The 57,130-nt window shown below is 73.5% G+C and carries 54 protein-coding genes and 1 pseudogene (2 of these 55 only partly in view); 45 read left to right on the top strand and 10 right to left on the bottom strand.

The window, feature by feature from the left end:
• A protein-coding gene (locus tag ABD208_RS12985; protein WP_344103478.1) for a peptidoglycan-binding protein crosses the window boundary here: on the bottom strand, positions 1-195 show its 5' end (the start). Its footprint begins 1,251 nt before the window's first position; 195 of the gene's 1,446 nt are visible here — the first part of the coding sequence; its start codon is at positions 193-195; its stop codon lies off the left edge, out of view.
• Between the two features lie 234 nt (positions 196-429).
• On the opposite strand from ABD208_RS12985, the gene ABD208_RS12980 reads away from it, so the two are divergent.
• The 23 genes from ABD208_RS12980 (at position 430) to ABD208_RS12870 (ending at position 22,588) form a co-directional block, all read left to right on the top strand.
• The gene (locus ABD208_RS12980; protein WP_344103475.1) at positions 430-2,166 is read left to right on the top strand and encodes a DEDD exonuclease domain-containing protein; all 1,737 of its coding nucleotides are present in this window, start codon (positions 430-432) and stop codon (positions 2,164-2,166) included.
• 113 nt (positions 2,167-2,279) lie between these two features.
• Positions 2,280-2,744 carry a peptidase inhibitor family I36 protein gene (locus ABD208_RS12975; protein WP_344103473.1) on the top strand — a complete coding sequence of 155 codons (465 nt, stop codon included), beginning with the start codon at positions 2,280-2,282 and terminating at the stop codon, positions 2,742-2,744.
• 44 nt (positions 2,745-2,788) lie between these two features.
• Positions 2,789-3,811 (top strand): hypothetical protein, encoded by a 1,023-nt coding sequence (locus ABD208_RS12970; protein ID WP_344103471.1) that lies wholly within the window; start codon positions 2,789-2,791, stop codon positions 3,809-3,811.
• Positions 3,812-3,997: 186 nt separating this feature from the next.
• Positions 3,998-4,252 (top strand): acyl carrier protein, encoded by a 255-nt coding sequence (locus ABD208_RS12965; RefSeq protein WP_344103469.1) that lies wholly within the window; start codon positions 3,998-4,000, stop codon positions 4,250-4,252.
• A 2-nt stretch (positions 4,253-4,254) separates the two neighbouring features.
• A complete protein-coding gene (locus ABD208_RS12960) occupies positions 4,255-5,553 on the top strand; it encodes a beta-ketoacyl-[acyl-carrier-protein] synthase family protein (protein WP_344103467.1) in 1,299 nt (432 codons plus the stop codon).
• Positions 5,546-7,648, top strand: a complete 2,103-nt coding sequence (locus ABD208_RS12955; protein WP_344103465.1) for a beta-ketoacyl synthase N-terminal-like domain-containing protein — start codon at positions 5,546-5,548, stop codon at positions 7,646-7,648. Before ABD208_RS12960 ends, ABD208_RS12955 begins: the two co-directional genes overlap by 8 nt.
• Entirely contained in the window at positions 7,645-8,466 is an 822-nt protein-coding gene (locus ABD208_RS12950) for an alpha/beta hydrolase (protein ID WP_344103462.1), read from the top strand. The genes ABD208_RS12955 and ABD208_RS12950 overlap by 4 nt, the downstream gene beginning before the upstream one ends.
• The gene (locus ABD208_RS12945; protein WP_344103460.1) at positions 8,463-9,452 is read left to right on the top strand and encodes a hypothetical protein; all 990 of its coding nucleotides are present in this window, start codon (positions 8,463-8,465) and stop codon (positions 9,450-9,452) included. The genes ABD208_RS12950 and ABD208_RS12945 overlap by 4 nt, the downstream gene beginning before the upstream one ends.
• 5 nt (positions 9,453-9,457) lie before the next feature.
• Complete coding sequence (locus tag ABD208_RS12940; RefSeq protein WP_344103458.1) at positions 9,458-10,636, top strand: beta-ketoacyl synthase N-terminal-like domain-containing protein; 1,179 nt, start codon at positions 9,458-9,460, stop codon at positions 10,634-10,636.
• Positions 10,633-11,556 carry a beta-ketoacyl synthase N-terminal-like domain-containing protein gene (locus ABD208_RS12935; protein WP_344103456.1) on the top strand — a complete coding sequence of 308 codons (924 nt, stop codon included), beginning with the start codon at positions 10,633-10,635 and terminating at the stop codon, positions 11,554-11,556. The genes ABD208_RS12940 and ABD208_RS12935 overlap by 4 nt, the downstream gene beginning before the upstream one ends.
• A gap of 4 nt (positions 11,557-11,560) precedes the next feature.
• Entirely contained in the window at positions 11,561-12,424 is an 864-nt protein-coding gene (locus ABD208_RS12930) for an SDR family oxidoreductase (RefSeq protein WP_344103454.1), read from the top strand.
• On the top strand, positions 12,421-13,374 hold the full coding sequence (locus ABD208_RS12925) for an alpha/beta hydrolase (protein WP_344103452.1): 954 nt from the start codon (positions 12,421-12,423) through the stop codon (positions 13,372-13,374). The genes ABD208_RS12930 and ABD208_RS12925 overlap by 4 nt, the downstream gene beginning before the upstream one ends.
• Positions 13,371-13,670 carry a hypothetical protein gene (locus tag ABD208_RS12920; protein ID WP_344103450.1) on the top strand — a complete coding sequence of 100 codons (300 nt, stop codon included), beginning with the start codon at positions 13,371-13,373 and terminating at the stop codon, positions 13,668-13,670. The genes ABD208_RS12925 and ABD208_RS12920 overlap by 4 nt, the downstream gene beginning before the upstream one ends.
• A complete protein-coding gene (locus ABD208_RS12915) occupies positions 13,667-14,077 on the top strand; it encodes a hypothetical protein (RefSeq protein WP_344103448.1) in 411 nt (136 codons plus the stop codon). Before ABD208_RS12920 ends, ABD208_RS12915 begins: the two co-directional genes overlap by 4 nt.
• Entirely contained in the window at positions 14,077-14,556 is a 480-nt protein-coding gene (locus tag ABD208_RS12910; protein ID WP_344103446.1) for a hypothetical protein, read from the top strand. Before ABD208_RS12915 ends, ABD208_RS12910 begins: the two co-directional genes overlap by 1 nt.
• Positions 14,557-14,566: 10 nt before the next feature.
• Positions 14,567-15,646 (top strand): beta-ketoacyl synthase N-terminal-like domain-containing protein, encoded by a 1,080-nt coding sequence (locus ABD208_RS12905; RefSeq protein ID WP_344103443.1) that lies wholly within the window; start codon positions 14,567-14,569, stop codon positions 15,644-15,646.
• Entirely contained in the window at positions 15,643-16,551 is a 909-nt protein-coding gene (locus ABD208_RS12900) for a phosphopantetheine-binding protein (RefSeq protein ID WP_344103440.1), read from the top strand. The genes ABD208_RS12905 and ABD208_RS12900 overlap by 4 nt, the downstream gene beginning before the upstream one ends.
• A complete protein-coding gene (locus tag ABD208_RS12895; RefSeq protein WP_344103438.1) occupies positions 16,548-17,549 on the top strand; it encodes an ApeP family dehydratase in 1,002 nt (333 codons plus the stop codon). The genes ABD208_RS12900 and ABD208_RS12895 overlap by 4 nt, the downstream gene beginning before the upstream one ends.
• Positions 17,546-18,283 carry a 3-oxoacyl-[acyl-carrier-protein] reductase gene (gene fabG, locus ABD208_RS12890; RefSeq protein ID WP_344103436.1) on the top strand — a complete coding sequence of 246 codons (738 nt, stop codon included), beginning with the start codon at positions 17,546-17,548 and terminating at the stop codon, positions 18,281-18,283. Before ABD208_RS12895 ends, fabG begins: the two co-directional genes overlap by 4 nt.
• The gene (locus ABD208_RS12885) at positions 18,280-19,014 is read left to right on the top strand and encodes a DsbA family protein (protein WP_344103434.1); all 735 of its coding nucleotides are present in this window, start codon (positions 18,280-18,282) and stop codon (positions 19,012-19,014) included. Before fabG ends, ABD208_RS12885 begins: the two co-directional genes overlap by 4 nt.
• Positions 19,011-19,919, top strand: a complete 909-nt coding sequence (locus ABD208_RS12880) for an alpha/beta hydrolase (RefSeq protein WP_344103432.1) — start codon at positions 19,011-19,013, stop codon at positions 19,917-19,919. The genes ABD208_RS12885 and ABD208_RS12880 overlap by 4 nt, the downstream gene beginning before the upstream one ends.
• A 17-nt stretch (positions 19,920-19,936) precedes the next feature.
• A complete protein-coding gene (locus tag ABD208_RS12875) occupies positions 19,937-21,568 on the top strand; it encodes a cytochrome P450 (protein ID WP_344103430.1) in 1,632 nt (543 codons plus the stop codon).
• Between the two features lie 441 nt (positions 21,569-22,009).
• Positions 22,010-22,588 carry an SRPBCC family protein gene (locus tag ABD208_RS12870; RefSeq protein ID WP_344103428.1) on the top strand — a complete coding sequence of 193 codons (579 nt, stop codon included), beginning with the start codon at positions 22,010-22,012 and terminating at the stop codon, positions 22,586-22,588.
• Between the two features lie 59 nt (positions 22,589-22,647).
• On the opposite strand, the gene ABD208_RS12865 is transcribed toward ABD208_RS12870, so the two are convergent.
• Positions 22,648-23,592, bottom strand: coding sequence for an ROK family glucokinase (locus tag ABD208_RS12865; RefSeq protein WP_344103426.1), 945 nt, complete (start codon positions 23,590-23,592; stop codon positions 22,648-22,650).
• Between the two features lie 253 nt (positions 23,593-23,845).
• Between ABD208_RS12865 and ABD208_RS12860 the strand changes: the two genes are divergently transcribed.
• Positions 23,846-25,669: an AMP-dependent synthetase/ligase gene (locus tag ABD208_RS12860; protein ID WP_344103422.1), complete on the top strand. Its 1,824-nt coding sequence runs from the start codon at positions 23,846-23,848 to the stop codon at positions 25,667-25,669.
• 51 nt (positions 25,670-25,720) lie between these two features.
• Here ABD208_RS12860 and ABD208_RS12855 read toward each other — a convergent pair whose 3' ends face one another.
• A complete protein-coding gene (locus tag ABD208_RS12855) occupies positions 25,721-26,443 on the bottom strand; it encodes a hypothetical protein (protein ID WP_344103420.1) in 723 nt (240 codons plus the stop codon).
• 64 nt (positions 26,444-26,507) lie between these two features.
• Between ABD208_RS12855 and ABD208_RS12850 the strand changes: the two genes are divergently transcribed.
• The 4 genes and pseudogenes from ABD208_RS12850 to lgt all read left to right on the top strand — a co-directional run.
• Complete coding sequence (locus ABD208_RS12850; protein ID WP_344103418.1) at positions 26,508-27,242, top strand: lysophospholipid acyltransferase family protein; 735 nt, start codon at positions 26,508-26,510, stop codon at positions 27,240-27,242.
• Positions 27,243-27,351: 109 nt separating this feature from the next.
• Positions 27,352-28,578: a pyrophosphate--fructose-6-phosphate 1-phosphotransferase gene (locus ABD208_RS12845; RefSeq protein ID WP_344103416.1), complete on the top strand. Its 1,227-nt coding sequence runs from the start codon at positions 27,352-27,354 to the stop codon at positions 28,576-28,578.
• A gap of 19 nt (positions 28,579-28,597) precedes the next feature.
• Positions 28,598-29,947: a class II 3-deoxy-7-phosphoheptulonate synthase gene (locus ABD208_RS12840; RefSeq protein WP_344103413.1), complete on the top strand. Its 1,350-nt coding sequence runs from the start codon at positions 28,598-28,600 to the stop codon at positions 29,945-29,947.
• A gap of 98 nt (positions 29,948-30,045) precedes the next feature.
• Positions 30,046-31,017, top strand: a pseudogene (gene lgt / locus ABD208_RS12835) (prolipoprotein diacylglyceryl transferase); the annotation flags it as partial.
• Between the two features lie 177 nt (positions 31,018-31,194).
• Here lgt and ABD208_RS12830 read toward each other — a convergent pair.
• On the bottom strand, positions 31,195-32,445 hold the full coding sequence (locus ABD208_RS12830) for a protein kinase domain-containing protein (protein ID WP_344103409.1): 1,251 nt from the start codon (positions 32,443-32,445) through the stop codon (positions 31,195-31,197).
• Between the two features lie 126 nt (positions 32,446-32,571).
• Here ABD208_RS12830 and ABD208_RS12825 point away from each other — a divergent pair, with 126 nt between their 5' ends.
• A complete protein-coding gene (locus ABD208_RS12825) occupies positions 32,572-33,012 on the top strand; it encodes an Rv2175c family DNA-binding protein (protein ID WP_344103407.1) in 441 nt (146 codons plus the stop codon).
• A 13-nt stretch (positions 33,013-33,025) separates the two neighbouring features.
• Here ABD208_RS12825 and ABD208_RS12820 read toward each other — a convergent pair whose 3' ends face one another.
• Positions 33,026-34,294, bottom strand: coding sequence for a polyprenyl synthetase family protein (locus tag ABD208_RS12820; protein ID WP_344103404.1), 1,269 nt, complete (start codon positions 34,292-34,294; stop codon positions 33,026-33,028).
• A 9-nt stretch (positions 34,295-34,303) separates the two neighbouring features.
• Positions 34,304-34,963, bottom strand: coding sequence for a hypothetical protein (locus ABD208_RS12815; protein WP_344103402.1), 660 nt, complete (start codon positions 34,961-34,963; stop codon positions 34,304-34,306).
• A gap of 142 nt (positions 34,964-35,105) precedes the next feature.
• Here ABD208_RS12815 and ABD208_RS12810 point away from each other — a divergent pair, with 142 nt between their 5' ends.
• Positions 35,106-36,296 (top strand): DUF4192 domain-containing protein, encoded by a 1,191-nt coding sequence (locus tag ABD208_RS12810; RefSeq protein ID WP_344103399.1) that lies wholly within the window; start codon positions 35,106-35,108, stop codon positions 36,294-36,296.
• A gap of 136 nt (positions 36,297-36,432) precedes the next feature.
• On the top strand, positions 36,433-36,789 hold the full coding sequence (locus ABD208_RS12805) for a universal stress protein (RefSeq protein WP_344103395.1): 357 nt from the start codon (positions 36,433-36,435) through the stop codon (positions 36,787-36,789).
• Positions 36,790-36,959: 170 nt separating this feature from the next.
• Here ABD208_RS12805 and ABD208_RS12800 read toward each other — a convergent pair whose 3' ends face one another.
• Complete coding sequence (locus ABD208_RS12800; protein WP_344103392.1) at positions 36,960-37,565, bottom strand: TetR/AcrR family transcriptional regulator; 606 nt, start codon at positions 37,563-37,565, stop codon at positions 36,960-36,962.
• A 73-nt stretch (positions 37,566-37,638) separates the two neighbouring features.
• Between ABD208_RS12800 and ABD208_RS12795 the strand changes: the two genes are divergently transcribed.
• From ABD208_RS12795 to ABD208_RS12785, 3 genes are all read left to right on the top strand, one after another.
• On the top strand, positions 37,639-38,403 hold the full coding sequence (locus tag ABD208_RS12795; protein ID WP_344103389.1) for an SDR family oxidoreductase: 765 nt from the start codon (positions 37,639-37,641) through the stop codon (positions 38,401-38,403).
• Positions 38,404-38,769: 366 nt separating this feature from the next.
• A complete protein-coding gene (locus ABD208_RS12790) occupies positions 38,770-40,464 on the top strand; it encodes an RNA polymerase sigma factor (RefSeq protein WP_344103387.1) in 1,695 nt (564 codons plus the stop codon).
• Positions 40,465-40,585: 121 nt separating this feature from the next.
• Entirely contained in the window at positions 40,586-42,184 is a 1,599-nt protein-coding gene (locus ABD208_RS12785) for a SpoIID/LytB domain-containing protein (protein WP_344103385.1), read from the top strand.
• Between the two features lie 127 nt (positions 42,185-42,311).
• Here the strand turns inward: ABD208_RS12785 and ABD208_RS12780 are convergent, their stop codons facing one another.
• Entirely contained in the window at positions 42,312-42,515 is a 204-nt protein-coding gene (locus tag ABD208_RS12780; protein WP_344104148.1) for a DUF7455 domain-containing protein, read from the bottom strand.
• Positions 42,516-42,743: 228 nt separating this feature from the next.
• Between ABD208_RS12780 and ABD208_RS12775 the strand changes: the two genes are divergently transcribed.
• The 5 genes from ABD208_RS12775 (at position 42,744) to ABD208_RS12755 (ending at position 49,345) form a co-directional block, all read left to right on the top strand.
• Complete coding sequence (locus tag ABD208_RS12775) at positions 42,744-44,882, top strand: DNA gyrase/topoisomerase IV subunit B (protein ID WP_344103383.1); 2,139 nt, start codon at positions 42,744-42,746, stop codon at positions 44,880-44,882.
• A 55-nt stretch (positions 44,883-44,937) separates the two neighbouring features.
• A complete protein-coding gene (locus tag ABD208_RS12770) occupies positions 44,938-45,390 on the top strand; it encodes a DUF4430 domain-containing protein (RefSeq protein WP_344103381.1) in 453 nt (150 codons plus the stop codon).
• Complete coding sequence (locus tag ABD208_RS12765; RefSeq protein WP_344103379.1) at positions 45,390-46,082, top strand: DUF6580 family putative transport protein; 693 nt, start codon at positions 45,390-45,392, stop codon at positions 46,080-46,082. Before ABD208_RS12770 ends, ABD208_RS12765 begins: the two co-directional genes overlap by 1 nt.
• A 365-nt stretch (positions 46,083-46,447) precedes the next feature.
• Positions 46,448-47,857, top strand: coding sequence for a pectate lyase family protein (locus ABD208_RS12760; protein ID WP_344103377.1), 1,410 nt, complete (start codon positions 46,448-46,450; stop codon positions 47,855-47,857).
• Positions 47,858-48,073: 216 nt separating this feature from the next.
• Positions 48,074-49,345 (top strand): lipase family protein, encoded by a 1,272-nt coding sequence (locus ABD208_RS12755; protein ID WP_344103375.1) that lies wholly within the window; start codon positions 48,074-48,076, stop codon positions 49,343-49,345.
• A 25-nt stretch (positions 49,346-49,370) separates the two neighbouring features.
• On the opposite strand, the gene ABD208_RS12750 is transcribed toward ABD208_RS12755, so the two are convergent.
• Together ABD208_RS12750 and ABD208_RS12745 are read right to left on the bottom strand one after the other, a co-directional pair.
• Positions 49,371-50,573 (bottom strand): MFS transporter, encoded by a 1,203-nt coding sequence (locus ABD208_RS12750; protein WP_344103372.1) that lies wholly within the window; start codon positions 50,571-50,573, stop codon positions 49,371-49,373.
• A 42-nt stretch (positions 50,574-50,615) separates the two neighbouring features.
• The gene (locus tag ABD208_RS12745) at positions 50,616-52,232 is read right to left on the bottom strand and encodes a serine/threonine-protein kinase (protein WP_344103369.1); all 1,617 of its coding nucleotides are present in this window, start codon (positions 52,230-52,232) and stop codon (positions 50,616-50,618) included.
• 276 nt (positions 52,233-52,508) lie between these two features.
• Here ABD208_RS12745 and ABD208_RS12740 point away from each other — a divergent pair, with 276 nt between their 5' ends.
• The 6 genes in view from ABD208_RS12740 to ABD208_RS12715 are tightly spaced (at most 49 nt apart) and all read left to right on the top strand, a layout consistent with a single transcriptional unit that may run on beyond the window.
• Entirely contained in the window at positions 52,509-52,805 is a 297-nt protein-coding gene (locus ABD208_RS12740) for a WXG100 family type VII secretion target (protein WP_344103367.1), read from the top strand.
• Between the two features lie 4 nt (positions 52,806-52,809).
• Complete coding sequence (locus ABD208_RS12735) at positions 52,810-53,106, top strand: hypothetical protein (RefSeq protein ID WP_344103365.1); 297 nt, start codon at positions 52,810-52,812, stop codon at positions 53,104-53,106.
• 49 nt (positions 53,107-53,155) lie between these two features.
• Positions 53,156-54,568, top strand: coding sequence for a hypothetical protein (locus tag ABD208_RS12730; RefSeq protein WP_344103363.1), 1,413 nt, complete (start codon positions 53,156-53,158; stop codon positions 54,566-54,568).
• Entirely contained in the window at positions 54,568-55,245 is a 678-nt protein-coding gene (locus ABD208_RS12725) for a hypothetical protein (protein WP_344103361.1), read from the top strand. The genes ABD208_RS12730 and ABD208_RS12725 overlap by 1 nt, the downstream gene beginning before the upstream one ends.
• On the top strand, positions 55,242-55,973 hold the full coding sequence (locus ABD208_RS12720; RefSeq protein ID WP_344103359.1) for a hypothetical protein: 732 nt from the start codon (positions 55,242-55,244) through the stop codon (positions 55,971-55,973). The genes ABD208_RS12725 and ABD208_RS12720 overlap by 4 nt, the downstream gene beginning before the upstream one ends.
• Positions 55,970-57,130: the 5' portion of a hypothetical protein gene (locus tag ABD208_RS12715; protein WP_344103357.1), read on the top strand. The gene runs 165 nt beyond the window's last position; only the first 1,161 of its 1,326 coding nucleotides appear in the window; it begins with the start codon at positions 55,970-55,972; its stop codon lies beyond the right edge, outside the window. The genes ABD208_RS12720 and ABD208_RS12715 overlap by 4 nt, the downstream gene beginning before the upstream one ends.

The following is a 57,130-nucleotide window of genomic DNA, read 5'->3' as shown; positions in this document are numbered from 1 at the left end:
GGACTCGGTGACGTCCGCGGCGAGCGCCCGCCGCTCGACGGGCACGGTCACCAGCGGCTCCCGCTGGGAGTTGGCCACGGCCTCCTCCCAGGGGGAGCGGACCTGCGTGCCCAGCGCGAACGACGCGACGACCACCGCGACGGCACCGGCGGCCGTCGCGATGATCCAGGCATTCCTCCGCGCTGCCACGTTCACGCCCCTGTCCGGCTCCGGGTCCAACGATTCGCCCCTATCGTCGCAGGCTACCGTTCGCGGCCGGGCAAAACGCGCGGTGTGCCCTCACGTGCGTTCCCGGCAACGAAGGAACCGCGGCGGCCGGCCCGCGGGACGACGGCTCCGCGTCGCGGCCCTGGGGGGCAGCCGGCTCCGCGGGGCCGCTCCGTGCCGGGCCGCCCCGGCGTGTCAGTGGGTCGTACTAGTGTTCGCCGCGTGACGACGAGCGCGTACCAGGCGACCTTCGAGGAACTGGGGACCCCGCTGCGGGAGGTCACGTTCGTCGTCGTGGACCTCGAGACGACCGGGACGCGGGCGAGCGAGGGCGGGATCACGGAGATCGGCGCGGTGAAGGTGCGCGGGGGCGAGAAACTGGGCGAGTTCCAGTCGCTCGTGAACCCGGGGCAGCCCGTCCCCGCGTTCGTGGCGCGGCTGACCGGGATCACCACCGCGATGGTCGCCACGGCCCCCGGGATCGAGAAGGTGCTGCCCAGTTTCCTGGAGTTCGCGCACGGGTCGGTGCTGGTGGCGCACAACGCGCCGTTCGACGTCGGGTTCCTCAGGGCGGCGTGCGAGAAGCTGGGCTACCCGTGGCCGGGCTTTCCCGTGGTCGACACGGTGCCGCTGGCCCGCAAGGTCGTCACGCGCGACGAGGCGCCGAACCACAAGCTGTCGACGCTGGCCCGGATCTTCCGGGCGGAGGTGACGCCGGACCACCGGGCGCTGTCGGACGCGCGGGCGACGGTGGACGTGCTGCACGCGCTGTTCGGCCGGCTCGGGCCCCTGGGGATCACGCACCTGGAGGATCTGCGCACGGCGGCGGATCCGGTGCCGAAGGAGGTGCGGGCCAAGCGGCACCTCGCGGACGGGCTGCCGGAGGCGCCGGGCGTCTACCTGTTCCGCGGGCCGGGCGACGAGGTGCTGTACGTGGGGACCAGCACGAACCTCCACAAGCGGGTCCGCTCGTACTTCACGGCGGCGGAGAAGCGCCGCCGCATGACGGAGATGGTCCGCATCGCCGAGCGCGTCACGCCGGTGGTGTGCGCGACGCCGCTGGAGGCGCAGGTGCGCGAGCTGCGCCTGATCGCCGAGCACGAGCCGCGCTACAACCGCCGCTCGAAGTACCCGGAGCGGGCGGTGTGGGTGCGCCTGACCGACGAGCCGTACCCGCGCCTGTCGGTGGTGCGGGACACGACGTCGGGCCTGGCGCACATCGGCCCGTTCGGCGGCTCGAACGCCGCGAAGGAGGCCGTCGCCGCCCTGCACGACACCCTGCCGCTGCGCCAGTGCACGGCCCGGATCGCGCGCGTCCCGCGCACGCCGGGCAGCCCGTGCGCGCTCGCCGGGATGGGCAGGTGCTCGGCGCCGTGCGTCGCCACGGTTCCCGACGTGGTGTACGACGACGTCGCGGGCGCGGCCCGGGCCGCGCTGGACGGCGACCCGGCCCTCGTGGTGGAGACGCTGTCAGCGCGCATCGCCCGGCTGGCCGCCCAGGAGCGGTTCGAGGAGGCGGGCGAGGTGACCCGCCGGCTGCGGTCGTTCGTGCACGGCGCCCGGCGCGCCCAGCGCTTCGCCCCGCTGGCCCGCTGCGCGGAACTCGTCGCGGCCCGGCCCGCCGGCGTGGCCGGGGCCCCGGGGGAGCGCGGCGGATGGGAGTTCGTCGTCGTCCGCCACGGGCGGCTCGCCGGGACGTCGCTGAGCGGGCCCGGCGAGGACGCGCTCGCCGCGGTGGCCGCGGTGCGCGCGACGGCCGAGGTCGTCGAGCCCGCGCCGCCCCCCGCGCCGTCGTCGTACCCGGAGGAGACCGACCTGCTGCTCGCCTGGCTGGACCAGCCCGGCGTCCGCCTCGTCGCCGTGGACGGCGAGCTCACCTGCCCCGTCCGCGGCGCCGCCGCCCACGCGGACCTCGCCCGGGCGGCGGACCGGGTCCGCGCGGAGCTCCCGGGCGCCTGACCTGCCCCGGGCGTGGTCCATCGTTTGCCGGGGAAACCGCCGGGATGTCGGAAATTTGCGGTAAAGTAGGGACCGGCGAGGGGAAACATCTACCGGCAGTGAAGGAGCTGGACGTGAACCAGAGCTGGATCAGGCGCGCTGCGGCGGCGTCGGCCGCGATGCCGCTCGCCCTGGGGTTCGCGGCGGCGGGTGTCGCGACCCCGGCGGCCGCCGCGACGCCCGACTGCGCGTACGGGTACTCGTGCCTGTGGAACGGGACGGCCTTCGAGGGCGGCGCCGTCGGGGTGTCGACCAACAACGGCAACCTCAGCGGGCACTCGATGGACAACCGGGGGACGTCGGGCCAGGCGAACGGGGCCGACTGCTTCACCACGCGCTTCTACACCGGGTACACCGCGGACGGCTCGACCTACATGTTCCTGGTGAGCAGCTCGGCGTACCCGGACTCGTGGGAGAACTACGCCTCCTCGGACGGCAACCTGGCCAGCGCCCCGGTGGACGCGTGGGGCAACAGCCAGTCGTCGGGCAGGACCGACTGGAACAACGTCATCAGCAGCTGGCGGTACCTGCACTGCTGAGGTCCTGACACGGGCGGCCGCGGGTCGCGGAAGGAGCTTCGGGCATGATCAGGCGCATCGTCGCGGCGGGCATGTCGGTGGTGGCGGGTACGGCGCTGGCGGCGTGCTCCCCGGAGCCGCCGCGCGCGCCGGGGCCCGCCGTGAGCGGGGAGGCCGGGCCGGTCGCGCGGCAGGACGCGGCGGCCGGCGCCGATCCGGCGTCCGGCTCCGGGGCGCGCGTCGAGCTCGACGAGGCGACCGGCGCCGTCACCCTGCCCGCGGACCGCTACGAGCTGCACCCCATCGACGAGTTCGTGGTCATGATCGCGCTCCAGGTCGAGGCCGCGGTGTGCGCGGCCGACGCCGGCGTCACGTTCTACGCGCGCCCCGTCCCGGCCGACGTCGACGTCTACCGGAACGAGGCCGCGTTCGGGCCCTGGACCATGGCGCAGGCCGAGCGGTTCGGCTTCGTGCCGCCGGCGCGCGACGCCGACCTGCGCGCCAACGGAGTCCTGCCCGAGGGCGCGGGCGTGCCCGCCGACCCGCTGGCGCGGGCCGCGACCGAGAGCGCCCGGAAGCTGTCCCAGGACCCGGAGGCCGGGCGCCGCGTCGAGGAGCACTGCGGCGACAGCGAGCTGACGGCGGGCATGCGGTCGGCCGCCAGGTTCCGCGAGGGCCGGGGCGCGGCGCCCTGGGAGACGGAGCTGCAGGCCATCGCCGTCGGGTTCACCGACCGCAACGCGGTGCCGGAGGCCCGGGAGATCTGGGACGAGGTCGGCGAGTGCTACCGCCGCGAGGGCCTGCGCCCCGACCGGGACCGCCCGTGGCTGCCCCGTGGCTACGACACGTGGACGATCGACGAGGAGCAGATCGCCATGGCGGTGACCACGGTGCGCTGCAAGGACGAGGCCGACGCCACGCGCCGCGTCCACGAGCTGTGGGCCGGGCGTCAGCAAGCGGTCATCGACGAGTACCAGCCCGAGATGGCCGCCCTCGCGCGCCAGGAGCAGGCGGTCGTGGAGCGGGCGGAGCGGCTGATCGCGGACCACCCCGAAGCTTTCCCGCCGGGGTACGACCCCCGCGGGTAGTTCACCTTCCGTTCACGCGGAACGATGGGGGCGAGTCCGGTTGCTGACACCCCCCGCCGAAAAGCGGCGGCCCCGCTGCACCAACCTGTCAGAACCCTTTGAACGCCTTGAGTGGGTCTCAATACTGATCCTGCCGGTAGGTCGCACGGCAGACCAGGATCCAACTCACACACAAGGCGGAACGCCATGACTGTCACCATCGACGAAATCCAGGACGAGATCAAGGACATCGTCTGCGACATCCTCGAGGTCGAGGCCGAGGAGGTCACCGGGACGAGCCTGTTCAAGGAGGACCACGACGCCGACTCGCTCCGCGCGATCGAGATCGTCTCCGCCCTCGAGCGCGGCTACGGCATCACGATCGAGCAGGCCGACATGGCGCGCATGGTCAACATGGACGGCGTGCTCGCCGTCGTCGCCGAGGGCCTGGCGAGGAAGTAAGGATGTCGGCCACCGTCCTTGACGGGCCCGGTGTCGTCGCCCCGCAGACGCCGGCCGAACGCATCGTCATCACCGGCATCGGGGTCATCAGCTCCGTCGGTGAGGGCGTCGACGAGTTCCGCGAGGCGCTGCGGGGCGGAGTCTCCGGCGCACGCAAGATCTCGGCCTTCGACACCACCGGTTACGACCGGGAGTTCGCCTGCGAGGTCCCCCGGGCCGCGGACGACTCCTCGGGCAACGGCCGTGCCGCCCAGTTCGCCGCGGAGGCGGCGGCCCGGGCGATCGCGGACGCGGGCCTGAGCGCCGATCAACTGCGCGCGGCGCGGGGGGCGATCGCCGTCGGCACGACGGACGGCGAGTCCCAGGACATCGACGAGCTCGTCAGGCACGAGGTGGCCGAGGACGCCGGCGACGCGGACCCGCTGCGCCGCAGGGTGCAGCCGTTCCGCCTCGCCACGGCCGTGGCGCGCGCGCTCGAGCTGAGCGATGTCGACGTCGCGACGATCGCCACCGCCTGCGCCGCCGGGAACTACGCGATCGGCTACGGCTTCGAGGCGCTCCGCTCGGGCGACGCGCAGTACGCGCTCGTCGGCGGCGCGGACGCCCTGTGCCGCAAGACCTTCACCGGCTTCTACCGGCTCGGGACGATCACGCCGGACGTCTGCCGGCCGTTCGACGCCGACCGCCAGGGCATCCTCACGGGTGAGGGCGGCTGCGTCCTGTACCTGGAGACCGAGCGCTCGGCGCGTGCGCGGGGCGCCCGGATCTACGCCGAGGTGCGGGGTTACGGGCTGTCCTGCGACGCCACGCACCCGGTCGCCCCGGACGTGACCGGCATCGCCCGCTGCATGGAGTCCGCGCTCGACAAGTCCGGTGTCACGCCGGCCGACGTCGACCTGGTCTCCGCGCACGGCACGGGGACCCACGCGAACGACGTCACCGAGTGCGCGGCGCTCGGCACGGTGTTCGGCGAGGACCTGCCCACGACCGTGTCGATCAAGTCGATGCTCGGCCACGCCATGGGCGCGGCCAGCGCGCTCGGCGCGGCCGCGTGCGCGATCGCCATCGAGTCGGGGTTCATCCCCCCGACCATCAACCACCGCGAGACCGACCCGGAGTGCCCGGTCGACTGCGTGCCGAACGAGTCCCGCCCCGCGGACCTGCAGGTCGTGGTCAACGACGGGCTCGCCTTCGGGGGCAACAACGCCGTCGTCGTCCTCGGGCGGCCGCGCACGGCGGAAGCGCACGCGGCGGAAGCCCGCATCGCGGCAGACCTCCAGGAAGAAGGGTCGCATGTCTGAGACGGCATACCCGGTGATCGCGGGCCGGGCCGCGCTGAGCGCCGTCGGCGACCGGGCGGACGAGTGCTTCGACCGCCTGGTCGCCGGCGAGAGCGGCATCGGGCCGCTCGTCGCCTACCCCGTCGAGCGGTTCGGCGTGCGCCACGCCTACCAGGTCAGCGAGCCCGCGCGGCGGGAGCGCGAGCACCTGCTGGCCACGCAGCTGCTGGTCAAGGCGATCCGGGACGCCGCCGACGACGCCGGGCTGGGCTCGCTGCGCGACGTCCCCGTGATCGTGGGCACCGGCCTGGGCGAGAGCCGGACCGTCGAGTCGGCGTGGCTCGACGGCAAGCCGCTCGACGAGGCCGAGGCCTCGCTGGTCGAGGGCGTGCGGCTGGGCACCGACGCGGAGGACGTGCAGGTCTTCTCCAACGCGTGCTCGGCGTCGCTGTACGCGCTGGCCGCCGCCTGCGACCTGATCGTGGCGGGTACCGCGGACACGGTCGTGGTCGCCGGCGTGGACGTGCTCTCCCAGAGCATGTTCGGGCTCCTGGACCGGGTGCACCTCGAGTCGCCGCAGAGCGTGCGGCCGTTCGACGCCGCCCGGCTCGGCGTGATCATGGGCGACGGGGCGGCCGCGGTGGTGCTGCGCCGTCAGGAGGCCGGCGACGGCACGCCCCTGCCCGCCGGATCGATCGCCGTGCGCGGCGTGACCCTCGGCTGCGACGCCTTCCACGCCACCGCGCCCGACGACACCGGTATCGAGCACACCATCCGCGCCGCGCACGCCGCGGCCGGGATCGAGCCGGGCGACCTGGACGCGGTGTACGCCCACGGCACGGGCACGGTCCTCAACGACCAGGCCGAGGCCGCGGCGCTCGCCCGGGTGATCCCGGGCACCGTGCCGGTCACCAGCGTCAAGGGCGCCACCGGCCACACGTCCGGCGGGTCCGGCCTGTTCAGCCTGTGCATGGCGATCCAGACCCTGCGCGGCGGCCGGCTTCCCGGGACGCACGGCCTCGAGGAGGTCGACGCCGCCGCGGCCGGGCTGTCGCTGAGCGCGGCGGCGCGCGAGCTCGCCGACCCGCGCCTGGTGCAGGTCGACGCGTTCGGCTTCGGCGGGCTCAACGCCGTGGCGATCCTCGAGCGCGACCCGCGCCCCGAGGTACTGGCGGAGGCGTGGGGGCGGACCGACCGGTCGGCCGCGACGGCCGAGGTCACCCCCGAGGTCACGTCCGCCCCGGCGGACGCGGCCCCCGGCTCCGCCGAGGCCCGCGTGCCCCTCCTGACCGGCCCGTACGGCAGCGTGGAGATCCTCGCGCAGGGCCTGTGCTTCCCCGACGACGGCGTGCACGACCTCGCGGGCCTCAGCGCGCCGTCGCAGCCGGGCGGCGAGCCGTTCGACCTGCGCGGGGCGGTCGGCCGCAAGGGCTTCCGCACGATGACGCCGGCGACGCGCGTCGCCATGGTCGCCGCGGCGAACGCGGTCGGCGGCCGCTGGGCCCCGGGCAGCCGGGACGCGGGCGGTGCCTTCTTCGACGGCGGCCTGCGGCGCGGGATCGTGGCGGCGTCGGCCCACGGCAACACGGCCACCGTGTGCGAGGTGGCCTCGCTGATCGACACCGAGGGCGTGCCGGCGGCGAGCGCCCTGGAACTGCCCAACGCCAGCCGCAACGTGCTGGCCGCGACCGCGGCGATCCGCCTCGGCGTGACCGGGCCGTGCCTGACCATGGACACCGGCATGTCCGGTGGCTGGGACGCGCTGCGGTGGGCCGTCCACCTGATCACCTCGGGGCGCTGCGACGAGGTGCTGTACCTGGTCGCCGAGGCGCCGTCCGTCCAGGTGGCGGCGCTGACCGGGAACGAGCTCGCGCACGGCTCCGTCGCGCTGCTGCTCGGCAGGCCGGGTGCGGCCCGCGGTCCCGTCACCGGCGGCCGGCCGGCGCAGGTCCCGGCGGGCCCGGCGCACGCGCAGCCCGCGCACCAGAACACCGGCATCTTCGGGGTCACCGCCACGCTCGGCGCGGCGCTCGCCGTCGTCGGCGCGCTGGTCGGCGACCAGGACGGCGCCACCATCGAGGGCCCGGCCGGCACCTGGCAGGTGGCCACGCGGTGAGCGTCCACGTCCGCGTCCTGCCGGGTCTCGCCGGGACCCCCGCGATCTGGGAGCAGACCCTCGCGGAACTGGCCCGGATCCGCCCCGACGTGACCGCGCAGGTCGCGGACGTGCCCTGGCACGCCGAGGCCGGCCAGGCCTGGGCGGAACCCGGCTGGGACCCGCAGCAGGCCACGTCCCGCCTCGTGCGGTCCGGCGAGGTCCTGGTCGCGCACTCGTTCGCGGCCTCGCTCACCCTCGCGCACCTGTGCGCCCGCGGCGTGGTCCAGCCGCGGGCGGTGGTGCTGGTCTCGCCGTTCTACCGGGCCACGGCCCGGGAGTTCACGTGGCCCACCCTCGAGCACTTCCTGACGAGGTTCGACGAGTTCCTGGAGACCGGCCTGGTCGCCCAGGCCTCGCACGAGATCGACCCCGAGATCCGGATCGCCATGGCCCGGTTCGTCCGGGACCGGATGGGCGCGTACGGCTGGATGGCCTTCATGTCCGCCTACCTCGCCACGCCCGCCCTGGATCTCGCCGCCGCGACCGTCCCGGTGCACGTCGTGTACGGCACGCAGGACCGCGTCGCGCCGCCCGCGGACGCGGTCACCCTGGCCGGGCTCCTGCCCCGCGCGGTCCTGCACCCCTTCGAGGCCGCCGACCACTTCCCGATGACCGCCGATCCGGCCCGCACGGCCGCCGTCGTCCGCGAGGCGATCGAGGCGTCCGAGCACCGGACGGTGGTCCACCACCCGGCACCGCACACCCCCCACGGCGCGGTCCGCCCCCAGCCGCCCGTCCCGCAGGGACGGCGTCAACCACGCAAGGAGCTGACATGAACACCCCAGCGACCACCCTCGAGGCACCCGCCAAGGTGACCACCGAGACCGTGCTGCGCCCCCGTTTCGAGGGCACGAACATCTGCACGTGGATCGGCTTCAAGCACGTCAACTACCTCGTCGAGGAGGCCGTGCTCGACTGGCTGCGGCAGAACGAGTGGCCCAGCCGCCGGCTCTTCGAGGAGGCCGGCGTCGGCGTCGACCTCGTCGGCATCAAGACCCGCATCCTGCACGCCCTGCACATCGACGACGAGGTCCGCCTCACCGTCAAGGCCTCGGTGGGCGAGAACGGCGTCGTGGCCAAGGTGACCGCGATGGTCGACCGCGACGGCCACGAGGTCAAGGCCGTCACCTCGACCGTCACGGTGCAGCTGCGCGAGGAGGACCGGCACGGCGACGGCGCGTCCGGCGTGCCCGGCTTCCTGCTCCCCGCGGTCGTCCCGCAGATCACGTCCATCGTGCCGGTCCCGGCGAACGTCCCGGCCGACGCCGTCGGCGAGCTGAAGACGATCGGCCGCGGCGGCGTCAGCAGCGAGGTCGACGCCCGCCTGCGCTCCGGCGACCGCCCGGCGGTCGTGTGGTCCTGGCGGATCCCGTACCCCTACTGCCACCACACCACGCGCATGCAGATGTCGGGCTTCCTGCGCCAGATGGAGGAGGTCGTCGACCTGTTCCTCGAGGAGCGCCAGGCCAGCATCCGCACCCTGCTCGACGAGCAGAACTGGATCCCGGTGGTGCCGAACTCGAACATCGAGCTCACCGGTGAGGCGATCATGGAGGAGCAGCTCATCACGGTGTTCGAGGTGCTGCACGACTTCAAGGGCGTCACCTACACCTCGGCCATGACCTGCTACGTGGTGCGCGGCGACGAGCTCGTCCCGGTGGCGACCGGCGAGATCACCCACGGTTACGCGGTGATCAACGACCGCCGCGACTGGAGCCTCGTGGACTTCGACGAGCGCCTCCTGACCGCGGTCCGGGGCTGAGCACCATGCCGCTCGCCAGGGTCAGCGGGATCGGCGCCGTCTGCCACGCCGGCGCGACGATCAGCGAGATGTGGGACGGCATGAACACCGGGGTCGCTTCCCCGACCACGGTTCGTGACACCTACATGGACGCCCCGGTCCGGGTGCTCTACCTGTCGGCCGGCAGCGAGCACGAGCGGGACGGCGCCTTCCCGGGCGCCGCCCGCTCGCGGGCGGGGCGGGTCGCCGTGCGGGCGGCCGCCGAGGCGGTCCGCGATGCCGGCGCCGGCCCGGATCCCGCGCGCACCGGGCTCGTCATCGGCTCGTGCATGGGCACGAGCGGCGAGTCCGAGCGGGTCCGGGAGGAGGGCGCCGGCCAGGCGCCCGGCATCTACTCCATCGGCGCGGACGTGGCGGCCGAGCTCGGCCTGCAGGGGCCGGTGCTCAACGTCGCGAACGCGTGCGCCGCCGGTGCCTACGCCGTCGGCCACGCCGCCGACCTGATCGCCTCCGGTGAGTGCGACCGGGTCGTCGTCGTCGGCGTCGAGTCCTACTCCCGGGTCGCGCTCGCCTGCTTCAACCAGATGTCCGCGCTCGACCCCGCGACCTGCCGGCCGTTCGCCGCCGACCGCGCCGGGACCGACTTCGGGGAGGGCGCGGGCGCGCTCGTCCTCGATCGCGTCCCGGACGACGCCGTCGTCCCGTCCCCGGGCGCGGGCGCGTCCGGCACGGAGGTGTTCCTGACCGGCGCCGGGTTCAGCTGCGACGCCGGCCACGCGACGGCCCCCGCCGCGGACGGTGTCCAGGCGCGCCGCGCGTTCGACGCCGCGCTCGGCCAGGCCGGCACGGACCGCGCGCGCATCGGCCTGGTCGTGCCGCACGGCACGGGCACCACGCTCAACGACCAGGTCGAGGCCGAGCTCCTGGCCGACCTCTGGCCCGAGCCGGCCGACGCCCCGCCCGTCTACAGCGCCAAGGCGCTCATCGGCCACACCGGCGGCGGCGCGGGCGCGCTCGCGGCCGTGATGGCCGTGAAGTGCCTGCGCGAGGGCAAGGTGCCGGCGAACCTCGACGTCGGCGAGCTGATGCCGCAGATGGAGGGGTACCTGCACGACTCGCCGGTGCCCGTCGCCGACAGCGCGGTGGTCAACGCGTACGCCTTCGGTGGCAACAACGCCACCCTCGTCTTCCAGGGGGTCTCATGAACGTGGCAGTGGTCGGGCACTCGGTGTGCCTGCCCGGCGGCTTCGCCCCGGGGGACGCCGTACCCGCCGACGGCGACTGGTTCGACGTGAAGGAACGTCTCGGACGCCGCGGCTACCGGCAGCTCCCGCTGCCGGCGCAGCTCACGCTCGCGGCCGTGCGCGGCCTCGTGCCGGAGGGTTCCGCCGGCGACGCGCCGGACCCGGGCGACGAGGTGCCCGCCCACCGCCGCGGGGTGTGGCTCGGCTCCAGCACCGCCGCGGCGCACTGCCTCGCGGAGCTGGACCGGCGCATCCTGGCCGAGGGCACGGAGTCGCTCCCGCCGACCGGGGCGCCGTACTTCTCGGTGAACCTGGTCCCGGCCCGTGCCGTGAACGAGCTGGGCGCCACGGGCCCGTCGGTCACGGTGACGAGCACCGGCACCGCCGTGCTCGACGCGGTCGCCTGCGCGGTGCGCGCGCTGCGCCTCGGCCACGTCGACGAGGCGATCGTCGTCGCCGTCGAGGTGCCCGACGAGATGCGGGCCGACGGCGCCCCGGCGGAGTGCGGGGCGATCGCGCTCCGGCTGCGCGCGGGGGAGAGCGGCGGCCTGCTGCGGAGCTCGTCGGCGTTCGTCGCGGGCGAGCCCGCGACCGCAGCCGAGCGGGTCCACGCGGGCCTCGCCTCCCAGGCCCCGGTGCTGGTCGCCGGCCCGGGGGGAGCCGCCCCCGGCGGCCCGCTGGCCGCCTTCGCCCGCCTCGTCGCGGCGCTCCGGGCCGGCGACGACCTCGCCGTCGTCCTCACCGACGCCACCGGCGCGGCCTCCGGCGTCGACCTCGCGCACGCGCCGGTCGCCCCGGCGGGCACGGCGCCGGGCACCTCAGGCACGACCTCGGGCTCCGTCACGGCCCCGGCCCTCGTCACGACATCGCAAGGAGCATGACCTCATGAGCACAGACGTCGAATCCCGTGTGCGGACCGCGCACGCCCAGGGCCCCCGGACGGGGGAGTGGGCCGTCGTCCTCGGGGCCTCCAGCGGGATGGGCGCGGCGGTGGCCCGGCGCCTGGCCGCCGAGGGGATGTCGGTCCTCGGCGTGCACCTGGACACCGCGGCGCGTGCGGAGGAGGCGGACCGCCTGGCCGACGAGCTGCGCGCCACCGGCGTGGAGGTCCGGTTCGTGAACGCCAACGCGGCGTCGCGGGAGACCTGCGCGGAGATCGTCGCCGGGCTCGCGGGGACCGAGCCGGCGGACCCGGCGCACCCGGTGCGCGTCGGCCTGCTGTTCCACTCCCTCGCCTTCGGCTCGCTGCTGCCGTACCTGCCGCGGCCGGGTGAGCCCCGGGACGACAAGGCGCTGCTGTCGTCCCGCCAGATGACGATGACGCTGGAGGTGATGGCCCACTCGCTCGTCTGGTGGACGCGCGAGCTGATCGACTCGGGCCTCCTCGGCCAGGGCAGCCACGTCATGGCGATGACCAGCGCGGGCGACACGAAGGTGAGCACGTCCTACGGTGCGGTGTCGGCGGCCAAGGCCGCGCTGCTCGCGCACGTGCGGCAGCTCGCGGTCGAGGCGGCGCCCTACGGCGTCGCGGTCAACGCGGTCCGCGCCGGGGTGACGATCACGCCGTCGTTCGACCGCATCCCCGGCAGCGCCCGGCTCGCCGAGGTCGCCCTGGCGGCGAACCCCCACGAGCGACTGACCACCACCGACGACGTCGCGGAGATCGTCTCCACCCTGGTGGCGACCCGCAGCAGCTGGATGACCGGCAACGTCGTCGCCGCCGACGGCGGGGAGGGGCTGACGACGTGATCGAGCGGATCCGAGGACTCTGGCGCACGGCCACGGCACCGGTGCGTGCCGTCTGGCTGGGCGTCGGCATCGCCTGGCAGGTCTACCATCCCGCGCCCCGCCCGCTGGGGGACACCCCGGAGTCCCGGGGCCTGGAGTTCGAGACCTGGAACTGGCGGACCCACCGCGACAGGATCGACATCGAGGGATGGTTCGTCGAGGGCACCGGGCCGGACGCCGTCCTGGTCCAGCACGGTGTCGGGCGCTCGCGCTCGGAGACCCTCGCGCACGTGGAGCTGCTGCACCAGGCGGGCTACCACGTGCTGACCGTCGACATGCGCAACCACGGCGCGAGCGGCCGGTGCCGCAGCGTCACCGCGATGTCCTCCAGGTACACCTCGGATCTGCTCGACGCGCTCAGCCAGTTGCGCAGCGACCCCCGCGTGAGCGGGGCGATCGGCTGCCTGTCGATGTCGTTCTCCACCTGGCCCGCGGTCAGCGCGGGCGCGACCACGGACGCCGACCGCCTCGGCCTGCGGGCCGTGGTCTGCGACAGCGGCCCGGTCATCGACATCCGCCGCGCCATCGCGCGGTTCGCGACGGCGCTCGCGTGGCGCGACGAGCGCGTGTCCACCCCGGCGGCCCGCCGCGTGATCGAGGTCGTGGCGCCGTCCGCGGCCGCCCTGATCCTCGCGGTCGGCCGCCGCTGGCCGCGCTCCGGCTGCGAGCTGCCGGTGCTGCTGGTCGCGGGCGGCCGCGACCGGCTCCTGCCGGCCGACGAGGTGACGGCCATGACCCCGTACCTCCCGGACGTGCGGACCTGGGTCGCGCGGCGGGCGTCGCACCTGGCGGCCATCACGTCGGACCCGGCGGGTTACCGGGAGCAGGTGATCGGCTTCTTCGACGAGCACCTGCGCGACGGGTACCACGTCGGTTCCGGGGTCGGCGGGGCCGGGATGGGGGCGTCATGACGCCCTGGCTGTTCCTGCTCAGCAGCCCGGAGCAGCCCGGCGGCGAGCCGCTGCCGGAGCTCCTGGCGCGCGCCGGTCACCCGGTGACCGTCGTCGTCACGGACGACTTCGTCGTCGACGCCGTCGTGGGCGGCCGCGCGGCCGAGCTCACCGGGTGCGGCATCGAGGTGCTGTACGACGACGCCGCGCTGCGCCGCCGGGGCCTGCGCGACCGCGTCGGCGCCGCGGCGCGGCGGAGCCACGACGACGTCGCCGCGCTCCTGCTGGACGAGCGGACGAAGGTGGTCTGGCGATGAGCCGGCAGGAGGTCACGGCGCGCGATTTCCTCTTCACCCTCATGGGGTCGCCCCACGAGTCCGACGCGGTCGGCACGGCGCTGCAGCTGGCGAGCGCGATGCTCGAGCGCGGCGCGGACGTGAGCGTGTGGGCGTGCGGCAACTCGACGCTGCTCACCCAGGCGAGCCTCGAGCGCGTCAAGCCGGTCAACGTCTTCGACCGCGAGGCCGACCACCCCACGAGCGCCGCCTTCGCCGGGGACCTGCTCGCCCGGCACGCCGGGCGGTTCGAGTGGGCGGTGTGCCACTTCTGCAGCCACGAGCGGGGCGCCACCACGCACGTCGACGGCGTCCGCACGCGCCCGGCCATGTTCTATCCAAGGTTCGTCGCCGCGGCGCGGCGCACGATCACCGTCGGGAGGCTGTGATGTCGTCCGTCCTGATCATCGTGGACCGGCCGTTCCGCGGCGCGCTCGAGCGGCAGTTCGCCGACGCCGTGCACCTGGCGCGCGTCGCCATGCTCCAGTTCGGTACGGCGTCGATCCTGCTGACCGGCCAGGGGGTCCTGCTGGCGGCCGCCGCGGTCGAGCAGGGCGCCGCCGCGGTCGAGCAGGGCGCCGGCGCGGCGGGCGGCGTCGTCGGCGACACGGGCGAGCGCGACGACGCCGTCGGGCACGCCCCCGACGGTGACGCTGCCGGGCACGCCCCCGACGGCGACGCGCACGGCGCGTTCGCCGGGGCGCGGAGCCTGCTCGCCGCGATGGCGTCGGGGATGACCGTCCTCGTGGACGCCCGCGCGGCCGGCGAGTACGGCCTGACCACAGCCCTCACCGGGCACTTCGAGCTGGTGCCGCCGGAGCGGACCCTCGAGGAGCTCGTCACCCATGACCACGTCTGGTATGCCTAGGAGGCACTTGATGCGCACGACACTGGCCGAGATCACGGCCGCGAGCCTGGTGCTGAACCAGGACGACCCGGCCGAGCTGCTCGGGCCGCGCCCCGCGGCCGGGCCGCAGGAGACGGCGGGCACGAGCGTCGACTTCGACCTCAAGCGCGACCTGGGCCGCAAGGGAACGCGCACGCTGGACCGCGCGGCGGGCCTGGCGATGCACGCGGTGGGGCGCCTGCCGGGGATGACGCCGATCACCTCGGCGGACGCCGAGGCGGTCGACCAGCCCGACGTCGGGCTGGTGCTCGCGACCACCATGGGCAGCATCCAGTCCACCTTCGACTTCACCCGGGACTCGTTCACCGGCGCCAAGCCGTACCACGTCGACCCCGCCCGGTTCCCGAACACGGTCATGAACTTCGCGGCCGGCCAGTGCGCCATCCGCTACCGGATCCAGGGGCCGAACGCGACGGTCACCACGGGACACGTCGGCTCGTTCACCGCGCTGGCCTACGCGGTGCGCCTGCTGCACAGCGGCCACGCCGCCACCATGGTCGTGGGCGCGAGCGAGGAGCTCTCCGCGGCCCGCGCCGGGATCGAGCGGGCCTGGGGCATCGACGCCGGGGCGCTCGGCGAGGGCGCCGCCGCGGTGCTGGTGCGGTCGCCGGGCAGCGGCGACGCGCCGATCGGCGAGATCCTGGGCCTGGACTCCGCCCTGGCGTTCGACCCCGAGTCGGCCGAGTCCGTGCTGGCGAAGCTGGGCGAGCGCGTCCTGGCAGGCAAGGACGGCGAGTCCGCCGCGCCCCTGCGCGTCCGCGTCGTCGCACCGCGGGACGCCGACCCGGCGTCGCCCGAGTCGAAGGGCCTGGCACGGCTCGTCGAGGGCGGCGACCTCGGGTCCGTCGTCGTCGTGGACACCGCCGCGCACACCGGCGACATCGGCTCCGCGTCCGGGCTGGTGCAGCTCCAGGCGGCGCTCGCGGCGCTGCGCGCACAGGGCGCCGACGGGCCCGACGACGTCGCGCTGGTCACCGGGACCGACCGCGAGGGTGCCGTGCACGTCGCCCTGGTGCGGCTGCCGCAGGGCACCGGCGGGGAGACGCCGTGAGGCCGAGCACGGTCGTGCTGACCTGCGACGGCGAGATCGCCCGGGGTGACGAGCGGCGCGCGGCGCGGGCGCTGGCGGTCCAGGCCGTCCGCGTCCTGACCGGGAGCTGGTCGCCGGTCCGGCTGCGTTCGCGCGCGGGCCGGCGTCCGCTCGGTACCCAGGACGGCCGCCGCGTCTGGGTCTCCTGGTCGCACTCCCGGCAGGGTGTGGCCGCGGCCGCCTCGACGCGGCCCGTCGGGGTCGACATCGAGGCGTGCCGTCCGCTGCGCGAGCCCGGCCCGATCGCCGAACGGCTGGCGACGGCGGGCCTCGCCGGCCGGGCCGGTGAGCCGTGTTCCGTGCTGGACGGCTGGGTGGCGCTGGAATCGGGCCTGAAGGCGCTCGGCGTGGGGCTGGCCCTCCCGCTGCGCCGCGTCCGGTTCCGCGACGCCGCCCTCGAGCTCGACGGCCGCGCCACGGGCCTGCGCCGGACCGCGCTGCCGGGGCACGGCCGGCTCCACCACACGTCGGTGGTCCATCACGGCACGCCGGCGGACCTCGTCCACGTCGTGGCCCGGTCCGCCGGACCGGTGCCCGACCACCATCTCGACGGCGCCCGCCCGGGAGCCGTCCCCTCGTTTCCCCTTTCCACCACATCAACCCAGGAGGAAGTCATGGCTGTTGCGCTCGACAAGGAAGAGCTCCGTCACCTCATCGCGGACACCATCGACCAGGACGTCGAGGACGTCACCGACGAGGCGAGCTTCACGGACGACCTCGACGTGGACTCCCTGATGGCGCTCGAGGTGACCATGGTGCTGGAGCGCCGCTACAAGGTGAAGCTCAAGGAGGAGCGCCTTCCCGAGGTCACCTCCCTGCAGGCCGCCTACAACCTGCTGAGCGAGGAACTGGAGAAGACCGCGTGACGACCGCACCGGCGGAGGTCGTCACCCGGCTGGCCGGCGCCGGCCTCACCCGTGAGGCCGGCCCGGACGACGCGGCGGGCGGGACCGAGCGGTACTCGGCGGTCCTGCCCGTCGGGCACCCGGCGCTGGCCGGGCACTACCCCGGCTACCCGATCGTCCCGGGCGTCTTCCTCGTGGAGATCGCGGCGTCCGCCGAGGCGTTCCGCCTCGGCGTGCCCGAGCTCGGGGACCGGTGGACGGGCGTGCCGTCGGTGCGCTTCCGCGCCCCGGTCTTTCCCGGCCAGCGGATCCTGCTCGACCGCACCGAGCGGCGCGGCCGTCCCCGGTACGCGCTGAGCCACGAGGACGGCACCGCCGTGGCGACCGTCGACCTCGACGTGGCCGGTGAGGCCCGTGAGCCCGGCGGGCCCGCGGAGGCGGCCGCCCCGCCGGCCTCCTCGGCTCCGTCGGCGGATTATCCCCGCCCCGAGGAGATCCTGCCGCACCGCCCGCCCATGCTGCTGCTCGACCGCGTCGAGTCGGTCGAGCCGGGCGCCGCCGTCACCGCGACCTACACCGTGACGGCCGGGGCGGGCGGCGCGACGCCGGACGGCGCCGCGGGCGCCATGCCGTGGCCGCTGGTGGTGGAGTCGTGGGCGCAGGCCGCGGCGATGCTGACGACCTGGCACGAGCCCACGCCCGACGTCCGCACCGGCTCCGTGCTGCTGTTCGGCGGCGCCCGCGAGGTCACCTTCGGCGCCCCGGCCCCGGCCGGCACGACGCTCACGCACGAGGTGACCCTCGTGGCCGACTCCGGCGGCGCCGCCGTGCTCAGCGGGAGCAGCCGGGCCGGTGACCGGGAGGTGCTCCGGGTCGGTCAGCTCACCATCGGACGCCGCCCGGCGTCCGAGCTGCCCGATCCCGGGCAGGCCCGGAACGCCGCGAACGCGGGCGGCACGGCAGACGCCGCGAACACAGCGAACACAGCGCAGGACGAGAACCAGGAGGTGGCACGATGACGAACCCCGTCGCACTCGTGACCGGAGGATCCCGCGGCATCGGCGCGGCCGTGGCGCTGCGCCTCGCCGCCGACGGCTACGACGTGGCCATCACGTACTCCAGCCGCTCGGAGGAGGCCGCCAAGGTCGTCGCCGGGATCGAGGCCGCCGGACGCCGTGGCCTCGCCGCGGCGGTCGACGCCGCATCGGTGGAGGACACCCGGGCGTTCGCCGACCGGGTCGAGCAGGAACTCGGGCCCATCGAGGCCCTGGTCTGCTCGGCGGGCATCACCCGCGACAAGCCGCTGGCGCTCATGGCGCCGGAGGAATGGTCGCAGGTCATCGACGTGAACCTCACGGGAACCTTCGCGGCGTGCCGCGCGGTCACCTACGAGTTCATGAAGCGCCAGCGCGGCTCGATCGTGCTGCTGAGCTCGGTCGCCGGGGTGTACGGCAACGCCGGCCAGGCCAACTACGCGGCCAGCAAGGCGGGCATCATCGGCCTCGGCCGCTCGCTCGCGAAGGAGGTGGCCCGGCACGGCGTGCGCGTGAACGTCGTCGCGCCCGGCTTCATCGAGACCGACATGACCGCCGCCCTGCCCGAGAAGGCCCGCGCCAAGGCGGCCAAGACCGTCCCGGCCAACCGGTTCGGCAGCGCGCAGGAGGTGGCCGACACCATCTCCTTCCTGGTGTCCGACCGCGCCTCCTACATCACCGGGCAGGTGCTCGGCGTCGACGGGGGCCTGACGCTGTGAGCACGCCGCGGACGGCCGGGACCACCAACAGCACCGGCAAGCCGACGATCTGGTACCTCTCGCTGCGCAGCCCGTACAGCTGGCTCGCCATCCGGCTCGCCCAGAAGCGCTGGCCCGAGCTGTGGGCCGACGCCGAGCTCCGGGTCTTCTTCGAGCCCGGCGAGGCCATGGCCACCGAGGTCGCCGAGCGGCGGATCGACTTCCCCTACGTCGCCATGTCCCGCGCCAAGCACCTCTACATCCTGCGCGACGTGCGCCGGATCGCGGGCGGGCTCGGCCTCACCCCGACCTGGCCCGTCGAGCGGGACCCCCAGTGGGACGTGCCCAGCCTGGCCGTCGTCGCCGCCCTGCGGGCCGACGCCGTCTCGGGCCGGGAACTCGCCCTGGACCTCACGGCGGCCCGCTGGGAACGGGGCGAGGACATCCTCGACCGCGCCGTCGTGGCCGACAGCGCCCGCCGCGCCGGGCTCGACCCGGCGCTCGCGGACGCGGTCGACGACCCGCAGGTCCGGGCCTGGGGCGGCGAGGCGCTCGAGCAGGTCCAGCGGCACGGCGTGTTCGGCGTGCCGATGATCGTCGTCGGGCGCGAGCCGTACTGGGGCGTCGACAGGCTGCCCCTGGCCGCGGCGGCGCACGAGAAGGCCGAGCCGCCCCCGGTCGAGGACTACCTCGGCTCGGCCGTGCGCGAGCCCGACCTCGGCGGCGGCGACCACGCCGGCGGCTGCGGATGACGGCGCTGCCCGGGGCCCGGCGCGTCGGCGAGACCATCGCGAACCGCATGTTCTCGCCGCCGCGCCGGGGCCATCATCGCCGCCCGGCCGAGTTCGGTCTCGACGCCGCCGAGGCCACGTGCACGACGCCGGACGGCGTCGACCTGCACCTGTGGGTGATCGAACCGCCGTCGGGCGGGCCGGGCGACACGGACGGCCCCGGCGGCCCGGCCGGGACGGCGATCGTCGGGCACGGGATCGGGCTGACCAAGTCCGCCAGCCTGCGCCAGGCGGCGCTGCTGCACGAGGCCGGGTACGGCGTCGTCCTGTACGACCACCGGAACCACGGCCTGTCCGGCCACGACGCGGTCCGGCCCGGGATGGCCGACCGCTTCACCCTGGACATCCGGGCGGCCGCGGACTTCGCGGCCGCGCGGTTCGGCGACGAGCGCCCCGTGCTCGCGTACGGGTTCTCGTTCAGCTCGTTCCCGAGCGTCTACGCGCTGCGGGTCGAGTCCCGGATCGGCGCCGTCGTCTGCGACAGCGGGCCGGCGTCCGACATCCCGGGCATCGTGACCCGGTTCGCGCAGGCGGGCGCGCTGCCCCTGCCGCGCTGGATCCTGGCGAACCCCTGGGGGCGGCAGGTGGTCGCGGCGTGCGCCGCGCGGGCGACCGCGCTGCTCGCGGGCGAGTGGCCACCTCCGGCGTCCCAGGGCGCGCTCGACCGAACGCCGATGCTGTTCGTCGTCGGCGCCGGCGACGCGATCATGGCCGCCGACGAGGTGCGGGCCATGGCCGCCCGTTACGCCCGGGCACGCTGCGTCGTGCTGCCGGGCGGCCACCTGGAATCCGTCAAGCACGACCCGGAGGCCTACCGCGCGACCCTGACCGAGTTTCTCGAGGAGTTCCGCGAGGAACCCCGCTAACCCTTGGAGGCGACCACGTGAACGTGGCGGAGCTCTCGGAGATCGACCTGTTCGACGACGACGTCCTGCAGGACCCCTACCCGGTACTGCGCCAGTTGCGGGACGTCGGTCCCGCGGTGTACCTGCCCCGCCACGACGTGTGGTTCGTGGGCCGGTACGCCGACGTGAAGGCGTGCCTGGCGGCGCCGGACACGTTCTCCGCGCACCAGGGCGTGGGGATGTCCTACCAGTTCAACCGGCTCTCGGCCGGGACGGCGGTGCTGACCTCGGAGGGCGAGACCCACCGCCTGCTGCGCGAGATCCTCATGCGGGACCTGAACACCCCCCGCTTCCGGTCCGTGCAGGCGCAGGTCGACGCCGAGGCGGAGGCGCTGGTGGCCACCCTGGTGGCGCGGGGACGGTTCGACGCCGTGAACGACCTCGCGCGGGTCTTCCCGCTGAGCGTCGTGTGCGCGTTCCTGGGGCTGCCGCTGCAGGACCGCTCGGAGATCCTGCGGCTCGCGGACGCCGGGATCAACAGCTTCGGGCCCATCAACGAGCGCACCCTGGGGGCGTTTCCCCAGTACCACGAGCTGCTGAAGTACCTCTCGACGGTCGCCGTGCCGCCCCACCTGCTCCCGGGCGGCGCGGGCGAGACGTTCTACCGGGCGGTCGAGGACGGTGAGATCGACCGCACGACGGCGGCCGGGCTCGTCTCCACCTACCTCGTCGCGGGCGTCGACACGACGATCAACTCGGTGAGCAACGCGCTGCGCCTGCTGGGCGAGAACCCCGACGCGTGGCGGCGCGTCCGCCAGGATCCCGGCCGGCTCGTGCCGCAGGCGGTGCGCGAGGTGCTCCGGCACGACCCGCCGGTGCAGATGATGACGCGAACCGTCACGCACGACACCGAGATCGGCGGGGTGCGCGTGCCCGCCGGGCAGCGGGTCATGCTCAACTACGCCTCGGCCTGCCGCGACGAGCGCAAGTACGCCGATCCCGACCGGTTCGACCTCGACCGGGACCCGCGGGACCACCTGGCGCTCGGGCACGGCGTCCACAACTGCGTGGGCGCCGGGCTCGCGCGGCTCGAGTCGCACGCCGTGCTCCACGCGTTCGCCCGGCAGGTCGAGACCTTCACCTGCGGCCCCGCGCGCCGTCACCTCAACAACGTGGTGCGCGGCCTGGACCATCTACCCGTCGAGATCACCCGGCTCGCCGATCGGGCTGCCGAGCCACTGGTGCCCGTGGGCCATCAGGGGGGTGTGCCAGCCGCGCTCGGCGGCCAGGAACCCCGCCTCGAAGCGGGAGTTCGCGCCGAGCTCGTCCATGAGCAGCCGCACGTACCGGCGGAATGTCCGTACGGACACACCGAGCACCCGGGCGGCCGTGGCGTCGGTGTCGCCGGAGACCAGGAGCGCGAGGACCTGCCGCCGCTGGTGGGGGGTGAGCTGGCTGGCCCCGGTGCCGGAGAGGTTGTCACCCTTGGGGGCGTAGCTGCGGCTCCAGTAGGCCAGGGCGAGCTGGGCGAGGGCGGAGGCAACCTGTGTCCCGTACAGCACGATTCCCTGCTCGCCCGGCCGGACCGGGCGGAACAGCGCGACCTGCCGGTCGACGATGAGCAGGGTGATCGACGGCGCGTGCATCGCGATCCGGACCTGGATGCCTGAGCGCCGCATCTGGTCCAGGGTCTCGACCGTGCGGGCGACCTTGAGGTCGTGCGGGCTGAACAGGAGCGACACATGGACGCCCCGGGCGGCGGCCGCGAACAGCTCGCGGGCGATCGCCGGGCGGGACTCGGCCGAGGTCAGGGAGACGGTGGCGACCATGACGACGGACGACTTCGACAGCGAGATCGCCTTGACGGCCTGGGCGTCGAGCTCTCGCACGTCGGTCTTGCGCATCGGGGAGCGGTCGGTGCACTCGCGCACCCGCTCGATGTCGTGTGCCAGCTCGAAGGCGCGCTGCCGGAGCCGGTACAACTCGTCCTCGGACTCTTCCACCGGGACGAGCGAGGGCGACGGATCTGTGGCCATAACTCCCTCTGGGGTGAATAAAATGTCTGTAAGGTCCATGATACCCCCTCACCAGACAGTATCTGGAGTAATTCGATGACCAGCTCTGCGGAACGAGTGCCGGGAACGGCCGGATCACACCGGATGCCGTGGATCTGGGGGGCCACCCCCGCCGAGGACGCCGCGCGGTATCCCTGCGACGAGCTGGCGGGGTCCGGCGACCTGCGGCTGCTGCGGGCGGTGTCGGTGGCGGCCCCCGCCGAGACCGTGTGGGCCTGGCTCGGGAACCTGCGGGTCGCCCCGTACAGCTACGACTGGCTCGACAACCTGGGCCGGCGCAGCCCGCGGGCGCTGCGCACCGGGCTGCCGCCGCTGCAGCCCGGTCAGCGGATCATGACGATCTTCACCGCCGAGCACGTCGCACCGGGCTCCGACCTGTCGATCTACCTGCACGACGGGCCGGGCCTGCGGCTGTTCGGCCAGGTCAGGGTCACCTACGCGGTGCGGCCCGAGGGCGAGGGCAGCCGGCTGATCGCGGTGCTCCGGCTCGCGGCGGGCGGCGGGGCGCTGAGCTCCGCCCGCCGCCTCGGCCTCGCCTGGGGGGACCTGCTGATGATGCGCAAGCAGCTGTACACGCTGCGGGACCTGGCGGAGGGCCGCCACGACCGGCCGTAGCCGCGCCCACACGGGTACGACGACGCCCGGCCCCGCCGGGGCCGGGCGTCGCGGGATGCTCAGCGGCGCGCGAGGTCGGCCGCGCCGACGATCCCCGCCTCGTTGCCGTGCCGTGCCAGCTCGATCTGCGCCACGGGCCGGTGCCCGAGCGCGGACAGCTGCGCCTCGTAGCCGTTGCGCACCGGGCCGAGCAGCAGCTCGCCCGCCGCGCCGACGCCGCCGCCGATCACGAAGATCTCCGGGTCGAGCAGCGCCGCCACCGACGCCGCGCCCTCGCCGATCCACTTGCCGAGCACGGCGAGCAGCTCGATCGCGAGCTCGTCGCCCTCCGCGGCGGCCTGCGTCACCTGCGGCCCCTTGATGCCCTCGGCGGAGCCGCCCGCGAGCTCCAGCAGCCGGGCGGCGCGGCCGGGCTGGGCGATCGCGGCGTGCTGCGCGTCGCGCACCAGCGCCGACCCGGACGCGTACTGCTCCCAGCAGCCCTCGTGCCCGCAGCCGCAGTAGTGCCCCTCCGGGACCATGCGCATGTGGCCCACCTCGGCGGCGGCGCCCCACTTGCCGCGTACCAGCTCGCCGCCCACGATCACCGCGCCGCCCAGGCCCGTCCCGACGGTCAGCATGATCATGTCCGTGGCGGCCTTGCCGGCGCCGTACCGGAACTCGGCCCAGCCGGCCGCGTTGGCGTCGTTCTCGACGACGATCGGGGCGTCCAGGTCGATCAGCGCGCGGACCTTCTCCGCCAGCGGGTACTCGCGCCACGCGATGTTCGGGGCGAAGTTCACGCCGGTGCGGTCCGGGCTGATGAAGCCCGCCGCCGCGAGGCCGATGGCGCCGACCTCGTGCTCCTTGGACAGCTCGGTGACGGCGTCGGCGATGGCCCGGTCGATACCGGCGACGTCGTCGGCGGTCGTCTCACGACGCGTCTGGGCGAGGATCTGCCCGTCCTCGTCGACCACGCCCACGGCGATCTTCGTGCCGCCGATGTCGACTCCGATGGCGTGCATGACGTCGTCCTTCACTGTCGCAGGGATACTCGTGGCAAGCGCCCGGCGATCCAGCCCGGCGGGGCCGGCGCACGGGCGCGAACACCAGAGTATCCGTCGCCGGGAAGGCGGCGGCACCCCGTCCGCGTGGTGTGCACTGCCGGAAATTGCCGCCTGATACCCGATCTCATAACAACCTGATACTCGGTGTACCTGTAAGCGCACCTTTCCGGGTATGTTGGCAGCCACGATCTTCACTGTCACTGGAGTCAGCATGAACGAGGTCCACGCTCCGCAGCTGGTCGAGCTGCCCCCCACCTACAACACGAGCAGCCTGCTCGCCGATCGGGTCGCCGAGGATCCGGGTGCTGCGCTGATGGAGCGCCCGGACGGTGCCGGCGGCTGGACCCCGGTCACGTCGGCCCAGTTCGCCGCCGAGGTGACCGCGGCCGCGAAGGGCCTGGTCGCCCGGGGCGTCCAGCCCGGCGACGGCGTCGCCGTCATGTCCGCCACGCGCTACGAGTGGGCGCTGCTGGACTTCGCCGTCTGGGCGGCCGGTGCCGTCACCGTGCCGATCTACGAGACCTCCAGCGCCGAGCAGGTCGAGTGGATCTGCGGCGACTCGAAGGCGACGATCGTCTTCGCCGAGACCGCGGCCCACGCCGAGACGATCAGCTCCGTGCACGACTCGCTGGCCGACCTGCGCGAGATCCTGGTGATCGCCGACGGCGCGGTCGAGGCCCTCATGGCCGAGGGCACGGGCGTGGACGACGCCGAGATCGAGCGCCGTCGCGCGCTCGCGGGCAAGGCCGACGTCGCGACCATCATCTACACCTCGGGGACGACGGGCCGCCCCAAGGGCGTGGAGCTGACGCACGGCAACCTCACGGAACTCCCGGTGAACGCGGTCAAGGACAACCCGGAGGTGTTCGTCGAGGGCGGTCGCCTGCTGCTGTTCCTGCCGATGGCCCACATCTTCGCGCGGTTCATCCACATGCTCGCCGTCGCCTCCGGCACGGTCACCGGCCACTGGGGAGACACGACGACCCTGGTGGACGCGCTCGGCACGTTCCGGCCGACGTTCATCCTCGCGGTGCCGCGCGTCTTCGAGAAGGTCTACAACTCCGCGGAGCAGACGGCCGCCGCGGGCGGCAAGGTCAAGATCTTCCACTGGGCGGCACGCACGGCCATCGAGTACTCGCGGGCGCTCGACGCGCCGCAGGGTCCCGGCCTGGGGCTGCGGCTGCGGCACAAGGTCGCGGACGCGCTGGTGTTCTCCAAGCTGCGGGCGAAGCTCGGCGGGCAGGCGCAGCACGCCGTCTCCGGCGGCGGCCCGCTGGGTGAGCGCCTCGGGCACTTCTACCGCGGCCTCGGGGTCAACATCCTCGAGGGTTACGGCCTGACCGAGACCACGGCGCCGACCAGCGTGAACAAGCTGCAGCTGCAGAAGGTCGGGTCGGTCGGCCCGGCGCTGCCGGGCTGCAGCATGGCGATCGCCGACGACGGCGAGGTGATGCTCAAGGGCATCGGCGTCTTCGCCCGCTACCACAACAACCCCGAGGCCACCGCGGAGGCCTTCACCGCCGACGGCTGGTTCCACACCGGTGACCTCGGCGAGATCGACGAGCGCGGCGTCCTGACGATCACGGGCCGCAAGAAGGAGATCATCGTCACCGCGGGCGGCAAGAACGTGGCGCCGTCGGTCCTGGAGGACAGGATCCGCGCGCACGCGCTGGTCAGCCAGTGCGTCGTCGTCGGCGACAACAAGCCGTACATCGGCGCGATCATCACGCTCGACGCGGAGGGCCTGCCCGGCTGGCTGAAGATGGAGGGCAAGCCCGGGATGAGCGCGGACGAGGCGCGGCGGGACCCGGACGTGCTGGCAGCCCTCGACCAGGTGGTGCTGCGGGCGAACAACGCGGTCTCCAAGGCCGAGTCGATCCGCAAGTTCACGGTGATCCCGGGTGACCTGACCATCGAGAACGGGTACCTCACGCCGAAGTTCTCCGTGCGGCGCGCGATCGTGCTGAAGGACTTCGCGGACGACATCGAGCGGCTGTACCAGGACAAGAACAAGGACAGCCTGCACCTGATCTGAGGCCGTGCCGAAGCCGTCCGGACCGTTCGCGGTCCGGACGGCTTCGTCGTGTCAGACGACGGCGCCGGGGTCGTTGTCCTCCGGGTCCCGGCGGTGGGGCATGCGCCACAGGAGGACGCCCAGGCCGAGGGCGAACAGGCCCAGGGCGACCTGGCCGACCAGGGGCGGGATCTGGAGCGACGGCACGGCCGCGACCAGGATGACGCTGATCAGGGCCAGGATCGGGATGCCGCCCACGGCGAACCAGGCCATGGTGGCCAGGGGGTCCTTGTCGGTCAGGAGGGGTTCCGGCTCCGGGGGGCTGAAGTGGCCCTCGGCCTCCTCCAGGGCCTCGACCTCCGGGGTGACCGGCCAGTCGCGCGGCCCGGCGGGGCGCGGGACGGAACCCTGGGGAGCCGTCGCGGCGTCGTCGGCGAGTCCGGGCGTGCCGCGGGTCGTGGCGTCGTCCTCGCGGGCGCCGTCGGGCGGGACGGTGCCGGCCGGGCCGGCGGGCCGGAGGCCCTCGTGCAGGTCGGACGGTTCCGGGAAGGGTGTGCGGGGTGCCGGGGACGGGGTGGCACCGAGATCGCCGAGGGAGGCTATGAGGTCGGCGAAGCGGGCGTCGACGGCCTCGTCGGGCAGTTCCCCGGGCCGTGCGGCGGGCTCGCCGGAACGCGCGGCGGCCTCCCCGGGGCGCGGAGTGGTGTCCCGAGCAGCGTCTTCGCTACGGTCGGCGGGGGGCGCCGGTTCCTCGGGCAGGTCGTCGTCGCGGTCGTCCGTGTTCGAAGCGGCCATGGGGCACACTCTAATTTGCGGAAGCGACCCGGGCGGACACACCGCGGGGGCACGAGGAGGAGTCTTGTTCTACTGGGTGATGAAGCATGTCCTGGTGGGGCCGTTGCTGCGGCTCGCGTACCGGCCCTGGGTGGAGGGGAGGAAGAACGTGCCGCGGCGCGGCGCGGCGATCCTCGCGGGGAACCACCTGGCGGTGATCGACTCGTTCCTGCTGCCGCTGATGCTGCCGCGGCAGGTGAAGTTCCTCGGGAAGTCGGACTACTTCACGGGCAAGGGGCTCAAGGGGCGGATCACCGCCTGGTTCATGACCGGGATCGGGACGATCCCCGTGGACCGGGCCGGGGGTGCGGCGAGCGAGGCGGCGATCAGCACCGGGGTCCGGGTGCTGCGCGAGGGGGATCTGCTGGGCATCTACCCGGAGGGCACGCGCAGCCCGGACGGGCGGCTGTACAAGGCCAAGACGGGCGTGGCGCGGATGGCGCTGGAGACCGGCGTGCCGGTCATCCCGGTGGTGATGGTGGGGACGGACGAGGCGCAGCCGGCGGGGCGCGTCGTGCCGAGGTTCATGCCGCTCGGCGCCCGGATCGGGGAGCCGCTGGACTTCTCGCACCTTGCCGGCAAGGCGGGCGACCACGCCACGCTGCGGCGGGTCGCCGACGAGATCATGGAGGCGATCCTGGCGCTGTCGGACCAGGAGTATGTCGACGTGTACGCCGCGACGGAGAAGTCGGCGACGGCGGCCGGGCGGGAGCCGACGCCGGCGACCCGGTACCTGCCGACGCAGCGGCCCGCGTCGTGACTCCGCCGAAAACAGCCTGACCGGTCTGTGGACAACCGGGGGCCGGGTGCCGGTGTCGCTCACTAGGATGAGGGCTGAGAACTCCTGCGAACCGAGAGGTGCAACTGCGATGGCTGTTCGTCGTGTGGCTCTGCTGACCGCCGGGGGCTTCGCCCCCTGCCTGTCATCGGCGGTCGGTGGTCTGATCGAGCGGTACACCGAGCTCGACTCCACGATCGAGATCATCGCCTACCAGCACGGCTACCACGGCCTGCTGACGGGTACCAAGGTCGTCGTCGACGACGAGGCGCGCAAGAAGGCGGGCATCCTGCACCGGTTCGGCGGGTCGCCGATCGGTAACTCGCGCGTGAAGCTGACCAACGTCAAGGACTGCGTGAAGCGCGGGCTCGTGCAGGAGGGCCAGAACCCGCTGCACGTCGCGGCGGAGCAGCTCAAGTCCGACGGCGTCGACGTCCTGCACACCATCGGCGGCGACGACACGAACACCACCGCCGCGGACCTCGCTGCCTACCTGCACGAGAACGGCTACGACCTGACGGTGGTGGGCCTGCCCAAGACCATCGACAACGACGTGGTGCCGATCCGCCAGTCGCTGGGCGCCTGGACCGCCGCCGAGGAGGGCGCGCGGTTCGCCGCGAACGTCATCGGCGAGAACCGCGTCGGCCCGCGCATGCTGATCATCCACGAGGTCATGGGCCGCCACTGCGGCTGGCTGACCGCCGCGACGGCCGCCGAGTACCGCAAGTGGCTGGACACCCAGGAGTGGGTGCCGAGCCTGGGCCTGACCCGCGAGCGCTGGGACATCCACGCGGTGTTCCTGCCGGAGCTGGAGATCGACATCGACGCCGAGGCCAAGCGCCTGCGCGCGATCATGGACGAGCAGGGCAACGTGAACATCTTCCTGTCGGAGGGCGCGGGCCTGAACGAGATCGTCGCGCAGCTCGAGGCCGCCGGCGAGGAGGTGCAGCGTGACCCGTTCGGGCACGTGAAGCTCGACTTCGTGAACCCGGGCCAGTGGTTCGCCAAGCAGTTCGCCGAGAAGCTGGGCGCCGAGAAGGTCATGGTGCAGAAGTCCGGCTACTACTCGCGCGCCGCGGCCGCGAACACGGAGGACCTGCGCCTCATCAAGTCGATGACCGACTACGCGGTGGAGGCGGCGCTGCGCGCCGAGTCCGGCGTCGTCGGCCACGACGAGGAGGACGGTGACAAGCTGAAGGCGATCCCGTTCCCGCGGATCGCGGGCGGCAAGGCGTTCGACACCTCGGCGCCGTGGTTCGGCGAGCTGCTCGCCGACCTCGGCCAGCCGCTCGTGCCCGCGGCCCAGGCCGCCCACTGACGGCCGGGACGGGCACGCCATGAGCACGATCGCAGACGCCGGGCTCCACGAGGGCCTGGACCACTTCCGCACGCTCGAGGCACGCCAGCAGCCGGTCTGGCCGGACGCCGGCGCGCTGGCCGCCGTGACCGCGCGGCTGGAGCACGCCGCGCCCCTGGCGAGCCCGTCCGAGGCCGACACCCTGACCGAGCGACTCGCCGCCGCCGGGCGGGGCGAGGCGTTCCTGCTGCAGGGCGGTGACTGCGCGGAGTCGTTCGACGACGCGCACGCCGACCGGATCCGCAACAAGGTGCGCACCATCCTGCAGATGGCCGTCATCCTCACGCACAGCGCCTCGACGCCCGTGGTGAAGATGGGCCGCATGGCGGGCCAGTACGCCAAGCCGCGCTCGAGCAACGACGAGACGCGCGACGGCGTGACCCTGCCCGCCTACCGCGGTGACATGGTCAACGGGCACGCGTTCACCCCCGAGTCGCGCGTACCGGACCCGGAGCGGCTGGCGCAGGCGTACCGCATCTCGTCGGCGACGGCGAACGTCGTGCGCGCGTTCACCACGGGCGGCCACGCCGACCTGCGCCAGGTGCACGAGTGGAACCGGGGCTTCATGCAGAACCCGGCGTACGCGGCGTACGAGCGCACGGCCGACGAGATCGACCGCGCGATCCGGTTCATGGACGCCTGCGGTGCGGACTTCGACGCGCTGCGCTCGGTCGAGTTCTACGTGGGCCACGAGGCGCTGATCCTGGACTACGAGCGGGCGCTGACCCGCCACGACCAGCGCACGGGCAAGGCGTACGACACCAGCGGCCACTTCCTGTGGATCGGTGAGCGCACGCGTCAGCTCGACGGCGCGCACGTGGACTTCCTGTCCCGCGTGGCCAACCCGATCGGCGTTAAGCTCGGCCCGACGACGACGCCCGCGGACGCCCTGGCCCTGTTCGAGAAGCTGAACCCGGAGAACACCCCGGGCCGGCTGACGTTCATCACCCGGATGGGCGCGGGCAGGATCCGCGACGTGCTGCCCGGCCTGGTCGAGGCGGTCACGTGGGCGGGCGCGAACGTCACCTGGGTGACGGACCCGATGCACGGCAACACGATCACCTCGGAGTCCGGGTACAAGACGCGCCGGCTGTCGGACGTGCTGGACGAGGTCGCGGGCTTCTTCGAGGTGCACCGCGCGGTCGGCACGGTGCCGGGCGGCCTGCACGTCGAGCTCACGGGCGACGACGTGACCGAGGTGCTCGGCGGGGCGGAGGAGATCTCGGACGCGGGCCTCGCGCTGCGCTACGAGACGCTCGTCGACCCGCGCCTGAACCACCAGCAGTCGCTGGAACTCGCCTTCCAGGTGGCGGAGATGATCCGGCAGTAGCAGGTAGCGGTACCGGTACAGGGGCCGCACTGCGGTAATCTCCGCAGCGCGGCCCGTGCCGGCCGACGAGCAGTGCGACGAGAGAGGCAGCCCGCCACGTGGTTCAGTCGATCCCCAGCCCGCCCCTGGAGTGGAACGCCATCCCCCTGGGACCGTTGAACCTCCACATCTACGCCCTGTGGCTGCTGGCCGGGATCGGCGTGGCCGCGTGGCTCACGCAGCGGCGGCTGACCCGGCGCGGCGCGCCGCCGGAGGTCGTGCTCGACATCGTGCTGTGGGCCGTGCCGCTCGGCATCGTGGGCGCGCGCATCTACCACGTGCTCACGCACACGTCGGACTACTTCGGGAACGACGACGTCTGGGACGTCGTGCGGATCTGGGACGGCGGCAACGCGATCTTCGGCGGGCTGATCGGCGGCGCCCTGGGCGTGTGGATCGCGTGCCGGATCGCGGGGCTGCGCTTCTGGTCGTTCGCGGACGCGCTGGCGCCCGCGATGCTGATCGCCCAGGCGATCGGGCGCGGCGGCAACTGGTGGAACCACGAGCTGTTCGGCGGGCCGACGACGCTGCCGTGGGGCCTGGAGATCGACCCGAACGCGGCCATGTACAAGGCGATGTACCCCGACGGCTTGGCCGAGGGGACCTTGTTCCACCCCCTGTTCCTGTACGAGGCGCTGTGGAACCTCGCGGGCGCGGCGCTGCTGCTCGCCCTCGACAAGCGGTTCCACCTGCGCTGGGGCCGCCTGTTCGGGCTCTACCTCGTCTGGTACGGCGCCGGCCGCGTCTGGCTGGAGCTGCTGCGTATCGACCCGACGAGCGACACCGTCGCGGGCCTGCCCGCGAACTCCGCGGCCTCGATCGTGGTGGTCCTGCTTGGCATCGCCCTGTTCGTGCTCCGCGGCCGCCGGCACCCGGAGCCCGAGGAATCGGTCTACACCCCGGGTCGCGAACCGGCCGCCGAGGGCGCCGCAGCCGCGTCGGACGACGCGCCCGCCGCCGGCGACGTCAAGGTCGGGGGGGACCCGCCCACCGGTGACGAGTCGTCCGCGGGGGAGACCACGCAGGACACCCCGGAGGAGGACGAGGTCGAGAAGACCGAGGCTCGGGAGAAGGCCGAGAAGGCCACGGCCCCGGAAGAGGCTGAGGCCGAGAAGGCCGAGGTCCCGGAGAAGGCCACGAAGGCCACGGCGCCGGAGAAGGCCGAGGACGCGCCCGGGAAGCCGGCCGCGTCCGCCGGGTCCTCGTCCTCAGGCGCCGAGGGCTGACGGTCCGCCGGGCCCGGCGTCGTCGTCCCTGACGGCGTCGGCGCCGGCGGTGCCGCCGTCCAGCATCGGCAGGTCGTCGAACGCGTTGTTCTCGCTCATCCACGCGGCCCCGAGCAGGAGCAGCAGGACGAGGACGATCGCGGTGGTGAGCGCGCCGGAGCGGCGCTTGCGCGGCGGGGCCGGGCGGGTGCTCATCGCCTGGGTCGGGACGTCGTCGTTCGCGGGCCTGGCCCCGGGCTTGCCGAGCGACGGCAGCAGCGTCACCGGGATGTTCGTGGCGAGCTGCCGCCCGCCGGCGTCGATCACGCCCGCGACGGGGATCGGCTGGGCCGGGGCGGGCGCGCCGAGTTCACCGGGCGTGCGGTCCAGCACCTCACGCGGCAGGGCCTTCCAGGTGGCGCGCAGCAGCTTCAGGGCCTCGCGGCCGTTCGCCGGGCGGTGCCCCGGGTCGTTGGCCGCGAACGTGTTCACCATGAGCTCCACGGCGTCACCGAGCCCGCCGACGGTGGCCCGCAGGCTCGGGATCGTGGCGTTGACGTGCGCGTACGCGACCGCGATCGGCGTCTCGCCCTGGAACGGCTGGCGGCCCGTGAGCATCTCGAAGGCCATGACGCCGATCGCGTACACGTCGGCCCGCACGTCCGACCTCCCGGTCGTGATGACCTCGGGCGCCATGTAGGCGACCGTGCCGAACACGGTGCCCGTGGCGGTCTGGGTCGCCTCGGTGACCGCGCGGGCCAGGCCGAAGTCGGCCAGCTTCGCGGTGCGCCGGTCCTGCGTCATCAGCACGTTCTCCGGCTTGATGTCGCGGTGCATGACGTGCTGGTCGTGCGCGGCGCTGAGCGCCGACAGGACCTGGTCGAGCAGGGCGAACGTGCGCCGCACGGTCAGCGACCCCTCGCGCACGAGCTGGCGCAGGTTCGTGCCGGGCACGTACTCCATGATCAGGTAGTTGAGGGTGCCGTCCGCCCCCTGGCCGTGCACGGCGACGACGCCGGGGTGACTCAGCCCCGCGGCGGCGCGCGCCTCGCGCCGGAACCGTTTGATGAAGTCCGCGGCCTGGTCCCCCTCGGCCAGGTGCGGGTGCATCACCTTGAGTGCGACGTCACGGCCGGATTCGGAGTCGTGCGCGCGGTACACGACCGCCATGCCGCCCTGCGCGACGCGTTCGGTGACCTGGTACCGGCCGTCGACCGTGCGCCCGACGAGGGGGTCTTGTGTCACGGAAGCCACGGCCGAAGTGTACGGGCGGGAGGTGACGTGCGGGAACGGGGTCTTGTCCCCGTTCTGTCCCGGCCGTCGCCGGGCCGTCTCGCCGGTGCCGGGCGCGGGCGGCGCCGGGGCCGATAAGATCGACCGGTGAGCACCACCACACCCGAGGGCCCGGACCTCAGCGAGCGGCAGGACCAGACCGGACACGACCCGGGCGAGCATCCCGGTGACATCCCGGACGACGGCCTGGGCGACGTCGTCGGCGAATGGCTGACGCTGCCCGATCTCGCCGAGCGCGTCGGCGTCGACTTCGGCCGCGCCCGCCGCCTCGTGCGGGACCGGCACGTCGTCGCCGTGCGCCAGGGCGAGAACTCGGTGTGGCAGGTCCCGGCGGCCTTCGTGAAGGACGGCGAGGTCATCCCCACGCTGCGCGGCACGATCGTGCTGCTGACCGACGCCGGCTTCAAGGACCACGAGATCATCCGGTGGCTCTTCGAGGAGGAGGAGTCCCTCGGCCTGCCGCCGATCGAGGCGCTGCGCGCCGGCCGTCGCGCGGAGGTCCGCCGCGTGGCGCAGGCCCTGTTCTGAGCGGCGGGCGGGGTCAGGACTCGCGGTCGACGAGGACCGCGGCGATCGCGTGCAGCATTCCGCGGGCGGGCTCGGCCAGGTCGGCCGCGGCCAGGCGGGCCAGCGCCGTCTCGTAGAGCTCGTCCACGAGGTGCTCGACGGCGGCCAGCGCGCCCGATCCCTCGATGACGTCCCGCACCCGGCTCACGTCGTCGCCGGACAGCGCCGGGTCGCCGAGACACGCGGTGAGGCGGGTGCGTGCGGCGTCGTCGGACGACAACGCCAGCTCGGACATCGTGCGGGCGACCAGTACCGTCCGCTTGCCCTCGCGCAGGTCGTCGCCGGCGGGCTTGCCGGTGACGGACGGGTCGCCGAAGACGCCGAGCACGTCGTCGCGCAGCTGGAACGCCTCGCCGAGCGGCACGCCCGCGGCGTGGACCAGGGCGGCCCGTCCCGCGCCCGCGCCCGCGAGCAGCGCGCCCAGCTCGAGCGGGGCGGCGACCGAGTAGCCGGCGGACTTGGCCCGGAGCACGGCCCGCGCGCGGGCCTCGTCCGCGGCGGGGTCCTCGCCCCAGGGCTCGGCCTGCACGAGGACGTCGAGGTACTGGCCGGTGACGACCTCGCTCTGCATGCGGTCGAACGTGTCCCGGACCGCGCCCGCGACGGCGGGGACCGGCTCGAGGGCGGCGGTCAGCTCGCGCTGCGCGGCCACGAGCACGAGGTCGCCGAGCAGGATCGCCCCGGACTCGCCGAACCGGCCCGCGTCCCCGGACCAGCCGGCGGCCGCGTGGCGGGCGGCGAAGGCGCGGTGCGCGGTCGGGGCGCCGCGGCGGGTGTCGGAGTTGTCCATGACGTCGTCGTGCAGCAGCGCCGCGGCCTGGAACAGCTCGAGGGCCGCGCCCGTGCGCACGGCGGCGTCCGCGGCGGGCCCGGACGGCGCGCCGCCGTGCGCGCGGAACGACCACCAGCACAGCGCGGCACGCAGCCGCTTCCCGCCGGTCAGGAGCACCGCGGCCTGGTCGGTCAGCGCCGTGGCGGCGCCGTCGGCGACCGCGCTGATCGCGGCGACCTCGGACGCCAGCACCGCCAGGTGGGCCCCGACGGCGGCGTCCACGCGGGCGCGCAGGTCCTCGGCGTCGACGAGCTGGGCCGGGGTGGCGGGAGTGGCCGGAGCTGGGGCGGCGGGAGCAGGCAGCGCGCGGGTGGCGGGACCAGCCGGAGCCGGGGTGACGGGGGCCGGCGGAGCCGCGGCTGCGGGGACCGGCGGAGCCGTGGTGGGTGCGGTCGGGGGAGTGAGGGCCACGACGCCAGCCTATGACGCCTTGACCGCCGCCACGGTGCCGCTCAGGGTGAGAAGGGACCGCTTGCCGTCCTTCAGTACGCCTACCAGCAGGGATTCGGCGACCTCGGCGCCCTTCACGGTTGTGGTGCGGGTGAACGCGGCCTGCTCCGACATCCCGCTCTCCGCGGGGGCGTCCAGCGCCTCGAAGCCCTTCTTGCCGAGCAGGCCGGCGACCTGCTCCATGACCGTCCCGGGCGCCTTCTTCGACGAGAGGTTGAGCGTGACCTGCACGGTCGCCGGCTTGGAGCCCTTGACCGGCTCGGCCGACGTCGCCAGCAGCTGGGCGCCCTCCGGCATGGGCAGCAGCCCGGACGGGAAGCCCGGGGCGTAGTCGCCCACGACGGTCGCGGCGTCGAAGCTGGGCAGGACCTCGGGGGAGGGACTGGGGCTGGGGGAGGCGGATCCCCCGGCGCCCGGCGTCGTGCCGGGGGCCGCGGCCGTGGCGGCACCCGTGGCCGTCTCCTCGACCTGGCGGGCGTTGCCGAACTCCTCGCCGATGTCCTCGGCGGTGGCGAGCGGGTCGCAGGCGGTCAGCAGCAGGGCCGTCGCGGTCGCGAGGACGACGACGCCGGCGGCGGTCGCGTCGCGTCGCGCGCGGGGTGCCCGGGAGGCTCCGGAGAAATTCGGCACGCGGATACGGTAGCCCGTGGTACCGCCGTCACGGGAACAGGCTGGTCCGACGCTTACCACAAGGGCCTGGCGGGCAGAATTGTCGACAGGCGCACCGCGGGAAACCCGGCGGCCCGCGGGCGGCCGGATTCTGATGGTCGTCATGGACATCAACGCCACCACAGTTCGCGTGCGAGGCCCGCAGGACCTCCTTGCCTTCATCCCCTTCCGCCTCGGCTACCAGCCGTCCGAGTGCGTCGTCGTGGTCAGCGTGCGCGGCAGGCGCGAGATCGTCGGGCTCGTGGCCCGGCTGGAGCTCGACGCCTACGACGGGCGCTGCCCCGACGGGCGGCCGGCCGCCGGCGCCGCCGCGGAATCGCTCGCCCGGGTCGTGGCGACGGACGGGGCGGACCGCGTCGTCGTGGTCGGGTACACCCGGGGCGAGCTACCCGGCGCCATCGCACCGGGCACGCGCCTGCGGCGCGCGGTCGAGGCGACGGCCGCGCGGATCGAGACGGAACTGCCCGGAACCGAGGCCTGGGTCGTCACGCCGGGCGGCTACCGCGCGCTCGACTGCTCCGACCCGCTGTGCTGCCCCGCCACGGGCCGCCCGGCCGACGACCTCGCCCACAGCCGGACCGCGGCCTCCATGGTGCTCGCGGGCCGCTCCGTCGCCCCCAGCCGCGACGCACGCCTCCGGATCCCGCTCGCGCCCGAGCAGGCCCGCCGCTCGGCCGCCCGGGCCGCCACCAGGTGGGCCCGGGCCCGGACCACCACCCCGGACTGGGCGGACCGGTCCCTCGATGCCTGGCGCACCGCGGTGCGCCGCACGGGTGCGGCCGAGCCGGGCGAGCCCGCCGAGATCTCGCCGGCCCTCTACGGGAAGCTCGCCGCGGCGCTCGCCCACCGGCCCCTGCGCGACGCCGTGCTGCTCTGGCTCACCACCGAGGACGGCGACACCGTGCTGCGCACCGCCCGCGGCACCCCCGACGCGGAGACCGACGCCGCCGCGTCCCGCGCGATGTCCCGGATCGTCGACCCGGCCGGCGCGACCCGGCCGGACCAGGACCGGGTCGGGCCCGCCGTGCACGTGCTGGAGGCGGTCGCCGCGCACGTCCCGCGCAGCCGGCAGGTCGCGCCGCTCACCCTGCTCGGCGTCGTGGCCTGGTGGAGCGGCGACGGCGCGATGGCGTCCGGCAGGCTCGACGCGGCGCTCGCGGTGGACGACGGGTACACCCTGGCGAATCTCGTCGTCAGCGCCCTGACCGCCGGGCTGCCGCCCGGCTGGGTACGGCGGGAGACGGCGGAGCTCAGGCGCGAGGAGCGCGCCGCGGCGGAACTGGGGACGGCATGAGGGGTTCTCGCGGCGCGCGGGCGTCCGGTGAGCCCCGGGCCGGGCCGCGGCCATGCCGGGCGGCGCCGGGGCGATCTGCCCGGAGACGTGGGACACGGCCTGACCGAGGGCTGGGTTTCCGGTAGTTTCGGTAACCATGACGATCGTCGTGGGCAATCTGGCCACCCCCGAGGGACGGGCTGCGCTGGATGCCGCCGTGACCGAGGCCGAGCAGCGCCGGGCGACGCTTGTCGTCGTCGCGGGGCCGGGCGAGCCGGGTCAGGACACCGCCGGCCTGACCGAACGGCTGGCCGCCGCGGGCGTGGCGGTCCGGCTCGACCCGGGAACGGGCGACCTCGCCGACGACCTCGTCCGCACGGCCCTGGAGACGGGCGCCGACCTGGTCGTGATCGGCCTGCGCCGCCGCGGCCCCGTCGGCAAGCTCATCCTGGGCGCGGGCGCCCAGCGCATCCTCATCGAGGCCCCCTGCCCGGTCCTGGCCGTCAAGGTCTGACCCAGCCGGTCCCCGCGGTCTGACCCAGCCGGTCCCCGCGGTCTGACCCGGCTGGTTCGCGGGGTCTGACCGGGCTGGTTCGCGGGGTCTGACCGGGCTGGTTCGCGGGGTCTGACCGGGCTGGTTCGCGGGGTCTGACCGGGCCGTCCACGCGGTCTGACCCGGCCGGTTCACGAGAGTTCGGCCTCCACCGCCCGGATCGCGATCCGGGCGACCTCCCGGAGCCGCCCGGCGTCGGCCCCGTCGCGAGCCTGCTGGGACATTCCCTGGATGCAGGCACCCACGAACCGGGCGATGGCCGTCGCGTCGGCGGCCGGCCGGGCGGTCCCGGCGTCGATCTCGGCCTGGATCCGCTTCCGGATCCCGGTCACCGGGTCGTTGCGGATCGCGGCCAGGCGCTCGCCGACGTGCCGGTTGGCCTCGCCCACGGTCACGGTCGCCGTGAGCACCAGGCAGCCGCCCGGCGCCGGGCCGCGCGGATAGGTCTCGGCGGCGGCCAGCAGCAGCCGCCGGATCAGGGGGAGCGCGGAGTCCTCCTGCTCGAAGGCGTCGGCGGTGAACGCGCCGTGCGTCTCCTGGTAGCGCTCGACCACGCGGAAGAACAACTCCTCCTTGCTGCCGAACGCCTTGTACAGGCTCGGCGGGTTGATGCCCATCGCCGCGGTGAGGGCCGCCACCGACGTGGCCTCGTAGCCGTGCTCCCAGAACTGGAGCGTGGCAGCCTCCAGCGCCTCGTCGACGTCGAACCGCCGTCCCTGACCCCGTGCTCCGCTCACGTGCCCCAGCCTAGCGTCTCAATATATGAACTCACTGTATCGATCGCTACACGTTTGCCCGTAGCGTGCGGCCATGACCTCACAGCGCATCGCAGTCATCACCGGAGGCGGCCGCGGGATCGGCCGCGCCGTCACGGAACGTCTCGCCGGCGACGGGTTCGACGTCGCGATCCACTATGGCGCGGACGCCGCGGCCGCCAGGGAATCCGCGGCAGCGGCGGAGGCGCACGGGCGCGCGGCGGTCACCTTCGCGGCGGACCTCGCCGCATCCGATGCCGCCGGGACGTTCTGGCGCGCCTACGACGAGGCGGCGGTGGCCGCCGGCTGGGACCCCGCCCGCATCGACGTCCTCGTCAACAACGCGGGCGTGACCCTGCGCGGCGGCATCGAGGAGCTGGCTCCCGGGGACTTCGACCGCCAGCACGCGATCAACGTCCGCGCGCCCTACTTCGTCACGCGCGACGCGCTGCCCCGGCTCGGGCGCGGCGGCCGGGTCATCGGCATCTCGTCCGGCGTGACCAGGATCGCCACGCCGGAGATCCTCGCCTACAGCATGACCAAGGGCGCCGTCGACATCCTGACGCGGACGCTCGCCGCCCAGCTCGGCCCGCGCGGCATCACGGTGAACGCGGTGGCCCCCGGCGTCGTCGAGACGGACATGACCACCGCCTGGCTGAGCTCCGACGACGTGGTCCGCCGGGAGATCTCGGCCGCCGCGGCGCTGAACCGGATCGGCGAGACCAGCGACGTCGCGAACGTCGTCGCCTTCCTGGCGTCCCCGGACGCGGGCTGGGTCACGGGCCAGGTCCTCGACGCCACGGGAGGCGCCCGCCTCTGAGGGGCGAGGGGGTGCGGGCGCTCGGCCGCCGGCCGGCCGGGCGCCCGGCCGTCGCCCCGGCCGCGCGCGAGCCGGGCTTCGGGGGCGACCTGCGGCGCTCCGGGAATCTTCCCGGTGTGCCGGTCGTTGAACAGGATCTACCTCGAAGAAACAGATGTGAGGACCCGGAAAGCCCCGCGTTGAGCGGGTTTCGCCTGTGCGGGGCTGTGAGATGAGCCCGCGAATTTTCACTGACGACCCGTTCGGCCGGGCGTGCAAGGGTGCCAACGGTACAATATCCCTTGTTCGTTGCCGATCGAGACGAGGTCCAGTGCAGGCCCCGGCAGCGGAACCACCGGATCCTCGACGACGCCGAAAGGTCGGTTTGTGGCGCCCACTTCCGTCAATGCCCAGGACACAGCCCCCGAGCGCGCTCCCGCGCGTGATCTCCCCCGTGAGTTCGAGCATCCCGCCCTGAAGGAGTTGCTGACCGTCGGTGTGGCTGCCGGCAGGGTCGATGCCGAGAACTTCCGCACCGCCTGCGAGGCCGCCAAGGTGGCCGACGCCAAGCGGCTGAAGGCCGTGCTGCGCGCCCTTGCCGGATCGGGGATCGACGTCGGCCTGCCGGCCACCGCCACCGTCGCGGCGGCGGCCAGTCGCTCGAGTGCGGTCGCGGCGCAGGCGAGCGTCGAGGAGGGCGCCGCGGCGTCGTCGTCGGACACGAAGACGACCACCCGCCGCGCCACGCCGGCCGCGCGGAAGACCGCCGCGGCCAAGACGACCACGCGCCGCACGACGGCCGTGCGGACGACGGCCGGGGAGGCCGAGCCCGAGGCGCCGGAGTCCGGCGCCGAGGCGGACGCCGAGAAGCCGGCGCGGAAGACCACCGCGCGGAAGGCCCCGGCCAAGAAGGCCCCCGCGAAGACCGCCGCGGCCCCGGCTGCGGCGAAGACCACCACGTCCCGCCGGCGCAAGACCGCCGACGACGCGCCGGTGCTCGAGGAGAACGACCTGTCCGACCTCTCGGCGAGCCTGGAGGAGGACGACGCGCCGTCGTCCAAGCGGCGCAAGGGCGCCGAGGCGGAGGAGAAGGGCGGCTTCGTCGTCTCCGACACCGACGACGAGGACCAGCCGGCGCAGCAGGTCGTCACCGCCGGGGCCACCGCGGACCCGGTCAAGGACTACCTGAAGCAGATCGGTAAGGTCGCGCTGCTGAACGCGGAGCAGGAGGTCGAGCTCGCCAAGCGGATCGAGGCCGGCCTGTTCGCCGAGGAGCGCCTGGCCAGCACCGACTTCGACCGCGCCGACAAGAACGCGCGCCGCATGGAACGCGACCTCAAGTGGATCGCGCACGACGGCAAGCGCGCCAAGAACCACCTGCTCGAGGCCAACCTGCGGCTGGTCGTCTCGCTGGCCAAGCGCTACACGGGCCGCGGCATGCTCTTCCTGGACCTGATCCAGGAGGGCAACCTGGGCCTCATCCGCGCGGTCGAGAAGTTCGACTACACCAAGGGCTACAAGTTCTCCACGTACGCCACCTGGTGGATCCGGCAGGCCATCACCCGTGCCATGGCGGACCAGGCCCGCACCATCCGCATCCCGGTGCACATGGTCGAGGTCATCAACAAGCTCGCCCGCGTACAGCGCCAGATGCTCCAGGACCTGGGCCGCGAGCCCACCCCGGAGGAGCTGGCCAAGGAACTGGACATGACCCCCGAGAAGGTGGTCGAGGTCCAGAAGTACGGCCGCGAGCCGATCTCCCTGGCCACGCCCCTGGGCGAGGACGGCGACAGCGAGTTCGGTGACCTCATCGAGGACTCCGAGGCCGTGGTCCCGGCCGACGCGGTGTCGTTCACGCTGCTCCAGGAGCAGCTGCACCAGGTGCTGGACACCCTCAGCGAGCGTGAGGCGGGCGTCGTCTCGATGCGCTTCGGCCTTCAGGACGGCCAGCCCAAGACGCTGGACGAGATCGGCAAGGTCTACGGCGTGACGCGCGAGCGCATCCGCCAGATCGAGTCCAAGACGATGTCGAAGCTGCGGCACCCGTCGCGCTCGCAGGTCCTGAGGGACTACCTGGACTGATCGGCCCGGATCTCGACCGGCCGGGCGCGCCGTGCGAACGGCGCGCCCGGCTTCGAGACGTCCATGGTTCTCCTCCATTTCCTTCCCGCGCTCCGGCGCGGTGATGTGGAAGCTTGGGAGCGTGTCCACAACGACTCCTCCCGCGGCCGCGGTTCTCTCCCCGGCCCCCGCCCGCGCGGTGCGCACCGCGGCGCTGCTGCTCGCGGCGCTGCTCGCGCTCGCCTCCTGGATCGTCCCGGCCGAGGCCGCGACCTACACGCTGACCGCCTCGGGCAGTTCCACGACGACGGCGTCGTCGCCGCGCACCCTGTCGGTCACCTACAAGAACGGGACCCGGCCCGTCACGGGCGCCTCGGTGAAGCTGCAGCAGAAGAAGGACGGCGAGTGGCTGACCGTCCGGACGGTGACGACGAGCAGCACCGGCAAGGCGACGACGTCGGTCAACCCGACGACGACGCGGAACTACCGGTTCACGACCTCCCGGGCCACGAGCAACACGATCACGGTCAAGGTCGTGCCGGGTTCCTGGACCCTGACGGGCTCCGGTTCCGGGCACGGCGTCGGGATGGCGCAGTGGGGCGCCTACCAGCTGTCGCGCTCGGGCTACAGCGCGTCGCAGATTCTCGGCTACTACTACGCCGGGACGACGACGAGCACCGCGAACAACCCTCGGACCAGCCTGAAGGTCCAGATCCTGCGCGGATCGTCGAGCACGGCGAGATCCACGGTCAGCCTCAGCGAGGGCTCGTGGCGGCTGCTCGACGGGTCCGGGGCCACGATTACCTCGGCGGGGCCGGGGCGGACGGCGGTGCTCGGTGTCAGCGGGTCGTCGGTCACCGTGAAGGTCATGCAGGGCAGCACCGTCGTGCGCCCGACGACGGCGTACGACGCGCTGACCGTGGAATGGACCGGGACCACGTACTGGTCCGGCACGGCGGGCACCGTGTCGGTCTCCGGCGCCCCGGGCACCTACCGGCACGGCCGCCTGCACGCGACGAGCATCGGCGGGCGGCTCAACGTCGTCAACGAGGTGATCATCAACACCGAGTACCTGTACGGGATCGACGAGATGCCGTCGGGCTGGGGCGCGAGCTCCAACAACGGCACCGCGGCCCTGCAGGCCCAGGTGATCGCGGCCCGCACCTACGCGCTGCGGGCCAAGACGGCCGGCCTCGACGCGAGCTGCGACTGCCACGTCTACGACGACACCCGCAGCCAGAACTACGTCGGCTGGCGCAAGGAGGGCGGCGAACTGGGCGACCTCTGGAAGGCCGCCGTGGACGCGACCGTGCAGGACGCCACGTCCACGGTGAGCGTGCTGCGCGACCCGTCCGCCGGGTTCGCCGAGACGCCCTACTTCGCCAGCTCGGGTCGGGTGACCTCGACGCTGCGGGGGACCGCCGACAACGAGGACGTGTGGCCGGTCGCGGCGCTGTCCTACCTGCGGCACCAGCCGGACACCTACTCCCTGGCGGCGCCGGGCAACCCCTACGCGGCCTGGACGGACAGCCTCACGCAGTCGCAGGCGCAGAGCATCTCGGGCCTGAACTGGGTGCGGTCGCTCGCCGTGAGCGCCTGGTACCCCAGCGGTCAGGTCAAGACGATCAAGGCGACGTCGGACACCGGGAGCATCCGCTACGTGACCCGGACCGCCGAGAGCTGGCGGACCACGCCCGGGGTCAAGGGCGGCTGGATCTCGGCCGTGGCCCCGCGGAAGTGAACGCGGGACGGTGATGCCCGGCGCGGCGGCCCCGGCCGGCGCGCCGGGCACGCGGAACGGCCGGTCCCCGGGAGGGAACCGGCCGTTCGTGTGCGGCGCGGACGCCGGAAGTCGGAGGGAGCCGGGATCAGTTCTGCGGCTGGCCGTGCTCGGCGAGGAGCCGGTCGGTCTCGTCCTGGATGTGGGTAGCGACGTCGGCGTAGGCGGGCTGGTGCGCGCGGGCGTGGTGGCCGCAGAAAAGCAGTTCGCCCGCGGGAAGGACGACTCGCACGTAGGCCTGGGCCCCGCAGCGGTCGCAACGGTCGGCGGCGGTGAGCTGTTCGGTGGTCATGGTCGTCACGCCCCTATCCAACCATCGGATCCCACGGTCCCTTCCCCTGCGGGCCCCGCGTTCGCCGCGAGCATAGCGGTGTGCGTCACATCCGAGGAAACCCCGCAGGCGGAATTCCGCCACGGGATGAATTGCCGTCACGCCGGGAAATGCCGTCCGCTATGCGTCTTGGCATCTGTCCCGTGTGGCTCCGACGTGCGTGTCGGTCACCTCGTCTACGCTGTGCGCGTGACCCAGACCGCCCGTCCTGAGAAGGAATCCAGCTACACCGCCCGGCATCTCTCCGTCCTGGAGGGGCTCGAGGCGGTCCGCAAGCGACCCGGCATGTACATCGGCACCACCGATTCGCGTGGGCTCATGCACTGCCTGTGGGAGATCATCGACAACTCCGTCGACGAGGCGCTGGGTGGTCACGCCACGCGGATCGATGTGGTGCTGCACGCGGATTCCTCGGTCACGGTGTCCGACGACGGCCGCGGGATCCCGGTCGACGTCGAGCCGAAGACGGGCCTGACCGGCGTCGAGGTCGTCTACACCAAGCTGCACGCGGGCGGGAAGTTCGGCGGCGGGTCGTACGCCGCCTCGGGCGGCCTGCACGGCGTCGGCGCCTCGGTGGTCAACGCGCTGAGCTCGCGGCTCGACGTCGAGGTGGACCGCGGCGGGAAGACCTACCGGATGACCTTCCACCGCGGCGAGCCGGGCACCTTCGGCGACCCGGCCGCGGGCCCCTCGCCGGACGCGCCCTTCGCGCCGTTCACCGACCACTCCGAGCTCGCCGTCACCGGCACGGTCAAGCGCGGCGTCACGGGCACGCGCGTGCGCTACTGGGCGGACCGGCAGATCTTCCTCAAGACCGCCACGTTCAGCTACGACGAGCTGGTCACCCGGGCCCGGCAGACGAGCTTCCTCGTGCCGGGCCTCGAGCTGCGCATCCGCGACGAGCGCGGCGTGCCCGGCACGCCGGGGGAGGCCGGCCCGCACGAGGAGGTCTTCAAGCACGACGGCGGCGTCGTCGACTTCGTCGAGCACCTCGCCCCGGACGCACCGGTCACGGCGATCTGGCGGCTGCAGGGTTCGGGCACGTTCTCCGAGACGGTGCCCGTGCTCGACGAGAGGGGCCACATGTCGCCCCAGAAGGTCCAGCGGGACTGCGAGGTCGACGTCGCGCTGCGCTGGGGCACCGGCTACGAGACCGAGGTGCGCTCCTTCGTCAACATCATCTCCACCCCCAAGGGCGGCACCCACCTGGCCGGCTTCGAGCAGGGCCTGCTCAAGGTGATCCGCAAGGGCGTGGAGACCAACGCCCGCAGGCTCAAGGTCTCCGCCAAGGACAACGGCGAGCGCATCGAGAAGGACGACGTCCTGGCGGGGCTCACCGCCGTGGTCACCGTGCGCCTGGCCGAACCGCAGTTCGAGGGCCAGACGAAGGAGGTGCTGGGCACCGCCCCGGTGCGCCAGATCGTCTCCCGCGTGATCGAGGACCAGGTCCACGCCCAGCTCACCGCCACCAGCCGGGACGGCAAGACGCAGGCGGCGCTGCTGCTCGAGAAGATCGTCGCCGAGATGCGCGCCCGCATCACCGCGCGCAAGCAGAAGGAGATCAGCCGCCGCAAGAACGCGCTGGAGACCTCCTCCCTGCCCGCCAAGCTCGCCGACTGCCGCAGCGACGACGTCAACAAGTCCGAGCTGTTCATCGTCGAGGGCGACTCGGCCCTCGGCACCGCGAAGCTCGCGCGCTCCAGCGACTACCAGGCCCTCCTGCCGATCCGCGGCAAGATCCTCAACGTCCAGAAGGCGTCCGTCAGCGACATGCTGCGCAACGCCGAGTGCGCCGCGATCATCCAGGTCATCGGCGCGGGCTCCGGGCGCTCCTTCGACCTGGAGGCCGCCCGCTACGGCAAGATCGTGCTGATGACCGACGCCGACGTCGACGGCGCCCACATCCGCACCCTGCTGCTGACCCTGTTCTACCGCTACATGAAGCCGCTCATCGAGGCCGGGCGCGTGTACGCGGCCGTCCCGCCGCTGCACCGCATCGAGGTGCTGGGCAGCGGGCGGCGCAAGGGCGAGTACATCTACACCTACTCCGAGGCCGAGCTGCAGAGCACCCTGCGCGGCCTCGACAAGGCCGGGCGCCGCTACAAGGACGACATCCAGCGTTACAAGGGCCTCGGCGAGATGGACGCGGACCAGCTCGCGGAGACCACCATGAGCCCCGCCCACCGCACGCTGCGCCGCGTCCGCGCGGAGGACGCCGAGGCCGCCGAGCGCGTCTTCGAGCTCCTCATGGGATCCGACGTCGCCCCGCGCAAGAAGTTCATCGTCGACGGCGCCGCGGAACTCGACCGGGAGCGCATCGATGCGTGAGCTCCGGCGCGAGACGGGCGTGCGGCGTCGTCGTCCCTGTTCCTACGATGCTTCCGTGACCACAGAACGCACCACCGTCCGAACCCTCCAGATCCTCGCGACCGCCGCCGCGGTCGCGCTCCTCGCCGCGTGCGGGCCGAGCGGCACCGAGGCCGGCCCCTCGGCGGACGCCTCCGCGTCGGCCGGCGTGTCGGCCTCCGCGTCGGCCTCCGCGGAAGCGCCCGCTCCGGGCGGGCTCACCGCCGCCTGCACGGAGAAGGAGGACTTCACCTACGAGGGTGCGCAGGGCGAGACCGCCCTGGACCTCCTGCTGGAGGAGGACTCGACGGCCGAGGTGTCCGGCAAGGGCAAGGACGCGTACGTCACCGGGATCTGCGGCTACACCGCCTCCGAGAAGGAGCAGGAGTTCTGGGCCCTCTACGTCGACGGCGAGATGGCGCAGGTCGGCGCCGGCTCCCTGGAGACCGAGGACGGCCAGGAGATCACCTGGAAGCTGGAGACCTACTGATGCGCCGCGCGCCCGGGTCCGGAGCCGGCGGTGACCGCACCCGCGGTCGCCGCAGCGGCGCCCCCGCTGCCGGTGACCTCGCGGCCGGCACCTCGGCCGGCAGTGACCTGACCGCCCGCGACCTCACCGTCGCCGAGCTCGCCCGCCGCTGGTGGCGGCCGGCGCTCGCGGTGCTCGTCGTGGCGGTGGCGGTGGTGTGGCGGCTGGTCCGCCAGGACCTGGGCGCGCCGCCCAACCTCGAGCTGATCACGGCCGCGACGTTCTTCGCGGCCGTGCTGCTGCGGCACCGGGCCGCGGTGCTGGTGCCGTTCGCCGCCGCCGCCGTGAGCGACGCGCTGCTCGGCAACACGACGATCCTGCTGTTCACCTGGTCGGCGTGGGCCGTGATCGGGCTGGGCGCGCTGCTGGTCCGCCGCACCGCGGGCTGGACGAGGCTGGGCGCGGCGTTCGGGCTGGGCGTCGGCGGCTCGGTGTGGTTCTTCCTCTGGACGAACCTCGGGGTGTGGCTGCAGTCGCGCGGCACCTTCTACGCCCCCGGCCTGGACGGCCTGCTGGACAGCTACGTCATGGGCCTGCCCTTCTTCCGCACGATGCTGCTGGGGAACCTCGTGCTGGTGCCGCTCGCGGCGGGGGCGGTCGCCCTCGTGGAGCGGGCGGAGCGCGCCGCCGGGCTCGTCCCGCGGGAGGCCTGACCGGCTGCACGGCCCGAGCGGCTGCGCGGCCCGACCGGCTGCGCAGCCGGCCGGGCCGCATGGTGTCACCGGCCGCTCGGTCGTTCGCCCCACGGCCTGACCGGCCGCTCTGCTAGTCAGGCTCAACGTTTTCCATAACGGTTAGCACCGCTTCTCGCGCGTCCCACCTCTTGACGGCTGGTTCTTCATCGATGCACTCTTGATTCCGGCGATGCGGGAAACCGGTTCCTGACATCGCCGGGCTCCGAGGTCCAGCAACCCGTCCCCGACGTCGTCGGGCACGCGCCGCTGGAGGCAGTTCCCCACACACTCGCGCACGCGCGCCGACGACGCCGTGCGTGCGCGACCGATCATGGAGGCGATCGATGAAGATCTCCGGCGTCATGAAGAAGGTACGGCTGCGGGTCGCCGTCGCCGTCGGAGCGGTCCTCGCCCTCGCCGGCGCGGGGCTGGCGGCGGTCCCGGCCGGTGCGGCCACCCCCGATACCGGCGCGTGGTACGTGCTGGTCAACCGCCAGAGCGGCAAGGCGATGGAAGTGGCCGACTGGTCCACCGCCGACGGCGGGATCGTCCAGCAGTGGGACCGCAACGACGGCGCCTGGCAGCAGTGGCGCTTCGTCGACTCCGGCGGCGGCTACTACCGCCTGCAGAACCGGCACTCGGGCAAGGTGCTGGACCTGTGGGAGTGGAGCCTCGCCGACGGCGGCCAGTTCCGTCAGTACACGGACCTCAACGGCTACAACCAGCAGTTCCGGCCGGCCGACTCCGAGGGCGGCCGCGTCCGCCTGATCAACCGGCACAGCGGCAAGGCCGTCACGGTGACGGACCGCTCCACGGCGAACGGCGCCACGGTCACGCAGCTCACGGACGGCAACCAGTACAACCAGCAGTGGGAGCTCGTGCAGATCGGCAGCGGCGGGGGCGGCGGCAGCACGTCCGGGCTCGCGGGCTGGGCCACCCAGAACGGCGGCACCACGGGCGGCGGTTCGGCGTCGACCACCACGGTCACGTCCTCGTCGGCGCTGGCGAGCGCGGTGTCCGGCACGACGGCCCGCGTGGTGAAGGTGTCCGGCACGATCTCCTGCTCCGGGATGATCGGCGTCGGCAGCAACAAGACCATCACCGGTGCGGGCGGCGGCGCCATCAGCGGGTGCGGCCTGAACGTGAGCGGCGCCAGGAACGTCATCATCCAGGACCTGTACTTCAACGGCTGGAACGACGACGCCGTGAACATCCAGGAGTCCACGAACGTGTGGGTCGACCACAACACGTTCGGCACCGGCTACGACGGCTCGCTCGACACCAAGCGCGGCTCGGACTACGTCACGCTCTCCTGGAACCGGTTCAACGGCCAGGACAAGAACTCGCTGGTCGGCCACTCGGACGACAACGGCTCGCAGGACCGGGGCCACCTGCGCGTGACCTACCACCACAACTGGTTCAACGGCACCAACCAGCGCAACCCCCGGGTCCGGTTCGGCAACCCGGTGCACGTGTACAACAACCTGTACTCCAACGTGGGCAGCTACGGCGTCGCCTCGACGCAGGAGGCGGGCGTGCTGGTGGAGGGCAACTACTTCGAGAACACCGAGGACCCGTTCCACCTGGGGGAGGGCTCGTCGTCGGCGGGCTCCCTCGTGGCGCGGAACAACCACTTCGTGAACTCGGGCAGCGGCCAGGCCGGCGGCTCGGTCAACTCGATCCCGTACTCCTACACGCTTGACACGGCCTCCTCGGTCAAGTCGATCGTCCAGGCGGGCGCGGGCCGCCGCTGACGCGGGGCGCGAGGCAGGGCGCACGTCGAGCAGGGCCTCCGGTCGCGGAAGATCCGCGGCCGGAGGCCCTGCTTCGTGCGCGGGAGCCCTGCCTCGCACCTGAGAAGCCCCGCCTCGCGGAGCCGCGAGGATCTTGCCACTATTTACTGACTCATGGTAAATAAGAGGCCGAGACGGCAGCGCCGCCGTCTCGTGTCCTCGACGTGGAGGTCCGTCATGTCCCAGAACTTGTCCGCGCGCCGGCTCCGGCTGCGCGCCGTCGCGCTCGCCTCGATGGTGGCCCTGGCGGTCCCGCTCGCTCCGGCCGCGGCGTCGTCGTCGGACCCGGACCCCAGCCCCGGGCTGCTCGCCGACACCGGTTCGGCCGCCGTGACCGGCGACGACGGGAACCTGCTTCCCGGGACGATCTTCCCCGTCCCGCCGGACGACTTCTACGACCCGCCCGCCGGGCTCGGCGACGGCGCGAACGGCGAGCTGATCAAGGTGCGGGAGCAGCCCGCCGGCTGGGACGCCCGCACCTGGATGGTGATGTACCACTCCACCAACGCCACGGGCGAGGACATCCCGGTGACGGGACGCGTCGTCGTGCCGCACCAGGCGTGGACGGGCGAGGGCCCGCGGCCGATCGTGACGGTCGGGTCGGGCACGCGGGGGGTCGGCGACGACTGCGCGCCGTCGCGCTGGCTCGACTACGAGCGCCCGTTCGTCGAGCCGCTGCTGCTCAAGGGCTACGCCGTGGTGATCACCGACTACGAGGGGCTCGGCACGCCCGGCACGCACACCTACATGGTGGGGCAGTCGCAGGGCCGCACCGTGCTCGACATGGTCCGCGCCGCCACCAACCTCACCGCGTCGGGCCTGCGTGCGGGCGGCAAGGTCGCGATCATCGGGTACTCGCAGGGCGGCGCCTCGGCCGCGTGGGCGGGGGAGCTGTGGGCGAGCTACGCCCCGGAGCTCGACGTCGTCGGCGTCGCCGCCGGCGGCGTCCCCGCCGACCTGACGGCCGTCTCCGAGGACCTCGACGGCCGGATCGGGTTCGGCCTGCTGCTGCTGGCGGCGTTCGGGTACGACGCCGCCTACCCGGAGCTCGACCTGGACGGCTACCTCAACGACAAGGGCAGGGCGATGTACGCCGAGCAGCAGGACGCGTGCGTCGACGCGGCCCTGGCGTTCGCGCTCCAGGACCTCGACGTCTACACCGACGAGGACCCGCGCTACACCGCGGCCTGGCAGGCGCGGTTCACCGAGAACCAGCCGGGGAAGAACCCGCCGCGCGTCCCGGTGTTCCTCTACCACGGGCTCGTCGACGAGATCGTCCCGGCACGTCAGGCCGCGGCCTACCGGGACACGGTGTGCGCGGCGGGTGCCGACGTGCGCTGGCAGTGGCACCTGGGGGAGCACGTCTCGACGATGGTGACGGCCGCGCCGGCCGTGGTCGCGTTCGTCGACAACCGGTTCAAGGGGCGGACGTTCTACCCGACCTGCTGATCGCGGCCGGACGGGCGTGGCCGCGTCACCGCCGTCGCCGGCGGCGGTCGGCCACGCCCGTCCAGTAGCCCACCCAGACCGTCCCGGCCAGGGCCAGCACGCCGATCACCACGGGCGCGGCGACCAGCGGCGCGACCGCCACCACCGCCGAGACCAGCAGGGGCCCGCCGGTGTTGCCGATGTCCCCGCACAGCCGCCAGCGGCCGAGGAACTGCGCGCGCCCCTCGACCGGTGCGGCGTCGGCCCCGAGCGTCATCACGATCCCGGCGCCGAGCCCGTTGCCGAGCGCGATCAGCGCCAGGACGGCGCCCACGCCGAGGGCGTCCCCGGTCAGCGGCAGCAGCAGGCAGCCGGCGCCGACGGCGAGCACCACCGGGATCGCCACCACCTGACGGCCGCGCGTGTCCAGCAGCCAGCCGCCCGGCAGCACCAGCAGGAGATCGATCGTGGCCGCGACCGCGAACAGCAGCGAGACGGTCGCGGCGTCGATGTGCACGTGGTCGGCCCACAGGGGCAGCAGGCTCGTGCGGATGGATCGTGACGCGCCGATGACGACGACGGCGACGCCGAGGGTGAGCAGGATCCTGCGGTGCTCCCGGAGCACGGCGTGCACGGGCCGCGGGACGACGTCGCGCCGCACCCGGCCGAAGTCCGGCATCCGCGCGGCGATCAGCCCCGAGACGAGCGACGCGCCCGCCGCCAGCAGGAACACCGAGCCGAGGCCGTACAGGTGGATCAGGAGCGCGCCCGCCAGCGGGCCGATCAGGACGCCGAGGCGCATCGAGCCGCCGAGCAGCGCCATCCCGCGCGCGCGGTGGGAGAGCGGCACGGCGTCGATCAGGTAGCCCTGCCTGGCCAGCAGGAACGCCGTCCAGCTCATCCCGCCCACGAAGACGCACACGCACAGCATCCAGACCGACGGCGCGAAGAACGCCGCGAGCATCGCCGCGGCGTCCACGAGCCCGGCGACCACCAGGGTGCGGCGCTCGCCGAGCCGCGCCACGAGCGCGCCGGAGGGCAGGGAGTTGACCAGCTGGCCGATGCCCACCAGGGCGACGACGAAGGCGGCGGCCGCCGTGCTCGCGCCGAGATCCTTCGCGTGGATCGCCAGCACGGGGATCACCGCGCCGTGCCCGAGCGAGCTCACGACGGACGGCAGGTAGGCGACCACCGCGATGTCCCGGAACCTGAACGGCTCCCCTGATGCTGTGCCGTCCAGGTCTCTCACGAGATCATCCTTATCATCCGCGCCGGGCCGGGCGATGCGGCTCTACGGCCGCGCCTCCCAGGCCTTCGTGTAGCCCTTCGTCGTCTGGATGAGGCCGACGGCGGCGAGGTCGGCGCCGGAGTCCAGGAAGGTGACCTCCACCTCGGCGCGCTGCCCAGGATCGGTCAGGTGCGGCTGCGTGTAGAAGGTGTCGGTCGTGTTCGCCGGCCCCAGGGACGTCCCGTTCGCGTCGTACGCCCAGGGGCGGAGCCATCTGCTCGGGAGCGTGTCCTGGTACAGCTCGGTGCCTGCCTTGTCGCACCAGATGGTGAACCGGACCTGGCGGCCCTCGACCGCGTCCAGGCGGGCATGCCAGCACGACTGGGGATCGAGCTTGGTCTCCGTGCCGAGCGGCAGCCGCTCGAACCGGCCGAGACCCGGCGGCAGGGCCGACGCGGACGGCTGCGGCGAGCCCTCGGAGCCGGGAGCGGCTGATCGGCCGGACGGACCTGCCTTCTTTCCGCCGTCCGGCGTGCTCGCCGATGACGACGCCCCGCCCGCAGCGTCGTCCCCCGTCCCGGACGACTGCAGGATCCCGAACCCCGTCGCGCTCAGGAGGGCGGCGGCCACGACCCCGCCGACGAGCAGCCGGCGCGACCTGTGGCGCCGCGCGGCGCGGGGAGCGCCGTCCCCGGTGACCGCGATCCGCGACGGGCGCCGGCCCGGCCGCTCGCCCGGCCGCCGCTCGCTCGACCGCTCGCCTGGCTGCTCGCCGGGCCGGGCGCCCGTGCTCGCGCCCGCCGTCGTGCCCGGCCAGGAACCGCCCGCCGTCGCCTCGCGCAGGCCGGGGACCTGGAGGATCCGCTCGATCGACGGGCGGTGGGCCGGGTCCCGGACCAGGCATGCGTCCAGGAGCGGCCGCAGGTAGGCGGGGCAGTCGTCGTAGGCGGGGTTCTCGGACGACACCCGGTACAGGACGACGGCGGGATGCTCCCCGGAGAACAGGTAGCCGCCGGTGGCCGCGTGGTAGGCGAGCGCGCTGAGCGCCCAGACGTCGGCGGCCGGCGTCGTCGTACCGCCCATGGCCTGTTCCGGCGCCATGTAGATCGGCGTGCCGATGGCCTGCCCGGTCATGGTCACGCGGGTCGCGCCGGCGAGGGCCACGACGCCGAGGTCGATCAGGACGGGGCCGTCCGGCCCGAGGATCACGTTGGACGGCTTGACGTCGCGGTGGACCAGCCCGGCCGCGTGGATCTCGCGGAGCGCCTCGGCCACGCCCGCGACGACCGTCAGGACGACGTCGCGGGGCAGCGGGCCGTGCGAGCTGACGGCCTGGGTGAGGGTCGGGCCGGGGACGTACTCGGTCGCGAGCCAGGGGTGGGCGGCCTCCGGGTCGGCGTCGACCAGCTTCGCGAAGTACCGGCTGCGCAGCCCGGCCGCGGCGCGGACCTCGCGCTTGAACCGGGCGCGGAACTCGGCGTCGTCCAGGTGCTCGCCACGCACCAGCTTGACCGCGACCCGCTGCCCGCGGCGGCCCGTCCCGAGGTAGACCGAGCCCATGCCGCCGCTCGCGATCCGCCCGCGGATCCGGAACGGGCCGATCGTGCGCGGATCGCCGGGCACGAGCGGCGCGGGTTCGGACGCCGGAGCCGTCCACGGTGTGGTTACGTCCTGGGCCACCGGACGGGCCTTCCTCTCGCGCGTCGACCGCGAATCCGGCATGCACCGATTCGCGCTGGCATCGTACCCGCCGGGCGGGCGATCTCCCGGAGAACTCCGGCCGCACAACCTCGCGGCCCGGTCGTTCGTCTGCACCATCCAGGCGAGTGTTTGCCCAGCTCAGCTCGTTGACAGTTAGATGAAAACCTTTCATCCCCCGTTCACCGGGCCAGCGTGTTCGGACAAGTCCGACCTGCGAAACTCCCCTCGTTCACGCACCGGAGGAGAGGAACCGTCATGCCGAACATCAATGTGACCTTCCAGCAGATGGAAGACGCTGCCCAGCGCATGCAGCAGGAAGCGTCGGACATGCAGTCGAAGCTGGACCAGCTGCGCAACATGGTCCAGAACCTGGTCCAGGACGGTTACGTCACCGACAAGTCGTCCAAGCGGTTCGACGAGGCCTACCAGGAGCTCGACAAGGGCGGCAAGCAGATCATGGAGGGCCTCGACGGCATCGGCACGTACCTCAAGGAGGCCGCGGAGGCGCTGCGCAAGACCGACGAGGAACTCGCCAACGCGCTGAACAAGTGACGCCATGGCCGACGTCATCGTCACGAAGGCCGTCCTGGAGGACTCGGCCGCGGATCTCAAGCGGATCAACGACGAGTTCAAGAACATGTCCAAGCTCTGGGACAACGGCAACGTCTGGGGTCACGACGTCCTGAAGCGGGCCATGGACGACTTCATCGACGACTGGTGGGTCAAGCGCGAGAAGCTCCAGGAGCAGCTCGACAACCTCACCAAGAAGATGGACGAAGCCGCCAAGGCCTGGACCGACACCGAGGATCAGCTCGCGTCGACGTTCGACCAGCAGGGCACGCCCCCGCCGTAGTGACACCCGCAGTACCCCGCCGCACCCGCAGCACGAGATGAGGAGACGGATGAGCGCCGCCCGCCAGGGAGAGTGGCCGCTGGTCGGCCACGACTCGGATCCGGTCCCGGCCGGTTCCGAGGGGCTGGACGAGATCATCAGGCACTACAAGAAGATCTCCGAGGCGATGACCGAGCAGGCGGCCCTGCTCAAGAAGATCGGCGACGGCGACGTCCGTCTCCTCAAGGGCAAGTCCGCGGACGCGATGCGGAAGCGATCCCGCGAGAGCGCCGGGGCGCTCGACAAGGCGGCCGGCCGGTACGCCGACGTGCACGCGGCGCTCGTCGTCTACCAGCCGGCCCTCCTGACCGCGCGCACCGACACCTGGAGCGGGCTGAACGAGGCGGTCGCGGCCAACCGGGCCCTCGGCACCGCCGAGGGCATGCCGGACCCGGTCAACGCACCGCGGCCCGACGACGCAGAGCCGCTCACGGAGGCGCAGAAGAAGGAGTCGGCGGACCGCAGCACGGCGATCAGCACGGCCAACGGCAACCTGGAGAGCGCGAAGGCCAAGGTCGCGGGCGCCCTCGAGGCCCTGCGGGTCGCCGCCGAGGCGGCAGCCACCAAGATCCGCGAGAACTGGCACGTCGACGGCCTGCACACCACGGGCTGGGAGGCGTTCAAGCACCGGCTCAACAAGTTCCTCAAGAAGCTGGTCGAGATCCTCACCTACATCGGGCTGGCGCTCGCGGTCCTGGCGATCCTCATCCCCGGGCTCAACGTCATCGCCCTGATCGGCATCGGCGTGGCCGTGGTCTCCGTGGTGGCCAGCTTCATCCTGGCCATCCAGGGCGAGGGCAGCTGGCTCGGCGTCATCCTCGGCGTGCTCAGCCTCGTCGGGATCGGCATCGCGGCCAAGCTCGCCAACAACCTCAAGCACGTCCAGCGGGCGGGTCTGGCGGCGGGGCCGGGCAAGCTGGCCGGGCTGATGGACGACATCGCCCTGGGCAAGAACCTCAGCCGCCTCGCCCTGCAGAACGGCTTCCGGGGCTTCAACAAGCTCACCATCGACAAGCTGGTCAAGAACGTGACGAACGCCAGGAACCTGCGGGCCTTCCTGGAGACCAAGACGGTGAGTCCCGGCTGGTGGCACATGTTCAAGGACCCGAAGTGGGTGCTCAAGGAGGACTGGAGCCGGCTGCTGAAGGCGTGGCCCCGCGGCGACTACCGCTGGGACCGTCTCATCGGCGTCAGCGACATCCGGGACGTCCGCCAGATCGCCGGCAACGTCGGCCTGTTCGGGAACATCTTCCAGATCAAGCCCTGGATGTACATCGGGCCGATCTCCTACGGCATCGGCTGGTTCGGCCGTCCGTTCAGCATGATGAACCCGTCGATCCTCAACCCGAACGACACGCGCAAGGACAACACCGGCTGGCACGACGCCAACTACGCCGGGCTGACCGGGGAGAACCCGGTCTGATGGGCACCGACGGCTGGACCTTCCACGTCCAGGAGACGCACGGCTGGATCGTGGTCCCGCGCGCCGGCGCCCTCCCGCCCGGCGCACTCGCGGCCTGGGAGAGCACGGCGTCCGACGTGATCGCCGAGGCGTTCGACGACGGTGTCGTGCACGACGACGTCGCGCCGTCGTCCGCCGCCGGTGCCGCGGCCGCCGAGCAGCACGACGCGGTGATCGCCGACCTGCGCAGGCAGGCCGCCACGGCCTCGGTGGCCAACCTGCGCGCCTTCGCCGACGGCGTCGCCGAGGCGGGCGCCGTGGTGGCCGCCACCTACCGCGTCCCCGGGACGACCCCGGCGCCGGTGCTCGTCGTCGTCGGCGTCGAACCGCCCGGGGACCCCGGCGACGACCTCATGGAGGCGCTCGGCGCCACCGGCGGCACCGCGATCGCGCCACCGCGGATCGAGCACCTCGACCTGCCCGACGGCGACGGGATGCGCGTGACCCGCCTCGACCTCGACCCCGCCACCGGCGCCGCCCGGATCAGCATCTGCCTCGGCAGGCGCACCGAGCACCCGGACGCCGTCGTCGACACCGTGATCCAGTGGCGCTCGCAGGAACTGCTGTACGCCCCGGCGATGACCGAACTGCTCGACGACCTGCTGCCCGCGGTCCGCATCACCAGGAGCGCCGAATGAACGAGAAGCACCCGGACACGACGTCGCCGCAGGACGACACGGCCGGCGACGGCCGTCCCACCGACACCTGGGCCCTGCTCCTGCCGCCCGGCTGGGTGCGCTTCCCGACCGCGCCCGAGTTCGTCCGCGAGCTCGACCAGGCGATCGAGGACGTCGTCGCCCAGGCCCTCCCGGCCGACCTGCCGCGCGACTCCGCCGAACCCCACCGCCGCATGCTCGCCGACGGCCTGCGCTCCTCCCTCGACGACGCCCGCGACGCGGGCGCCGGCGCCGTCTACCTGCCCACCGAGCCGATGAACGGCGTGATGATCCCCGCCTCGCTCACCGAGCTGGAGCTGGTCAGCGACCCCGGGGCCAACCCCGTCGAGGTCGCCGCGGGCATCCTCACCGACGGCTACGAGGACAGCGAGCTCGTCGAGATCGACGGCCGCCCCGGCGTCCGCGTCGCCGAGACCACCCGCGAGGCGCAGCACGGGAGCGACCTGCCCGAGGTCTCGACCCGGCAGGTGCTGTACGTGCTGTCCCGCGACGAGGCCGCCGGCGACTGGCTCGTCCTGAACTTCAGCGTCGTCTGGAACAGCGAGGAGGGCGAGACGCTCGCCGAGGCCCTCGTCTTCTTCTTCGACGCCGTCATGACCACCTTCCGCTGGGCGGGCCCGGGCAGCGAGTTCGCGGCGCTCGCCGCCACGCCGGCGGGCCCTGACACGAGAACACCGGAGCCCCAGTGACCCGAACCCGTCACCTGATCGCCGCCGTGCTCACGGCGGCGATCGCGACGATCGCGGCCGTCGCGCCGCCCGCCGGCGGGCCGCCCGCGGCCGCGGCGACGGCGAGCCCGGCGGCGGCGAGCCCGGGCGCGGCGACCGTGGCCCCCGGCGAGGACGTCAGGTACTACGTCATCCAGGTCAAGCAGAACGGCGAGCCGGAGTTCCTGTTCGAGATCGCCCAGCGCTACCTCGGCGACGGCAACCGCTACACCGAGATCTTCGAGCTCAACAAGGACCGGCCCCAGCCGGACGGCAACGCGCTGACCGTCCCCGAGGTCGTCCTGCCCGGCTGGATCCTCCTGATGCCCGACGACGCCGAGGGCGAGGGCATCGTCACCGGCCCGCTGCCCGAGGTGACCCCGCCGCCCGCCGCGTCCCCCGAGCCCGCCGCGACCGGCGACGCGGACACCCCGCAGGCCCCGCTCTGGCTCGTCCTGACGCTGTCGGCCGCGGGCCTGCTGGTCGTCGTGCTCGCCGGCGGCGTCGTCCTGCTCGTCCGGCGCCGCCGGGCGCCGTCCGACCCGCCGTTCGACGACAGCCTGCTGCGCACCGACACGTCGTCGGCCTGGGTGGTGGACCGCGCGCTGCGCGTGCTGCTGGCGGGCTGCGAGCGCGACGGCCTCGACGTGCCGCCGCTCACCGCGGTCTTCGTCGAGGGGCCGAACCTGCGGCTGCGCCTGCAGCACCCGGCCAACCCCGCGCCCGCGCCGTGGGTGGTGTCCGACGACGGCGGCAGCTGGTCGGCCCCGATCGGCACGCTGCAGACCGAACCGGCGTCCACCGCGTCCACGGAGCGCTACTCGCGCCTCGTCACCCTCGGCGTCGGCGAGACGGGCCGGGTGCTGATCGACTTCGCGCGGGCGCGCGGCATCATCAGCATCGAGGGGCCCGCCGCCGCGCGCCACGAGGTGCTGCGCCGCTGGCTCGGCGAGCTCACCGGGAACCCCTGGTCCGCTTCCCCGCGCGTGGTGATGGTCGGCAACGGGCTGCCGCGGCCGGAGGCCGCCGAGCACGTGGCCGGGATCGAGCAGGTCGTGCCCGAGCTGGTGCTGGGCCACGGCGGCGTGCTGGTGCTCTCGCGGGCGCCCGCCCCCGCGCAGCAGGAACTCCTGGCCTCG

Origin of the sequence: Myceligenerans crystallogenes, from assembly GCF_039529775.1 — a bacterium.
GTDB classification, from domain to species: Bacteria; Actinomycetota; Actinomycetes; order Actinomycetales; family Cellulomonadaceae; genus Myceligenerans; species Myceligenerans crystallogenes.
Note: the sequence above shows the minus strand (reverse complement) of the source record. Positions and strands in the feature narration are given on the sequence as shown.

Excerpts from the sequence above, each read along its gene's own strand:
- ABD208_RS12720 (WP_344103359.1), top strand. The coding sequence starts at position 55,242 with ATGAACGAGAAGCACCCGGACACGACGTCGCCGCAGGACGACACGGCC.
- ABD208_RS12910 (WP_344103446.1), top strand. The coding sequence starts at position 14,077 with ATGTCGTCCGTCCTGATCATCGTGGACCGGCCGTTCCGCGGCGCGCTC.
- ABD208_RS12905 (WP_344103443.1), top strand. The coding sequence starts at position 14,567 with ATGCGCACGACACTGGCCGAGATCACGGCCGCGAGCCTGGTGCTGAAC.
- ABD208_RS12760 (WP_344103377.1), top strand. The coding sequence starts at position 46,448 with ATGAAGATCTCCGGCGTCATGAAGAAGGTACGGCTGCGGGTCGCCGTC.
- fabG (WP_344103436.1), top strand. The coding sequence starts at position 17,546 with ATGACGAACCCCGTCGCACTCGTGACCGGAGGATCCCGCGGCATCGGC.
- ABD208_RS12940 (WP_344103458.1), top strand. The coding sequence starts at position 9,458 with ATGCCGCTCGCCAGGGTCAGCGGGATCGGCGCCGTCTGCCACGCCGGC.
- ABD208_RS12880 (WP_344103432.1), top strand. The coding sequence starts at position 19,011 with ATGACGGCGCTGCCCGGGGCCCGGCGCGTCGGCGAGACCATCGCGAAC.
- ABD208_RS12970 (WP_344103471.1), top strand. The coding sequence starts at position 2,789 with ATGATCAGGCGCATCGTCGCGGCGGGCATGTCGGTGGTGGCGGGTACG.
- ABD208_RS12865 (WP_344103426.1), bottom strand. The coding sequence starts at position 23,592 with ATGCACGCCATCGGAGTCGACATCGGCGGCACGAAGATCGCCGTGGGC.
- ABD208_RS12870 (WP_344103428.1), top strand. The coding sequence starts at position 22,010 with ATGACCAGCTCTGCGGAACGAGTGCCGGGAACGGCCGGATCACACCGG.
- ABD208_RS12860 (WP_344103422.1), top strand. The coding sequence starts at position 23,846 with ATGAACGAGGTCCACGCTCCGCAGCTGGTCGAGCTGCCCCCCACCTAC.
- ABD208_RS12795 (WP_344103389.1), top strand. The coding sequence starts at position 37,639 with ATGACCTCACAGCGCATCGCAGTCATCACCGGAGGCGGCCGCGGGATC.
- ABD208_RS12945 (WP_344103460.1), top strand. The coding sequence starts at position 8,463 with ATGAACACCCCAGCGACCACCCTCGAGGCACCCGCCAAGGTGACCACC.
- ABD208_RS12840 (WP_344103413.1), top strand. The coding sequence starts at position 28,598 with ATGAGCACGATCGCAGACGCCGGGCTCCACGAGGGCCTGGACCACTTC.
- ABD208_RS12740 (WP_344103367.1), top strand. The coding sequence starts at position 52,509 with ATGCCGAACATCAATGTGACCTTCCAGCAGATGGAAGACGCTGCCCAG.
- ABD208_RS12855 (WP_344103420.1), bottom strand. The coding sequence starts at position 26,443 with ATGGCCGCTTCGAACACGGACGACCGCGACGACGACCTGCCCGAGGAA.
- ABD208_RS12955 (WP_344103465.1), top strand. The coding sequence starts at position 5,546 with ATGTCTGAGACGGCATACCCGGTGATCGCGGGCCGGGCCGCGCTGAGC.
- ABD208_RS12765 (WP_344103379.1), top strand. The coding sequence starts at position 45,390 with ATGCGCCGCGCGCCCGGGTCCGGAGCCGGCGGTGACCGCACCCGCGGT.
- ABD208_RS12725 (WP_344103361.1), top strand. The coding sequence starts at position 54,568 with ATGGGCACCGACGGCTGGACCTTCCACGTCCAGGAGACGCACGGCTGG.
- ABD208_RS12920 (WP_344103450.1), top strand. The coding sequence starts at position 13,371 with ATGACGCCCTGGCTGTTCCTGCTCAGCAGCCCGGAGCAGCCCGGCGGC.
- ABD208_RS12915 (WP_344103448.1), top strand. The coding sequence starts at position 13,667 with ATGAGCCGGCAGGAGGTCACGGCGCGCGATTTCCTCTTCACCCTCATG.
- ABD208_RS12755 (WP_344103375.1), top strand. The coding sequence starts at position 48,074 with ATGTCCCAGAACTTGTCCGCGCGCCGGCTCCGGCTGCGCGCCGTCGCG.
- ABD208_RS12805 (WP_344103395.1), top strand. The coding sequence starts at position 36,433 with ATGACGATCGTCGTGGGCAATCTGGCCACCCCCGAGGGACGGGCTGCG.
- ABD208_RS12845 (WP_344103416.1), top strand. The coding sequence starts at position 27,352 with ATGGCTGTTCGTCGTGTGGCTCTGCTGACCGCCGGGGGCTTCGCCCCC.
- ABD208_RS12735 (WP_344103365.1), top strand. The coding sequence starts at position 52,810 with ATGGCCGACGTCATCGTCACGAAGGCCGTCCTGGAGGACTCGGCCGCG.
- ABD208_RS12935 (WP_344103456.1), top strand. The coding sequence starts at position 10,633 with ATGAACGTGGCAGTGGTCGGGCACTCGGTGTGCCTGCCCGGCGGCTTC.
- ABD208_RS12930 (WP_344103454.1), top strand. The coding sequence starts at position 11,561 with ATGAGCACAGACGTCGAATCCCGTGTGCGGACCGCGCACGCCCAGGGC.
- ABD208_RS12780 (WP_344104148.1), bottom strand. The coding sequence starts at position 42,515 with ATGACCACCGAACAGCTCACCGCCGCCGACCGTTGCGACCGCTGCGGG.
- ABD208_RS12730 (WP_344103363.1), top strand. The coding sequence starts at position 53,156 with ATGAGCGCCGCCCGCCAGGGAGAGTGGCCGCTGGTCGGCCACGACTCG.
- ABD208_RS12965 (WP_344103469.1), top strand. The coding sequence starts at position 3,998 with ATGACTGTCACCATCGACGAAATCCAGGACGAGATCAAGGACATCGTC.
- ABD208_RS12960 (WP_344103467.1), top strand. The coding sequence starts at position 4,255 with ATGTCGGCCACCGTCCTTGACGGGCCCGGTGTCGTCGCCCCGCAGACG.
- ABD208_RS12810 (WP_344103399.1), top strand. The coding sequence starts at position 35,106 with ATGGACATCAACGCCACCACAGTTCGCGTGCGAGGCCCGCAGGACCTC.